Here is a 57671-nt window from a genome sequence, read left to right on the forward strand (position 1 = left end):
TGTACATAAATTAAACACGATGGAATACCAATACCATGACTCATAATAGAAATTCGACGTCCTTTATACTGTCCAGTATAACCTAACATAGAACGAACATTAGTTACTTCTACAACACACTTTAAATAGTTTTTAGCTATATATCTTGCTCTAAAAGGATCTCCGGGCATAAGGACGCAATCAGAAAAATCTCCTTTTTTAGCATTAATATGAACAGTTGTCATAATAATATTCCCCAAATATAAAATAATCAATTATATACTATCTTAAAACATAGATATGCCATAATTCATGCAAGATAAATCAAAATATTTAGCTAAAGTCTGACTAATGTCCGAAAAAGTTTCGCGATATCCAAAATCTGTTGGTTCAAGTAATCTAGAATAAATTAGTATAGGAACATTCTCTCTAGTATGATCCGTTCCTACCCAAGTAGGATCACAACCATGATCAGCTGTAATAATTAATAAATCATCATTTTTAACCAACTTTAGTAACTTAGGTAAATTACTATCAAACCATTCTAAATCTTTAGCATAACCAGAAACATCACGACGATGCCCCCATAAAGAATCAAAATCTACAAAATTTACAAATACAATAGTATTATTTTTAGCAATACTCATTTCCTGTAAAGTAACATTAAATAAATCAACTATACCATTAGCAAATACAGTACGAGATATTCCTTTTCCAGCAAAAATATCGGAAATTTTACCTATAGCAATTACTTCTCCATTTTTTTCATAAATAAGCTTTTCCATAATAGTGACATCATGAGGAACTGTTGAAAAATCTCTACGATTTTTAGTGCGTTTAAATTTAGTATTTTTTTCTCCAACAAATGGCCTTGCAATCACACGTGCAATTTTAATATTTTTCTTGTCAAACAACTCTCTAATATATTCACATAATTTATACAATTTTTTTAAACCAAAAAAATCTTCATGACAAGCTACTTGACAAACTGAATCAACTGAAGTGTATAAAATAGGTTTTTTAGTAAAAACATGTTCTTCTCCAAACTTATCTAATATAGCAGTTCCTGACGAATGACAATTTCCTAAAACTCCAGTTAAATTACACGTTTTAATAATATCTTTAATTAAATAATCAGGAATACTAGAACTCTGAGAACTAAAATAATCCCAATTAAATAAAACTGGAACGCCAGCTATCTCCCAATGACCAGATGTTGTATCTTTACCAGATGAAACTTCACCTGAATATGCATAACTACCTAAAATCATATGTGAATCTTGCACACCAAATAATTTTTTTTTTGAAGATTTTAAAGCAGCTTTTACTAAACCCAATGAAACTAAATTTGGAACATTTAAACATCCTTTTCTATTATAGTTGTTCGCCTTATTAAAAAAACAAGACCGTGCTATATTTCCAAACGTATTAGCTCCATGATCACCAAATCTATGAGAATCTTTAGTTGATCCAATCCCGAAAGAATCTAACACTATTAGAAACACACGTTTCATATCATTCCTCTGATCATAGAAAAAATATTTTAAAAATATAATATACTATTATTACTTAACTAAAAAAATTAAAAAACTTAAATATATACCTCTATATTTATTCTTATAAAAATCTCAATCATGACTATAATTTTTATTTAATAACTAATGTCACATATATCACTAAAAATAATATCAGGATAGCGTGATTGCACTAATTTTAAATTAATCTTACTAGAAGCTAAATACACTAAACGATCACAGATATCTAAGGCTAAATAAAATTTATTTTCTGCTTTAAAACAAGATAATTTTTCTAAAGACTTTGATGAAATCCATCTAACTAAAAAAATCTGAACACTATAAATTATAACACAAATATTATATTCAACTCTTAATCTTTCAACAACAATATCAAATTGTAATTTTCCAATTGCTCCTAAAATGAAATCATTATTTTCTAATAATTTAAATACTTGAATAGTTCCTTCTTCTGACAATTGTAACAATCCCTTTAATAATTTTTTTTTATGTAGTGAATTTTTTAAAGAAATACGTCTAAATAATTCAGGTGAAAAATTTGATATGTTATCATAAAATTTTAATACTTCTCCTTCTGTAAATGTATCTCCAATTTTTATATTTTTGTGACTATGAAAACCGATTATATCTCCTGGATATGCTTCATCTAAGATAAAACGATCACCAGCTATAAAAGAAAAAACATCTGATATTAAAATATATTTTTTAATTCTAACATGATACAACTTCATATTTTTTTTATATTGTCCTGAAACTATTCTTAAAAAAGCTATCCTATCACGATGTTTTAAATCCATATTAGCTTGTATTTTAAATATAAAACCTGAAAAATTTTTTTCATTTGAATGTACATATCGGATATTACTTTTTTTACAAGTAGGAGAAGGAGCCCAATTTAATATACCTTTTAATAAAAAATCAATTCCAAAATTTTTCAATGCACTACCAAAATACACAGGCACAAGATCACTTTTTAAAAATAACGATACATTGAAACACACATAAACTGAATTAATTAATTCTAAATCTTCACGTAATTCTCGTACTATATCTAATCCTAAAATATTATTTAATAACACAGAACTATTAATATTTTTCATTTTTAACGAATGACAATCTAAACCGTACATGCTTAAAAAATTCTTATTTAAACAAAAAAATACAGTATCAGTATAAATATGATATATACCCTTAAATGAAGTACCACAACCTATTGGCCAAACTATCGGTGTACATTTTACTTTTAATTCAAACTCTAATTGATCCAATAATTCTATTGGATTACGAGAATTTCTATCTAATTTATTAATAAATATTAATATAGGGATACTACGCATTCTAGAAATACGAATCAATTTTCTAGTTTGTTCTTCAATACCTTTAGAAGCATCAATTACAATTACACAAAAATCCACTGCAGTCAAAACACGATACGTATCTTCTGAAAAATCTTTATGTCCAGGTGTATCTAACAAATTTATTAAATACTTACCATACTCAATTTGAATAATCGATGTAGTAATAGAAATCCCTCTTTTTTTTTCAATTTTCATCCAATCAGATTTTGCATATTTACCCGATCCTCTAGATTTTATCGTTCCAGGTACACGAATTATTTTTCCATTTAATAAAAAATTTTCTGTTAAAGTTGTTTTTCCAGCATCTGGATGAGAAATAATTGCAAAAGTACGTCTCTTTTTGAATCTATAAGAATCAATTTTGACTGTCATATATAATTAACATTTCCAAACTATTTATAAATTTTACTAATTATCACAAGTTTTATTAACAATTAATATATATTTATTTAAAAAAATAAAATTTTCATGTTTTTATTTTTATTAAAATTATCCAAATAGAACAAATTCCTCTAAAAGAATATTTTTCAATAAAAAATTCAAAAAATAACCACTGATATCTATTAGCTGATTTTTTGTTTATAAATTAAAATATATTTACACATTTCTACTGCATTCTTATAAATTAATTCAATAAAAAAATATTAATATATAAATAGTAAAATACCATATAACAAAAAATTTAATTAAAATTTTAAATTGACATAAAATATTACTAATTTCTATATCGCACAAAAAGATACTCTATATCAAAAATTTACAACTAAAATATTATAAAAAATATGCTAAGAGATATAAATAAAAAAAATATATAATAACTTAAAATTATTATTTATTAATAATAAGAATGATTTCCATAATTGTGTTGTGTAACATCATATACTCCATTAATTTCTGAAAAAAAAGACTTTATTTGACTCTCTATTCCATCTTTTAAAGTCCTACCAATCATAGAACAACCATTACATCCTCCTGAAAACTTCAAAGACACATAACCAGATTTTGTAATATTAACTAATTCAACATATCCACCATGAACAGACAATTGAGGATTAATTTTAGAATCCAAAAAATATTTCACTTTATCTAATAATTCATTATCATCTATAAATACACACTTATTTGCAAAAGGTGCAACTAATGTTAAACAAGAATTTTGATCTTCTATTCGTATATCAATTTTAGAGTTTGTTAAATACGATATATGTGATTTATATATATATATATAAAAACCATTCATTTTAAATGGAATATCAAATTCAGTAATTTCATCTTTATAACAATAAGAAACCCCGCATTTTGCAATAGGTGTACCAGGATGTTTAACATATACTCTAATATTTGTACCTAATTTCTGTTTTTTTAATAAATTTAAAAAATGATTTTGTGCATCTTTAGATACTATTATCATATTAATTCTCTAATGTTTAAAATACTATTTGTATATTTTAAAAACTTGTAATGTACAATATTCATTACTATAATAATTAAAAAACTAAATAAAAACTATAAATTAAATTCAATGAAAAAATTAAATTTAACATCTTCTAAACTTAATAAAGTAAATTTAATACTCATTCATGGTTGGGGATTTAATTCAAAAATATGGAATACACTAATAGAATCCAAATTATTAAACATGCATTTTAAAATATATACAATAGACTTACCAGGATTTGGAAATAATTCCCAAATATTACCAATGACATTAAATCATATAGCAAAACTATTTTTGCCACATATACCTAAAAAATCTATATTATTAGGATGGTCTATGGGAGGATTAGTTACTAATACAATAGGATTAAATTTTCCAAAAAAAATTATAGGAATAATTAACATATCCTCATCTCCATGTTTTATAAAAAGAAAAAATTGGCCAGGAATAACAAAAGAATCTTTTTTTTATTTTTATAACCAATTTAAAAAAGATTTTAAAAATACCATTTACAACTTTCTCTTATTAAACGCAAAAAACGTAAACAACATAAAAATTAAGAGTATAAAAAAAAATATTTTAAGAAAACCAATACCAACTATAACTGCACTGAAAAAAAATTTAAAAATAATAATTTCATCCGATCTTAGATTTAAAATAAAACGTTTAAACATCCCCATGCTAAGAATATATGGAAATTTAGATAAATTAGTACCAAAAGAAATTTGTAGTATCTTAGATAAAATGTGGCCAAACACCCAATCTATAATAATAAACAATTCTGCACATATTCCATTTATTTCTCATCTACAAGAATTTCTTACTATTATAATTAATTTTAAAAAATACTTAAATAGCAAAAAAATGCTCTAATTTTAAATTTTATATATCAAATTCATGATTTTAATTAAAAATTTTTTAAAAAGGAATATCTTCATCATCAAAATCTAAACCATCTTTTTTAGTTTTATTTATATTAAATGACTTTTTTTGTTGTGTATTTATCTTATTATCTAACGGATCATTATGAAATTTTTTAAAACTATCAGAAGTAGTAATTGTATTTGAATTCTTACTTCCTAAGATTTGCATAGTTCCACCTATACCTACTACTATTTCTGTAGTATAACGATCAAATCCATTTTGATCTTTCCACTTTCTAGTTTGTAAAGATCCTTCAACATAAACTTGAGAACCTTTTTTTAAATATTCTCCTGCAATTTCAGCTAATTTATTAAAAAAAACAATACGGTGCCATTCTATTTTTTCTTTTTTTTCTCCATTATTCTTATCTTTCCAAGTTTCAGAAGTAGCTAACGTAATATTAGTAACAGCAATTCCATTTGGCATATATCTAACTTCTGGATCTTGTCCTATATATCCTACTAAAATAACTTTATTAACACCCCTACTAGACATATATATTTCCTTAAAATAAAATTAATGAAATAATAAACAATTCAAAACGAATTATTTTTACATTTTTTTAATAACTAAAATTAACTTTAAATACACTACCGTTCGAAACAATAAATTTTCTCAAAATATATCCATTTCACAAAGAAAATAAACTAAAATTAATACTACAAATAAAAAAATCTTATCTTTAATAAATATATTTTTATACTAATTTACCTTAATTAAAACTTTTATAACAAAAATCTTTAAAAAATATGATGCGTAAATATTTAATAACTAATAATACATTTTGTTATCATGACATCATACAGTAAAATGCATTATTCAAATACATATATTTATCTAAATCTTTTACAAACAACAATAAAAATAAAATTACACCTAAAATTTTTTATATAGTGTTTGTGTACTATTAAATAATAAATTTTTTATTTTAAAAACATAATACTATACTATTAAAAACATATTTTTATAAATACATATAATAAAATTTTATAATAAACAATCAAAAAAATTTTTTAATAAAAAATATATACGTAAAACTCAAAATTAAATTTAAAAATATAATTCCTCAATAAACCTCTCAAGTAAAATTACATTTATAATAAAATTACACTTAATAATAAAAAATCAACTACATAATAAATTCAATATAATAATATCTACTATAAAAAAACTATAAATAAATATTAACCAACACAAAAATCTTATAATGTACTAACTATTAAAAATGTTTTATTAAAACTTAATCATCATTTACAAATAAAATAATAATACTATATCAAAATATAAATTGAACTTATAATACCTCGATACATAAAATTTTTGATACTATTATACTAAAACTATCTGTTTAAAACTGCAAAAATATTCACAATATTGAATTATATATCTCATAATATAAATACTCAAAATTCAAAATATTAATATTATCAATATTTATATTTAAAAAAAATTCAACTCATGAATAAAGTAGCTATCTAAAAAATAACATACTTAATATATTCATTCAAAACGTTTAAATACACTATCACATATAATAAAATTTCGGTATTAAATTAAAATGTCAGAAAAAAAATTATTACATAATCACATTAACAAATTGATTAAGCTTCCAAAATCTCTAGAAGCAGAACAATCAATACTTGGAGGATTAATGTTAGATAACACAAAATTAGATAACATATCTGAAAAAATTTCCGAAGAATATTTTTTTAATACATCACATCAAATAATTTTTAAAGAAATGAAAAACCTTTCTAATCAAGGATATCCTATTGATCTCATTACATTATCTGAATCTCTAGAACAAAAAAAAGAGCTTGAAAAAGTAGGAGGATTTGCTTATTTAGCAGAATTATCAAAAGAAGTTCCTAGTACTTTAAACATCACAACTTATGCAGAAATAATAAAAGAACGTTTTATTATAAGAAAAATAATTAACGCTGCTAATAAAATTATTCAAGCTAGTTATTATCCTAACGGAAAAACTAGTCAAGAACTCTTAAACTTGGCTGAATCAAAAATATTCAATATTTCAGCAAAACAATTAAAACAAGATCTAGGACCAAAAAATATTGAAGAACTATTAGATATTACTCTGACTAAAATTGAAAAATTATTCCATGAACCACATAAAGAAATTACAGGAATAAATACAGGATATCAAGATTTAAACAAAAAAACATCAGGTTTACAACCATCTGATTTAATCATAATTGCCGCAAGACCATCCATGGGAAAAACAACTTTTGCCATGAATATTTGCGAAAATATCGCCATGACATATAAAAAACCTGTTTTAATTTTTAGTTTAGAAATGTCTGGAGAACAAATAATAATGAGAATGCTATCATCATTATCGAGAGTAAATCAAAAAAAAATTAAAACAGGTCAGTTAAATGATGAAGATTGGTCAAGAATTTCTAGTACAATTAATATTTTATTAAAAAAGAAAAATATATACATAGATGATTCTTCAACCTTAACAGTAACTGAAGTAAGATCACGCTCACGTAGAATATATCGAGAAAATAATGGATTGAGTTTAATTATGATTGATTACTTACAACTCATAAAAATACCATCATTAATAGGAAATAGAACATTAGAAATAGCAGAAATTTCTAGAATGCTAAAAGCACTAGCAAAAGAATTAAAAATACCAATTATTGCATTATCACAATTAAATAGATCATTAGAACAAAGAGGAGACAAAAGACCTATAAATTCAGATCTGCGTGAATCTGGCTCTTTAGAACAAGATGCTGACTTAATTTTATTTATATATAGAGACGAACTTTATCACGAAAATACAGATTTAAAAGGAATTGCTGAAATAATAATAGGAAAACAAAGAAATGGGCCAATAGGAACTATAAAACTAACATTTAATGGACAATGGTCAAGATTTGATAACTATGCTGAATCAAAATATTTTAAAGAATAAATTTTATAATAATGTGTATATTATTTTTCTATTAACATTGAAAATACTTATATATCAAAACTAACGTATATAATCTATATAAAACATAATTTTTATAAAAAAGTAAAATTTCAAATAAAAAAAACACGTTTAATTTTCAAAACTGTTCCCTGTAAATCCAGTTGACAAAAAAATATATGTAATTAAAATTAATCATAAATACCAATAAACTGAACCAATCATATATACTTTTTCAACTAAAATTAAATATGAATTCATAATTCGTAAAATATGATAACTAATAATAAAATTTTAAATAAGTCATTTATGATAAAATTTATTATCATAAACACCTACATCTAAATTCTTTACAATTTAAATAAACATATGAAAATAAACCTAGGTATTATCATGGATCCAATTAGTTCTATAAATACTAAAAAAGATTCCAGTTTCTCCATGTTATTAGAAGCACAAAATAGAAATTATAAAATTTATTATATGGAACTACAAGATTTATATCTAGATAATGATCAACCTTATTCCAAAACAAAATTATTAAAACTAAAAAAAAATGAAAAAAAATGGTTTGAACTAAAAAATACAAAAGATATTTTATTATCAGACTTACATGTTATTTTAATGAGAAAAGATCCCCCTATAAACAGAGAATACATATACTGCACATATATTCTAGAAAAAGCTGAAAAACATGGATGTTATATTATTAATCAACCGAGTAGTCTTAGAAATTTTAACGAAAAATTATTCACACTTTTATTTCCAAAATATATTCCACATACTCTAATGACTAGTAATTCCATGAAAATATATAATTTTATAAAAACACATAAAGATATTATATTAAAACCATTACATGGAATGGGGGGAATGTCTATTTTTAGAATCAAAAATAACGATCCAAATACTACAGTCATAATTGAAACACTAACTAAAAACAACACTAAATTTTGTATAGCACAAACCTATATTTCCGATATTGAAAAAGGAGATAAAAGAATATTAATCATTAATGGGAAACCCTTTCCATGGTGTTTAGCAAGAATACCTAAAAAATTCGAAAATAGAGGAAATTTATCAGCAGGAGGTTACGGTAAAGTACAAAAATTATCCACACACGATTGGAAAATAGCACTATCTATTGCACCTATTTTAAAAGAAAATAGAATATTTTTTTCAGGAATTGATATCATAGGTGATAAACTAACAGAAATTAATATTACCAGCCCTACTTGTATACAAGAAATAGAATCTTTTACTAAAATATCTATTTGTAAAATATTTTTCGATAATCTAGAAAATAAATTAAACAAAACCTCATAAAAGTATATAAAATAGAATTATTAATATAAAAAAAACACATATAATTACTTAAATAATAAAACTACAATTAAAATTTGTATTAGAACTTATAAATAAAGGCGTTAATAATGAAAATTAATTTTCAAAATCATTTTTTAATCGCTATGCCTGGATTAAAACATCCACTTTTCAAACATTCTGTAATTTATATGTTTAAACATGATAATCGTGGAGCTATGGGTATAATAATTAACAAAAAAATTGAAAATTTAACCATAAAAAAAGTTTTATATCAATTAAAAATTAATATTCACACATCTTCTAAAATATCTCAAAAACATAACTATCCTGTAATTATAGGAGGCCCTGTATTAGAAGATAGAGGATTTATCTTACATACATCTTTTAAAAAAAAATTTACTTCTAGCACTACTATATCTCAAGACATAAGTATCACTACTTCAAGAGATGTTTTAGAACATATAGCTAATTTAAATGTTCCACAAAAAATATTACTAGCATTAGGATATTGTTTATGGCACAAAAATCAATTAGAATATGAAATCGCTAACAACATATGGTTAACTACACCTGCTGATATAAAAATAATATTTGAAACACCATTTTCTGAAAGATGGATTCGATCCGCAAAAAATATAGGAATTAATATGTCACAATTAACATCTGAAATAGGACATGCATAAAAAAAACTATATGATTATAATAGCTTTTGATTTCGGAACTAAAAATATCGGTGTTGCTGTTGGACAAACATATACTAATACCGCACATTCTCTCCCTTCAATAAAAACTAAAAATAATCAAGAACAATTTAAAAAAATATTCAATGAATGGCAACCAAACATTGTTGTGGTAGGAAATCCACTTAATATAAATGGAACAAAACAAACAATCACTAAAAAATCAGAAATGTTCTCACAAACATTAAAAAAAATATTTAATATTCCAGTTTTATTACATGACGAAAGATTGAGCACTGTAGAAGCAAAAAGTATATTATTTGAAAAATATGGATATAAGTCTCTAACCAAAAACAGAGTAGATTCTATGGCGGCAGTAATAATATTAGAAAGTTGGTTGTCATATTCTCATGATAAAGTTTTATCTTAATTTGTCTACAAATAATACTTTAGAAAACTCTATAAAATATATGAATATAAAAATTTCATGAATTTTATATTCATATAATAATAACCTAAATTATAACATCTTAATATTAAATATTAATATTTAAAATTTATTTTATAAACGTCAATAAAAATTTATTCACATAAAAAGAATTATTTATATAATTTTATTAAAGTATTTATATACCAAAATATCATATTAGTATAAAAATTACAAACTTGAATCTAAATATTAATACTCATAAATAACAAAATTCTAAAATATTAATTCTTTTTAACTTTATGTAAAAAAATCAATTTTTCTAATTCATAATCACATACATTTCCTTTTTTATCTGCTATTCTTAAAAAATCCAAATATAAAGTGTCTATATTATAATCACTATCCTCATAACCCATAATTTTTATATGATGCCTTAAAGCTGCACGACCAGATCTAGAGGTCAAATTTAATGGTAACGATTTTAAACCGATAGTTTCTGGTTTTATAATTTCATAGTTTTCTCTATTTTTTAGCACTCCATCTTGATGAATACCTGATGAATGTAAAAAAGCATTGCTACCCACTATTGCTTTATTCGCAGGAATAGGTATATTACAAATAGAACTTATTAACTTACTAGTACTATAAATTCTATTATATTTTATATTTGTATGAAAATTTAAAATACTTTTTCTAACTTTAATAGCCATTAATATTTCTTCTAATGCAGCATTACCCGCTCGTTCTCCTATTCCAATAATTGTACCTTCAATTTGTCTTGCACCTGATTGAATAGCAGAAATAGAATTAGCTACCGCCATACCTAAATCATTATGACAATGAACAGATATTATTGCTTGATCAATATTAGGAATTTTATGAAAAAGAGTAGTGATTATATTACTAAATTCACTTGGAATAGTATAACCAACTGTATCAGGAATATTAACAGTCTTTACTCCCATTTTTATAACTAATTCTACAACACGACACAAATTATCTATAGAAGTTCTTCCAGCGTCTTCACAAGAAAATTCAATATCATCAGTATATTTTTGAGCTCTTTTTACAGCAAACGTAATCATCTCTATAATTTGATCAAAAGTTTTTCTTAATTTTGATTTTATGTGTAAAGAAGATGTACCTAAAAATATATGAATTCTAAAAAATTTTGCCGGTTTCATAGCTCTAGCAGCCACATCTATATCGTTAGCCATACATCTAGCTAAACTACAAATTTTAGAATCTTTAATTTCAGACGAAATTACTTGAACCGACTTAAAATCTCCAGGAGAAGAAATTGGAAATCCCGCTTCAATCACGTCTACACCTAATTTTTCTAACGCATAAGAAATTTTTAACTTTTCTTTAACACTTAAACTAGCTCTAAGAGATTGCTCACCATCTCTTAATGTTGTATCGAAAATTATTAATTTTTGAGTCATTTAATTTTCCATAAAATATATTTTATAATAAAATATACCTGTTTTTTTACTAAATATTTTAAATAACCTTTTTTTTAAAAAATCATTTTAAAATTAAACACTAAAAATTATATATATTTGTATTATAAAATTTTTTAGGCATTCATACCTTCATAACTTAAAATACTACAACTTAATAACAACAAAAAAAATTTTCATGTAAAATAATAAATAATATAGAATTTTATCTTTTATAAAATAAAATCTTTCAATTAATTACAAACATAAATCTAAATATCATTTAACATAATATTTAAAAAAAATCAAAAATTCTAAAATATTTAAAAAAAATACTAATAAAGATTTCATAAACACTAATTTTTATAAATTATTTTAAAAAATTAGGAATATTATTTTCGTAACTAGATATTTTAGAACAATATTGTAAAGTTAAATCTATATCATCTAATCCATTCATTAAACAATATTTACAAAAATTATCAATAATAAAATCATATTTTTCGTTATTTATTAATATTTTACTATTTATTAAATCAACATACATTATAATTCCAACGTTTTTATAAATTATTTCAAACAAAATATTTATCTTATCTTTAGATAAAGAAATAGGTAATAATCCATTTTTTAAACTATTATTATAAAATATATCAGAAAAACTAATAGCAATAACTACCTTAAAACCATAATCAACTAATGACCATACTGCGTGCTCTCTTGAAGATCCACATCCAAAATTTTCACGAGACAATAAAATTGTTCCATCTTTATAAATATTACTATTTAAAATAAATTTTTTATTTAGAATAGTGCTCTTATCATCAATATATCTCCAATCATTAAATAAATACTTACCAAACCCATTTTTAGTAATTTTTTTTAAAAATTGTTTAGGAATAATTACATCTGTATCAACATTAGATTTATCTAAAGGAACTACAATACCAGAATGATTTACAAATTTTGACATCAATTTTATTACCTCTATACACTAATTTCAAACTTATAAATTTCTAATATCAACAAAACGACCAAACAATGCAGCTGCAGCAGCCATAACAGGACTCACTAAATGCGTTCTACCGCCTTTTCCTTGACGTCCCTCAAAATTTCTATTACTCGTAGAAGCACAACGCTCTTTATATTTTAAACGATCATTATTCATAGCTAAACACATGGAACATCCAGAATAACGCCATTCAAATCCAGATTCTTTAAAAATTCTATCTAATCCTTCATTCTCAGCTTGCAATCTAACTAATTCAGATCCAGGCACTACAATAGCATGTACTGAACTACATATTTTTTTATTTTTAATTATCTTCGCTGCTTCTCGCAAATCTTCTATTCTAGAATTAGTACACGAACCAATAAAAACTTTCTGTATAAACACATCAGTCAAATACATTCCAGATTTTAAATCCATATATATTAATGCATTTTTAGCAGAATTTTTTTCTATAGGATCAGAATAAGATTCTAATTCAGGAATAGGTTCATCAATAGAAACCACTTGACTAGGATTTGTTCCCCAAGTTATTTGAGGTGATAAAGATGATACATCTATATTGAATTCTTTATCAAATATTACACCTGGATCAGACTTTAATTTTTTCCAATAATTTATAGATAAACTCCAATTTGTTCCTCGAGGAGAATACCTTCTATTTTTTAAATAAGAAAAAGTTATTTCATCTGGAGCAATAATTCCAGATTTAGCTCCCATCTCAATAGACATATTACATAATGTCATCCTACTCTCCATACTTAATTGAGAAATAACATTACCAGAAAATTCTATAATATACCCAGAACCACCAGAAACACCTAATTTTTTTATTATAAATAATGCTATATCTTTCGCTGTAATTTGATTACGCAAAATACCACTCACTATTATACGCATATTTTTTAAACAACTTTGTTTCAACGTCTGTGTTGCTAAAACGTGTTCCACCTCTGAAGTTCCAATTCCAAATGCTAATGCTCCAAAAGCACCATGAGTTGAAGTGTGTGAATCACCACATACAATAGTCATACCCGGTAAAGTAAGACCTAATTCAGGCCCGATAACATGTACAATACCTTGATTAGGATTACTTAAATCAAATAATTTAATATTTGATTTCTTACAATTTTTTATTAACTCTTTCATTTGTAATTCAGCTAAAAATCCTGAACCATGAATATTTCTATCAACAGTTGAAACATTATGATCCATTGTTGCAAAAGTTTTTTCAGGTCTTCGAACTTTTCTGTTTTTTGAAAACAAAGAAGAAAATGCTTGTGGAGACGTAACTTCATGTATTAAATGTAAATCAATATATATTATTGGCAATTGACTATCATCTTTATACACAATATGAGAATCATATAATTTTTGATATAATGTTTTTTTCATTTTTATATATTCTATCTACTAATATTTCAGAAATAATATCACCCATTTTACTGGTACTAACAAACTCATTTGTTTCCGAAATATCTCGAGTACGATAACCTAAATTTAATGCTTCTGTTACAGATAAATCAATTAAATCAGCTACATAATCCAATTTAAAACTATATCGCATCATCATAGAAATTGAAAGAATTTGTGCTATAGGATTAGCAATATTTTTGTCTTGAATATCTGGTGCTGATCCTCCAGCTGGTTCATACAAACCAAAATTACTACTATTTAAACTAGCAGATGGTAACAACCCTATAGATCCAGTAACTGCAGCACATTCATCAGATAATATATCACCAAATAAATTAGAACATAATAATACATCAAATTGACTAGGATCTTTTATAATTTGCATAGCAGCATTATCAATATATAAATGTGATAAAACTACTTTAGGATACTCTTTAGATACCTTGCTAACAGTTTTTCTCCAAAGTGTAGAACTTTCTAAAACATTCGATTTATCAATAGAAGTAACATGAAATCTACGCTTCAAAGCTAAAGAAAAAGCTATATGTGCTATTTTTTTTATTTCAACTTCAGAATACATTTCAGTATCAAAAGCAAATTTATTACCTTGTCTGTCACTGCATGTATCAGAATAACCAAAATATATACCTCCAATTAATTCACGAACACATAAAATGTCACATCCTTTACTAATAATACTACTCCTTAAAGGAGATAATTGTTCTAATCCAAAATATACTTTTGCTAATCTTAAATTAGCAAATAAATTAAAATATTTCCTTAAAGGTAATAAAGCTGATCTTTCTGGTTGCAAATGAGATGGTAAATTCATCCATTTAGGACCTCCTACAGCTCCAAAAAGAATAGCATTAGAAGCTCTACAACCATTTAATGTGGCTTTAGGTAACGCAATACCCTGTTTATCTATTGCAACCCCTCCAATATCAAATTCTTTAGTTTCAATATCTAATGACAATTTAGACTTCAATATTCTTAAAATCTTATATCCTTCTCTTATAATCTCTGGCCCAATTCCATCTCCAGGTAAAATTGCTATTTTGTACTTTTGTTTCATAAATAATTACTTACATTAATAAAAAAATTAATAAAATATATATAATATAGATAATTTTTTGTAATTAAAATTAACACTAATAACAAAAACCTAGATTAAATTATTAAAACTACTAATTAATTAGACAAAATATACATTTAAAATCAAATATTACTGTACCGTACTGAAAAATTTAATTATAGAAAAATATTTTAATCTATATAGCAATCACTAACTATATTAAATTTTTATATCAAACAAATAACATTAATATAAATTATTTTATGTAAAGATTAAATTACTTTTTAAAAATTGATATTTTAAATCACTCATATTATATATATAATATTAATATTAATACACATTAATTGTTACTCATAAAAGTTTAAAAAAAATAAACTATTTTTCTGCAAAATATTCTTTTTATATATAAAAACAATCTTTTTATAAAAATATGTAAAAATACAAAAAATTTTATATAAATCAATTATTAACTAAAAACATTCAAATTTAAATTCAAAATTAATATGAAATTTTTATCACCATAAAAATAAAATTTTAATAATAAAAATTAAAAAAAATCATTTAATAAATTATTTTACCTATAACACATAAAATATTTAACCAATAATAGCATGACATAACTAAAAAAAAATATGAAACAATAAATTCAAATAATATATGAAAAAAATTATTCTATACGATAGAACTATATCACCAATTAGTCTGTATATCGATATTCCATGGTATATAAAAAAATATAAATTTACTAATATAGACTTATCCAAATATAACAATAAACACGAAAAAAAATATATTCATCACCTGTTAGAAGATCTCAAACAAGAAACAATAATCATTCCAAATAGAAAAATTAACACTATTTTCATTGGAGGAGAAATACCTAATATACTTAATCACAATTCAATAAAATACTTGTTAAAACATATAAAAAAAATTACATCTGTTTCTAAAAATACAGAAATAACTATAGAATGCAATATTGATAAATTAAATATAAAAAAAATGTTAAATTATAAAAAATCCGGAATAAATAGATTTTCTATAAAAATAAATACATTTAATAATAAACACTTACGTTTATTAGATAAATCATACACTTCTAAAAAAATTTTAAACACTATTAATCAAACCAATATAAAAAAATTAAAAAATGTAAATCTAGATATCACATATGGATTTCCTAAACAAACATTAAAAGAAGCGTTATTAGACTTAAAAATGGCAATTTTTTTAAAACCAACACATATCTCTTGGAGTGAGTTTTCCACTGAACCACAAACCAAGTTATATCAAAACCCACCTAAATTACCCAATGAAAATATAATATACAAAATATTTAAAAAAGGAAATTCTATGCTGAAAAAATCAGGATATCAAAGATATGCAATATCATCATATTCGAAAATAAATTATAAATGTAAACATAATATAAATTATTGGAAATTTGGAGACTATATAGGAATAGGTTGTAATGCCCATGGAAAAGTCACACATAACAACGGAAACAAAATAATTAGGACTATTAAACAAAAAAACTTCAAAATTTTTACAAAAGGTAATTATATTTATAAAAAAAAATTGTATCTAAAAAAGAACTTCCACTAGAATTTTTTATAAATAATACTCAATTATATTATCCTATAAGAAAAATAAATTTTAAAAAATTCACTAATTTATCTGAAAAATACATACAATATGAAATTAAACAAGCAAAATCTAAAAATTACTTAATAGAAACAAAAAATTTTTGGATAATAACAAAAAAAGGCCATAATTTTTTAGATTCACTATTAGAAATATTTATAAAATAAATACTTTATAATTATTTAAAACATTTTAGATGAAATAAAATTTTTATAAATGTTTGCTAAAAATTTTGTAAATTTAAAAATATTTTTTAACATTCTGATCTAAATTTTAAATCAAAAATTTTATTTCCTAAAATAATTCCTCTATTTTCAAATCTAGTGATAATACGAGAATTAGGTCTAACAATAAAATCACCTGTTTTAGATAAATTAATGTATTCCGTAAAATTTTTTATTTCATTCAAAATACTTTTAGCATAATCTTGAACATCTGTAACTATATGAAGACATCCTTGAAATATCAATTTCTTTAATACTATTTTTAATAATTTATTTTGAACTATTCTTCTTTTATGATGACGTTTTTTTGGCCAAGGATCAGGAAAAAAACACTGAACTTCAAATAAACTATTATTTGGAATCATAAATAACATCACATCCATTGCATTATAAAAAATAATTCTTATATTTTTTAAATTGTATTTTTCTATATTTCGTAAACATGATATAATACCATGAATATATAATTCAATTCCTATAAAATTAATACAGGGATTTTTTAAAGCCATATCAATCAAAGAATCACCCGAACCAAAACCAATTTCTAATATTAATGGATTTGAATTTTTAAAAATAGAATAAAAATCCAAATATGAATAATTAAAGTTTATTCCGTATTTAGGAAAAACCGAGTCCAAAAAATCAGATTGATTTTGTGTTAATCTTTTTCTACTTCTAGATACATAACTTCTAACTGAATGTATAATCATATTATATTTAGATATAATTATAAACTATTGAAAAAATTCTTTATAATATAAATCTATTACCAATATATTTTAAAATTTTCTAATTTTTAGAATTAAATACTATATCATAAAATTATACTAAAATTTAAAAAAACATTATGACGTCATTAAAATTTTTTCAAAAAATTTTAAATTGGTTTCATTTTCATGGCAGAAAAAATTTACCATGGCAAATAAAAAAAAATCCATATAAAGTATGGATTTCAGAAATTATGTTACAACAAACACAAGTAAATACTGTGATTCCATATTATAAAAACTTTATAAAATTATTACCAAATACCAAAATTTTATCAGAAACTTCTCTAGATACCATCCTAAATATTTGGAGTGGATTAGGATATTATGCAAGAGCTAAAAATATTTATAAAACATCAAAAATTCTTAAAGAAAAATTTTGTAACAAACTCCCCAATAACTTTAATGATATTATAAAACTTCCTGGCATTGGAAAATCAACAGCAGGAGCAATCCTATCGTTTGGATTTAATTTATACTCTTGTATATTAGATGGAAATATAAAAAGAGTTTTAATTCGATACTATGGTATAAATATAAACGACAAAAAATTAGAAAAGTTATTATGGAAAAAAATACAATCTCTAACTCCCATACACAACACAGCTAAATTTAATCAAGCATGTATGGATGTAGGATCTCTTATCTGTAAAAAATCCAACCCTAAATGCAATATCTGCCCATTATATAACACATGTGAATCTTTTAAAAATAAACAATTACTAACTATTTATCATAAAAAAAAAATTATCTCTATAACAACAAAAAAGACTTGGTTTTTAATAGTACAATACCACACACGTATTTTTTTAGAAAAACAAAATGATTCTAAAATATGGAAAAATCTATTTTGTTTTCCTAAATTTTCATGCCAAAATAAAGTTTCTCTATGGATAAAAAAACACGATATTAAAATAAATCAAACACTCGCACTAAAAAATTTTCAACATGCATTATCAAATCTGAAATTATATATTATTCCTATATGGATAAAAATCAATCATCATTCAATCATCTCAAAAAATAATAAACTGTGGTATGATCTCGAAAAACCACAAAATATTGGATTACCAAAACCTATCATAAAAATACTTAATAAAATATACCTATAATTTAAAATAAAATAAGAAACTTTTGATAACTATATGAAAAAAAAAATTTTTTGTTCGTATTTTCAAAAATACAAAACAAAATTAGAATTTCCACCTTATCCTGGAAAATTAGGAAAAAAAATTTACCATGAAATTTCTAAAAAAGCATGGGAAAAATGGATATTACAACAAACAATTATCATTAACGAAAAAAAATTAAATATGCTTAATATAAATGATCGACAAATACTAGAAACATATATGAAAAATTTTTTATTTAAAACAAAATAAAAATGTTATTTAACATTTTTATATAACACATTTCTTAGAAACACATAAATTTAAATGCAAAATACACTATTATATAAATTCAATGACATGTTTAAAAAAAATATTCATTTAAAACACAAAACACAAAAGAAAAGCTATATCGTTATATTTGATTCAGGATTTGGAGGATTGTCTATCTATAAAACTATAAAAAAAAAATATCCATATATCAATTATATTTACATTTTCGATAACAAAAATTTTCCATATGGCGAAAAACAAGATCAGTTTATTCTTGCACAAATTCTAAAAATAATCACAGCTATTAAAAAAAAAATTAAAATAAAAATGGTAATACTAGCATGCAATACAGTCACAATAACTAGTTTAATTACTCTAAAAAACTACTTTAGATTCCCAATCATTGGAATAAGTCCAGATTTCATAAAAGCTATAAATACTACTAAAAATAAAGTTATTGGATTATTAGGCACAAAGATAACTATTAATCACTACCATGTTAAATATTTTATAAAACTACTTTCTCCTAAATATACAATAAAACCATTTTACAATAATAAATTAGTAAAAATTGCAGAAAATAAACTAATTACAAAATCTCTCTCTATAAAAAAACTTAAAACAATTCTTCAACCATTACTACTTCTACCAAATATACCTGATACTATAATATTAGGATGTACGCACTTTTCTTTTCTAAAAAAAGAAATAAAAAAAATATTTTTTAATAAAATTAATATAATTGATTCTAATATATCTATTCCAAAACATATTTCAAAAACATTAATGAATAATTCTAATAATTTTTATAATCGTAACATAGCTATGTTTTCGCAACAAATAATAAATTCTCATACTATTCTAACACTATTAAAAAAGTATGATTTTAAAAAATTTCAAAAATTAATTTTATAAAAATTTTTGAATAATTTAAAAATACAAGATTTTATATTAAATAAAACTATAAATTAATTATTTAAATACGCTATTCAAAAATTTTTTATTAATATCTTTAACATATTTCAGCAAATATTTAAGTAAATTTACGTTATAAGAATTATTTTTATACTTTTCTAATAAATCTAAAATTAAATTTATATAACATTTAATTTTAGCACTATTCATTATTTCTAAATAATGACGAATCCAATTTTTTTTTTCAGAGTAAGACAATAAATACGGATAATTTCTTGCTAAACAAAATTTAAATAATTCATCAATCCTACTATCATATCTACGACAATTTAAATTCTGTTGAGTAGGAAAATTTACATGAATTCTCTTGATTAATTCATTATCAAAGTTGCTAAAAAAAGAACTATATATTTTTGAATCTATATGTTTATTAACAGATTTATTTATAAAAACTTTTGCACTTAAAAATTTCTTTAATACATGTTTAATGAAAATATTTTTATTCAATAAATACAAATTACTATAACATAAATTACAATTTATATTTAAACGTATTCTATCTATTGTTCGAAGAACATTCATAGGAACCAATATAGGACAACGATTAATATATATAAATCTAACACCAATAGAAAAAAGTGTTCTATAATCACAATTTAATAATAAATTTTTTTTAAAAAACATTAATAGATTTTTAATATCTTGCAACAAATCTATACTAACTAATATATTGGAATTTAAAGGATGTAAAAAAATAGGAACTATACAACTAACATAATTTCTATTCATTCCAAAAAACCTAGAAATATATATTATAGGTTTAAATTTTTTAAAATTAATTAAAGTTAACAATGAATGTTTAGTTCTATATTTAAAAAAAAAATCAAATAACATTGACTTTTTATTCTTTAATAATTTTGCTATTTGAAAAGTTGCATATACATCACTAGATGCATCATGATTTTTATTATGAATAATATTATTAGAAAAAGATATATCAGATAATTTTAAACTTAATACATTATTTTTATTAATAGGCCAATTAATTCCTTCAGGCCGTAATACATAACATGCACGCAATAAATCTAAAATATCCCATCTAGAATTACCATTTTTCCAACTCCATTCATAAGAATTTAAAAAATTTCGATAAAAAATATTTCTAGTAAATTCATCATCAAAATAAATATTATTATATCCAATAATACAGGTATTTTTTTTTATAAATTCTCTATAAATTTTTCTTGCAAACTCAAATTCATTTAATCCATATAATTTAGTGTACTGAGGAGAGATTCCAGTAACTAAAATAGATTCAGGGTCTGGTAAATAATCAAAAGGAATGGAACAAAAAAAACTCTTAATAGAATCAATAATATTAAAATTTTTATCAACTCTAAGATATGAAAATTGAGAAGGTTTATCTAATGCAGGATTTTTTCCAAATGTTTCGTAATCATAAAATAAAAAAGTTAATGAAAATTCTTTTTTAATCTTCATGTTATAACACTTTTAAAATAAAATAAATATAAATTATAAACTTTTTTATTGTACAAAAATTTTTTAAATTTATCACTCCCCTGACTGGATTCGAACCAGTGACATACGGATTAACAGTCCGCCGTTCTACCAACTGAACTACAGAGGAATATCTTAACTATATCAAATAAAATTTTATATGTCAAATTTCATAAAATTATTTAATTATTCATCTATATTAAAAATATATAACATAAAATATTAAAAAAAAATAAAACTTATGTAGATTACATTATAAATTTGATTTATACTACTAACCTAAATAAAAAATTTTGGCCCCTTAGCTCAGTGGTAAGAGCAAGCGACTCATAATCGCTTGGTCGCTGGTTCAAATCCAGCAGGGGCCAAAAAATTGTTATGTTTAATAAAAATTTATTTTTATTAATTAACGGATAATATATAATTAATATTATTAAAAAATATTTATACTATATATAAATATTTATTGAAAATGCAATAAAAAATTAATATCCATAAATATGGAATTAAATTTACACATATTGTATTATTAAAATAATAACTTAATATTTATAAAATAAATTTATAAATATTTAAAATTATAAAAATTAGATTTATAGATTATAAAAAAATAATTAGAAACAAAATAAGATTCACAATCTTAAATTAAAATAATTGTATAAATGACATATATTAAAAGTGCTAATCAAAAATATAATAAACAGTTTTAAAATTTTTAATATACAAACTCTGTATTGATATAAATATAACTAAAAAAACTTATAAAAATATTATTTATTGACTTAATTCAATTTAACACCAAAATTAATCACTCTTTAATGTTTTATTCAATACCAGAATGACCAAAACCTTTATCCGATCTTTCACTTTTTATCATAAACTGACTTACTACTGTAAACTTAGGACGAAAAACAGGAATAAAAACCATCTGTGCAATTCTCATACCCATGTTAATATAAAAAATATTATTACTCCTATTCCATAAAGATACCATAATTTCTCCTTGATAATCAGAATCGATCAAACCTACTAAATTACCTAAAATTATACCTTTTTTATGCCCTAATCCAGATCTAGGTAAAATTACTGCAGCAATAGAAGGATTATTAATATGAATAGCTATTCCAGTAGATATTAATACAGTTTTATTCGGAGATAAACCTATAATACTATTCGTACATGCACGCAAATCTAAACCAGCAGATTCAGTAGTAGCATAATTCGGAAAAGAATATTTAGAACCTATACGATTATCTAAAATCTTTATTTTTATATTTTTCATTTTTTATTGAGTTAACTATTAACAAATTTTAAAACACTTATAACACTCATAAACTATATTAATATTAAAAAAAATCTTTATTTTTTATAATTTAATAAAAATTAACAAACCAAAAACTTTAACATTTTTACTTTATTTTTGAGGTAATATATCCACTTCTACATCTACAAAAACATCACTATGCGGTTTAAACAAAATTATATGTCGTCCAATATTTCTTAATACACCATTTTTAAAATAAATATCTCTCTTATTAATATCCATGTTACTAAGTTCAGACAATTTTTTTGAAATATCTAAAGCACTAACAGAACCAAATAATTTTCCTTCCAAACTAGATTTAGCAAAAATAGTTATCAATTTAATTTCTTTAATCTTTTTACATAAAAATTTAGCTTCAATAATTTTATTCAATAAGTCTTGTTTTAATTCTTTTTTCTTCTCTTCTGCTAATTTAATATTATCTTTTGTTGCAAGTATTGCTTTACCATAAGGTATTAAAAAATTTCTAGCATATCCAGGTTTAACATAAATAATATCACCTATTTTACCTAAATTTTCTAATTTTTTTAGCAGGATTATTTGCATAAACTAAATATCTCTATATTTGTTTAAATATATCACTTATGATGATCAGTATACGGTAATAAAGAAAGATAACGAGCACATTTAATAGCACGAGCTAACTGACGTTGATATCTTGCACTTGTTCCAGTGATTCTACTAGGAACAATTTTACCACTTTCTGTAATATAATTCTTTAACATAAATATATCCTTATAATCTATTTCTTTTACCTTATCCACAGTAAATCTACAAAACTTACGACGTCTAAAATAACGCACCATAAATTTAAATCCTATTTAAAAATACTATTTTAATACTAATATATAAAAAATTATAAAAAATGATTAAAAAATCTACCTAATATAATTCGTTTTATAAATACATTTACATTTAACTATCTTTTTTCTAGTTTATCTTCTTTAGCTTTAATTATAGGAGACGGTTCTTTTACTAAAGATTTTACATTAATAATAATATTCCTAATAATAAAATCACTATATCTAAAAGTTCTAGATAACTCTTGAATACATACTGTAGTAACCTCTACATTCATCAAAAAATAATGAGCTTTATTTAATTTCTTTATAGAATATGATAATTGACGCCTTCCCCAATCCTCTAATCTATGTACCTTTCCTTTATAATCTAAAACTAACTTTTTAAACTTATCAATAAAACTAGGAAGTTTTTCACTATAATCTGGATTTATAAGAAGTACTATTTCATAATGACGCACTAAATTTTATTCCTTATCAATAAAAATTAAAAAAATATAATAATAAAAATAAAAAAATCTCACAATTCTAATATACATTAATAAAAACTTAAATTCAAGATAAGATTATATTCTAAAAATACATCTAACTTCTATAAAAATATCTCTTATATAATAAAAATTAAGAATATTTTTTTATTTTTATACACTTATAAAAAATTAATATTATATTTCTCATAACAATTCAAAAAATAACCACTATTATATGCAATAAACACATAAACAAATAAATATACTATAATTTTATAATCATTAGTAATTTAAAATTAAACAAAACACGTTTTTTATGTACAAAAAATGTATTTTAAAACGACTAAAATTTTTATTAAAATAAAATATAAATTTTATTTCATACATATATTAAATATATATACAATATATAAATTTAACATTTATTTTATAAATTAAAACCAAATTTATACAATCATTATAAATATTTCTTATAATTTAAATTTAAAATTAATTTTATTTAAAGAAAAATTATTTATTAAATTTTAAAATTTACCTGTATATCTCAATTAAAACAATTTTTTAAAATATAGCTTGTCAAATCATTATATCATTTCTCTCTAATAATAGTATGTTTACGATCAGGACCAGTAGAAATAATATAAATTGGAACTGAAAGAAGTTCTTCTAATCTCAAAATATATTTCTTTGCAAATATAGGTAAATCATTAAATTGTGTTATTCCTACTGTACTTACATTCCATCCCCTAAAACTCTCATATTTCGGTTGAATAGCATTCCAATCATTTTGACAAAATGGAATATTATCTGTTTTAGTATTTATATTTCTTAAAAGAACATAATTTGTACAAATCAATATTTCATCCAAATTATCTAAAACATCCAATTTAGTTAAACATATTTTAGAAATTGAATTTATAAAAATAGCTCTACGTAATAATACAATATCTAACCATCCAGTTCTGCGCTTACGACCTGTAGTAGAACCAAATTCACAACCAAATTTACAAAAATAAGAATCTAATTTTCCAAATACTTCAGTAGGAAAAGGACCATTACCAACTCTAGTAGAGTATGCTTTAACTACTCCATATACATCATCAAACTCTTTAAATCCAATACCAGAACTACTACATGCACTACTAGAAATACTACTAGAAGAAGTAACATAAGGATACATTCCATGATCAATATCTAATAATGTTCCTTGAGCTCCTTCAAAAACTACTGATTTACCTTCATCTCGAGCTGTTTTCAAAACATTAGAAATATCATTCATCATTTTTAAAATAAAATCTGAATTTTCTAAAACATCATCTAGAATTTTTGTAAAATCTACTCCCTTAACATGATAAAAATTAATTAATTGATAATTATAATATTCAATATTTTCTTTTAATTTATTAAAAAAAAATGATTGGTCCAATAAATCTCCTAAACATATTCCTCTTCTAGCAATTTTATCTTCGTACGCTGGACCGATACCACATCTAGTTGTTCCTATAGAAGAATCATACCCTCTCTTATTTTCTCTAGCAATATCCATTTTAACATGATATGGAAATATTAAATTGCATGATTCAGATATTAAAATACGATCACGTACAAACCAACCTTTATCTTCTAATAGTTTTATCTCACGAAAAAATAAATTAGGTTCTAAAACAACACCTTGAGATATTATTGAAATCACATTATCATGATATATACCAGACGGTATTACATGTAAAATAATTTTTTCATTATTAACAATTATAGTATGCCCTGCATTATGACCTCCCTGATAACGAACAACATAATCTGCATTTAAAGTTAAAAAATCAACTATTTTACCTTTTCCTTCATCGCCCCATTGAGCACCTACAACAACAATATTTTTTTTCATTATTAAATAAAATTACCCAAATAATTATTGATTTTAACTTAATGTATTTTACATTCTAATTTTATTATACCTATTTCATATAACGAAAAAATTTATTATTATTCACATCTATGAACATAAAACTATTATGTTTAAAAATTTTTTCATATGCATTCAGACTAAAAATAAAATTATAAAATTCAGGATCTACATTAAAAATATTTAAAAATAATTTAACTACCGTAGCTTCTCCTTCACCTTTAATAATAGATGCTGCACGAATTGCTTCTGAAATTTGTTTAGAAACTAAAAAATCTGATTCTAACTTAAGCTGATCAGCTCTATTTTGCCCCTGTAATCTATACATTTTTGCCTGTGTTTCTTGTTCTATCTTCATTTTATTATATATAGTATTAAACATCTCGTTAGAAAATTTAATCTTTACAATATTAAAATCAACGATTTTAATACCACATTCAGAAATCCTATTTAGCTGTAAGAATTTACTCTCTTTTATTTTATTAAAATCTATATGCATTAATGAATCTATAATAGTATTATTACATACAGATAAATTTCCATGGTTATTACTATAAAAACAATTAAATGTTTGCTTCGAATTACCAGACAAAATATTATTAGAATTTAAAAAAGTATCATTTAAATTTAACTGTTTAATCCTAATACTTAAATAATCATTAAATATTTCTTGTAAAATATTTTTAACACAAAACAAATTATTTTTAGACTTAGTTAAATAAAAACGACTAAAATCATTAATCTTCCATTTTATAAAAAAATCCACCATTACACACTGATTATTTTTCGTAAAAAAACTATTTTCAGTATCTTCTATAGTTTGAATCTTTGAACTAAACATCTCTATTTTTTCAAAAAATGGAATCTTAAAATGCAATCCAGGTTTATATACTAATAAATCATTGTGGTTAGTAACATTAGCACGAACTGCTTGACCTAATCTTAATAAAATACCTCGTTGTCCTTCATAAATAATATAAAAACACGAATAGAAAAAAAATATTAATATAATTAAAATTATTGATACAGTTTTATTCATTTTCTATTTTGTCCTATTCTCAAATCATTTTTTCTAATAGAATTCAATTCACGCTGATTAATAATATTATCTAATATACGGGCAGAAAATTTAGAATCTTTTATGCGATTTTTAATTTTTATATCATGCAACAAAACCTTATCTGTTTTAGCATTATAATTTTTATTAACTCTAGAAGGTATTGATATTAAATTATTTTTTTTAATAAATAAATCGTTTAATGAAAAAGATAAAATTTTATTATTATTACTATCTATAAATAATTTATTAATACGACTTAATATTTTTTCTATATAATTAATATATAAATATCTCACAGTAATTTCTTTAGATTGTTTATACAATGGTAAAATTTTAGAAAATCTAATAATCTCACCTTGAGCTTCTAATATTATACGTAATTTATATTCCTGAGCTTTTGCTAAAATTTTTTGAATTTTTCTATGAGTGTTAAATTGCACATTGTTGACATATGTTTTTGCATTTTTTATACAATTATCTCTATCCTTTTGTGAACGTATAACATCTTCAAAAGATGATTGAATTTCTTCAGGAAGATCACATTTTAGAAAATCAACAGATAAAATAACTATTCCCATATCATATCTCATAATTTCTTTTTTAATTTTATTCTGAACAAAATGACAAAGTAAAGAATCTTTTTCTTTTAAAATATCTTCTATACTAAAATTACTTATTACAGTATTTAAAACACTTAAGGCTATTGAGGATACATTGCTATCAGGATTATCTACTGAAAATAAATATTTTCTAGGATCAGAAATACGATATTTAATATTTACTTTTGAATGAATAATATTATTATCGGAAGTAAAAAAATTATCAGAAATAACTAATTCTTTAATTGTTTCTGTATCAACAGGAATTACACGATAACCTAAAATAGGTTTCCAATTTAATCCAGGGCTAGCTAAATAACTAAATTTTCCAAAACAAGTCACTACTCCACATTCTGATTCTTTAATCATATAGAAACCACTACTAAATAAAAAAATCATAGTAGAAACTATAATAATTGTTATAGGATTATTAGCATACTTGAATGATTTAAAACTACTAAAAAATATTTTTTTTTTATTTTTTAAAAAATTTAAAAATTTTATTATTTCTAAAAAAGAACGTGTCCTCTCTCCATGTTTTTTACTATTATTCTTAACTTTTTTATCATCTTCATCCCAAGGATCTTTCTCATTTTTATCATCAGATGGCTTATTCCAGGCCATATTTTACTCCATTCTATATTTTATTTTAAATTTATATAATAAAACAATATACTTAATTAAAAAAAATCATATTTAATCATATCATATATCAATCATATTAAAACAACTTAAAATATTTTTAAAAACAAAAACAATACAAATTAAAAAATATACATTAAATAATTTTATATAAATTTAAAAATATATGCTAAAAACTTAAAAAATAATTATCTATCTATTAATATTACATTTATTTCTAAAAATACTCATATTTACGACATCAACTACTTTAGAAATTAAAACTGGTAACTCTTCATTACTGTATAAAATATTCAAATCACTCCAACTTTTTAACCAAGTCAATTGAGATTTAGCTAATCTTTTTGTAGCTCTTATAACTTCACATATCATTTCATCATAACTTAAAATATTATCAAAATAGTCCCACATTTGACGATAACCAATACACCTTATAGAAGGTAAATTTTTATTTAAATTTCTTCGATCAAACAAATTCTTTACTTCATCTTCAAAACCAAAAGATAACATTTTTCTAAATCGAACTTGAATATTATTAAATAAAACAACCTTGTTTTCTGGTATTAGTGCAAATTTAATAATATTATATGGAAAAAATTTTTTTTTAAATTTAGTTAACTGAGTTAAAGTTTTTCCTGAAATAAAAAATACTTCTAATGCTCGTAATATTCTTTGAATATCATTAGGATGAATTCTTTTTGAAGAAATAGGATCAATAAATTTTAATTTATTAAATAAAAAACTACTAGACTTTTTTTTTAATAACATTAATAAATAAGTCCTAATCTTATTATTCGAAGATGGTAAAATAGACAAACCATTCACTAAAACTTTAAAATAAAACATTGTTCCTCCAACTAACAAAGGAATTCTATTTATTGAATGAATATACTTAATTATTTTAATAACATCACTATAAAATTCACCAACTGAATAAAATTCAGATGGATCTTTAATATTTACCAAAAAATGAGTGTATTTTAATAATTCAAAATCAGAAGGTTTTGCTGTTCCAATATTCATGTCACGATAAATTAATGCTGAATCTACACTTATTAATTCTACTGGTAAAATTTCTTTCAAACGCATAGACAACAAACTTTTACCACAACATGTAGGACCCATAAGAAATATAACTAACTTATCTTTCAATTCATGTCCATTCATTAAAATCATCTTTAAAAAAATTTAGTACCGGATTAATATCAATAGGTTTCAATACCTTGGATACTAAATTAAACTCCAAAATTTTATTAATATGTCTTTTAAAATTCAACAAAACAGATAAAATTTGTAAATGATCCCATTTTTTTACCGAAATATCAATATGACTAATAACACTAGAAATTAATTCTAATAACGTTATTTCATTTTTTTTAACAAAAATAAACAAAATATTTTCGAAAATACAACTTAAATCTTGATTTAAAATCATATAAGGTATAGAATAAAATTCTATATATTCTAATTTTATACAAAAATCAAAACCAATATGAAATAATATTTTTTGAATACCAGAAAAAAATTTATATCCCATATTATTTTTAAAAAATATTATATATACTCTTTCTAATTTTTTTATTTTTAACCCATGATGCTTTCCCAATCTTAATTCAATAAAATAAATAGACAATTTTGCTCTTTGTAAAGAAAACAAAAACAATTTGTCATTATTCTTTTTAATTAATAAATAAGATTTATTTATTAATGCTAATATATTACCAAATTCAGCACTAAAAATAGAATTGTATTCACATTTATAAAAATTTAATTCTAAATTGTCCTTTAATAAATTCGATTTACTATCCTTGATAGTATCAATAAAATCATATTGAGATTTATTTAAACCACTGTTTTTATCAAATAAACGATTTAAAGAATTAAAAATAGAAAAACTATCTTTTTTATTCTTAAAAAAATCCACAGAAGATTTAATAATAGAATTAGATACAATTTTTGTTTTTAAATATTTTTTAATTGCACGATAAATAAAAGAATGTACCAAACGAGAATTAGATAATTTTATAATTTTTTTTTCTGGATGTACATTAACATCTACTTCATAAAATTTTAATTCTAAATAAAAAATATAAGATATGTTATATTTATTTTTACCAATTTCATAAACTGCTTGATATACTGCATGATGAAATAACTTATTAAATACAATTCTCTTATTAACATAAAAAAATTGAAACTTTCTAGCTAAAGAACTATTATATCTTAACAAGTATAACCAACCAACTAATTTCATGTGGTTAAAAAAATGTTCTATATATATTATTTCATTTATGCCAGGTATATTATAAATCGAATTAACAACATTTTTGTCATAAAGATTTTTACTAAAAGTATTATAATGACGAATTAATTTTCCATTATGAGTGAGAGATATATCTAAATTAGTTTTTGATAAAGATAAACAACGTACAATATCATCAATTTTTAAAAATTCTGAATACGTTGATATTATAGATTTTCTTCGAACAGGTCTATTAAAAAATAAATCTAATACTATTATAGTTGTACCTTTAGTTTGTGGAACTATACACGGAATAGAAATAGTCCCGTATCCATCTGAATATATTTTCCATCCAGTTGTACTTAAACAATTATCACAAGAAGATAATACCATATGAGATACCGCGCTAATACTAGCTAAAGCTTCACCACGAAAACCACAAGTAGTAACATTTTTTAAATCATGCATAGAATAAATTTTACTAGTAGAATGACGCATTAATGACATTTTTAAATCAACTGCATTCATACCACAACCATTATCCTGAACCAAAATAGATTGCATTCCACCTTTTTGAATCTTAATATTAATACGAGTTGCACACGAGTCTATGCTATTTTCTACTAATTCTTTAACCACTGATGCTGGATTATATATTATTTCACCAGCAGAAATATAACTAGATACTGATAATGGTAAAACTCTAATTAACATACTACATTACTCAAAATTAAATTTAATAAAAATTTAAAAAACATCTCAAAAATTAAAAGTTTTTATAAAATAATTTAAAAACCTATAATTTTATATTTATAATATATAAAACTCGATAAAAATTATCTATTATTTAAATTTTTAAAAATATTAAAATAAATGTTAATTTCAGAAACTACCCAAGATGACATATCTAATTCACTAATATGCTTTAAAACGTATTCCGGTCCATAATTAAAAATCATCTTTTGTAATCTTATAGATTCATTATCATTATCATCAAAAAAACATAAAGATGCAGCAATCCCTTTAAGTAAATTTGCATTAGAAATATTATATTTTAATGTACCTAAAAGAGGAGAAATTAATCTATCATTTTTTGCTAATTTTTTTAAAGGATTTCGACCAACTCTATTTAAACTATCAGTTAAAAAAATGTTTTGAAATCTCAATAATACTCTTTCAATATATTTGTTATGCTCTAACAAAGAAAAAAGTTTATATTTTTTAACTAAAACTAACCCGGATTCTTTCATAGCTCCTAAAACAATATTATATATACTTGAATCTGAAATTGATTGATAAATATTATTATATTTTTTTAAAAAACCTAAATATGCAATAATAGAATGCCCAGTATTTATAGTAAATAATTTTCTTTCAAAAAAAGCATCTAAGTTATCACTGCATATTAAATCAATAATACTATTATGTATACTAGATCTAAACTGAGTCAAATCAACTATCCATTCATTAAATTCTTCTACTTTTACTAACAAAGCATTATTTTCATAATTATTATGAATATTCGAAAATACAATTCTATCTACTACTGAATCAATAAAATCAACGTTTTGTTCTAAATACTTATGATATTTGTTCGATAAACATTTTTTAATTTCATGTTTAAGTCGAGATGTACAACGAAAAATGTTTTCACATGCAATAATAGTTAATAAAGTAAAATTTTTTGTATCTATTTTATATTTTATTCCTTTTGCTAATAAATTTGCTAACGAATAAATAAAATTAATACCTACAGAAATAGTAATTAAATTAACTTGAGATATTCTTAATAAAATATCTTTATCATGTATATGAATAGCATTCACATTTGTTACTTTGTCTATATAATTTAAACTATTTTCTACTACTTCAATATCATACGAATGAAATTTATTTATTAAATCTATAACTTTCATATTAATATCAACAAAAGTTAAATTAAATCCAGAATCTAATAAACGTTTTCCAATAAAACCACGTCCAATATTACCTGCCCCAAAATGTAAAGCATACATAAATTTTTCCAAATATATATTTATTTCAATGTACTACATTAAAAAACAAATATTTTAATAAAAAAAATTAAAAAACTAAAAAACAATAGATTTTAATTAACTATCTCTAGAAAATAGAGATAATATATCATTAATACTTTTTGTAGTAGATATATTTTTAATAATATCTTTATTATCTAATATATTAGTAATTTTACTTACAACTGAAATATGTTCATTATTTCTTGCAGCAATTCCAATAACTAAATACGCAATATCTTCCGGTTCATCACCGAATAATACGCCAGTAGGAAATTGACAAAATATTATACCTGTATTTAAAATTGAATCTTTTCCCTTAATAGTTCCATGAGGTAAAGCTATAGATTCTCCTAACCAAGTAGACATCATCTTTTCTCTTTCTAACATAGACTCAATATATTCTTCTTTAACATATCCTTGCATAACTAATTGTTCACCAATAAATTTAATTACTTCCTCTTTATTACTAGCTCTTTGATTCAAAAAAATATTTTTTTTAGTAACATCAAAAATTTTCTTCTTATTATCTATACTATTTAAATCACACACTTTATTTATAATAGAATCATCATCTTTTTTATGATTATTTTTAGATAAATACTCAGACAATTCATTATAAAATCCATCATCTAAAAAATTATTCAAAGACAAATGTTGAGCTTGAAAATTCTTATTACGCGCTCTTTCTGAAAGACTACAATGAGTAATTATTAAATCAACACCATAATTAGGAATACTATCAATAGAAGTATTCACTACTTTTATTTTTTTTGAAAGACTAAATGAATCTAATTTTTTTCTCAAAATTCCTGCCGAAATAGCACTAGAACCCATACCAGCATCACAAGCAACTACAATATTATATATGCTTTTTTTAGAATCTAAAACACTTGTTATATACGTATTCTTCTTATTAGACAAAGAATCTATTAAAAATATATCTTTGTTAGATATGTTGAAATCATCATTGATATAGCTATTTTTATTATTAATTTTTAATAAAATACAAGATATTATAAAAGACACCAAGCAAGAAACAACTATAGCTAAAAAATTCACAAAATACAAATTTTTTGGCGTCATAGTTAATATAGAAATTATAGATCCAGGTGACACTGCAGAAATTAAACCACCATGTAATATTATTAATATAAAAATACCTGTCATACTCCCAAAAATTAACCCAAAAATTAATCTTGGATATTTTAAAACATAAGGAAAATATACCTCATGAACACCACCAAAAAATTGAATTATTATCGCTTCGCGAGAAGATTTTTTAACATTATCTTTACCTAAAAAAAACCAAGCTAATAAAACACCTAAACCAGGTCCAGGATTAGACTCAATTAAAAATAAAATAGACTTATTAAACTTAACAACTTCTTGTATTCCTAATGGAAATAATACACCATGATTAATAATGTTATTCAAAAATAAAATCTTTGCTGGTTCAATAAGTATAGCAACAAAAGGCAACAAATGATTACTAATCATTGAATTAATAATATACCCTAAAAAATAAGATAAACTCTCTATCATTGGCCCAATCAAAAAAAAAGAAATTAATAAAAGAAAAATACCTAAAATACTAATAGAAAAATTATTTATTAACATCTCAAAACCACTTTTAATTCTATATTTACTAATTTTATCAAAATAATAAGTAATCCAACCTCCTAATGGACCGATAATCATAGCTCCTAATAACATAGGCATAGTAGTACTTGCAATAGCACCTATTATTGCTATACTTCCTACAATCGCTCCCTTTCTACCATTAATTAAGTAACCTCCTGTATTTGCAATTAAAATAGGAAAAAGATACATACTTATAGGCAACAAAATTTTTTCTAAATTCTTATTAGGAAACCATCCATAAGACATAAATAGTCCACTAACAATTCCCCAAGCAATAAATATACTGATATTAGGCATGATCATAGTACTTAAAAATCGACCAACATTCTGAATTTTTACTGTAATAGGTACAGACATACTATCTTTCCTTCTTTTACATGTGATCTACTTAAAGATTTTCATTCATATTTCAAAAAATAAACATAAAAAATTATCATTATAAATTAATTCAACAACAACAATTTCTAAAAACAAAAAATATTAAAAAACTAACATACATGATATATGTCATAAATAATCACTACACCTAAACATCATCTAAAAAACTATTTATAAAAAAATCATAAAAAATAATTATCGTAAATATAAAATATGCTGTTTTAAAAAAAAATATCAAAAAATCATTAAAAAATATTAAATTATTACCATAAATTAAATAATTATAAATGTAAGTAATTCAAAATAATTTATCATGCTAAATATATAATTTAAAATAAAATACTAAAATATTTAATTCTAAAATCATGTACTTATCTAAAAATATCATCATCTAAATATTTAATTTGTCAAAATACTTATAAAAATTGATTAATCCACATGTAGAAGAATCATATTTGTTGATTTCATCAAAATCTTTCATACTAATAAAAATATCTTTAGCTAAAGATTTTCCTAATTCTACACCCCATTGATCAAAAGAAAAAATATTAAATATAACACCTTGTGTAAAAACTTTATGTTCATATAAAGCAATTAACACACCTAAATTATAAGGATCTAATTTATGTAACAAAATTGAATTACTCGGTTGATTACCTCTACATATTTTATAAGGTTCTACTGATAATACTTTTTGATTACATACATCAAAATCTTTTAAACTAATACTAAAATCATCATGAGATTTTCCAAAAGCTAATGCTCTTGTTTGTGAAAAAAAATGAGACAATAAATGTTCATGATGATTTTTTAAAACATGTTGAGGAGTAATAGCAGCAATAAAATCACAAGGTATTAATTTAGTACCTTGATGCAATAATTGATAAAAAGCATGCTGTCCATTAGTACCCGGTTCCCCCCAAATAATTGGACTAGTTTGCCAATTTATAAATTTTAGATCCCTACTAACACTTTTTCCATTTGATTCCATAGTCATTTGTTGCAAAAAAGGAGACAAATACTTCATATTATAATCATAGGCTAATACTGCTTCAGTTTCTGATTGAAAAAAATTGTTATACCAAATACTAATTAATGCCAACAATACCGGTATATTCTTATTAAATTCAGTAGATAAATAATGCTTATCCATACAATAAGCACCTTCTAATAAATTTTTAAAATTATCAAAACCAATTGAAAGTGCAATAGATAATCCTACAGAAGACCACAAAGAAAAACGACCACCAACCCAATCCCAAAATAAAAAAACATTTTTAATGTTAATACCAAATTTTGTCGCTTCATTAGAGTCAGTAGTTACTGCAATAAAATGTTGATCTAAAAATTTACTATTATTAAACATACTAAACATCCATTTTTTAGCTGTATTAGCATTAATTAATGTTTCTTGTGTAGTAAACGTTTTAGAAACAACCAAAAATAAAGTAGATTCTGGATTAATTTTTTCCAATACTCTCAAAATATTCGATCCATCTACATTAGATACAAAATGAATTTTTAAATGATTCCTATATGAATGTAATGCATTTATAACCATTTTAGGCCCTAAATCTGATCCTCCGATACCAATATTAACTATATCTGTAATATATTTTCCAGTATATCCTGTCCACTTTTTATTAATTACTAAACTAGAAAAATGCTTAATTTTATCTAAAACACTGAGTACATCTAACATAATATTTTTACTATTACAAAAAATAGGAGTATTGCTAAAATTTCTTAATGCTGTATGTAACACAAACCTATTTTCTGTTTTATTCATTAAAGAACCAAAAAACATAGATTCAATTGAATTTTTTAAATTCATTTCATCAGCTAACATCAATAATGTATTAATTGTAAAATCAGTAATTCTATTCTTAGAATAATCTATTAAAATATTATTATTAAAAATAACTGAAAGTTTTTTAAATCGATTACTATCGTTACAAAACAATTCCTTTATATGGATATTTTTTATTTCACTAAAATGATTTTTTAATACTTTCCAAGACTTTGTATCATTAGGATTTATATTTTTCATAAAATAATTATCTTCATGTTTATACTATTATTTATAATTTTTATACTTCTACGTAAAAATATCTACAAATATAAAAAAAAATGAATAAATAAGACTTTAAATTTTTATAAGAGTAAATTATATTTAAAACTTTATCGAATAAATTTACTAAAATAAAATTTATACTAAAATAAAACTACCATTGAAACTATATTTTAAAATATTAATGATGTTCTTATAACTTTCTTAAAATTTATACAACAGAAAATTTCTACATAAAAAATTTAATATTTATATTTTTTTTTATACACTAATATATAAATACTTGTATTCTACCATCAATAACAAAAAAAATTCTTAATAAAAAATTACTTATTAACAAATAATAATCGTGATGTAAAACAAAAATATGTAAAATTTATAACTATAAATCTAATTTAATTCATACAAAATCTTATTTAGGTAAAACATGAACGATAATTTTAAAAATCTAATATGGATAGATTTAGAAATGACAGGGTTAAATCCAAAAATACATAAAATTATAGAAATTGCAACCCTAGTAACAGACAAAAATTTAAATATTTTAGCTCAAGGTCCAATAATTGTAATTCATCAAAACCAATGTGAATTAAATTTAATGAATCAATGGAATATCACTACTCATACCAAAAATGGATTAATTAATAAAATAAAACACAGTCTATATGACGAACACTTAGCAGAAAAAAAAATAATTACTTTCTTGAAAAAATGGATTCCAAAAAACAAATCTCCCATGTGTGGAAATAGTATAAGTACAGACAGACTATTCTTAAAAGAATACATGCCTACTTTAGAAAAATACTTTCATTATAGACAAATTGACGTTAGTTCTATAAAAGAATTAATTTTACGTTGGAAACCTAAATTATATAAAAAATTTACAAAAAAATATTCACATCAAGCACTATTAGATTTACAAGAATCTATTCAAGAATTGATTTTTTATAAAAAACATTTTTTTCAATTATAAAATTAATTTATACTAAAATATATTTATTCATTTAATACTTGAAAAAAAAAATTTTTTATATATAATTAATTCTAATTTATTGCGGGAATAGCTCAGTAGGTAGAGTACAACCTTGCCAAGGTTGGGGTCACGAGTTCAAATCTCGTTTCCCGCTAAGTACAAAGTATAAAATCATTTAAAAAATTAAAATTCTATTTCTTAAATACACTATATAAAATTTAGAGTTAATTTTATTTATCTATGGATTTAAATCAATGTTGTTAAAAATGTTTTATACAATTATAATATCAATTTTTTTATTTATACCAAAAATCTCCTATACAAAAACAATACTTTCTGATATTCATATTATAAATCACAATAAAAAACAAAAAAAATTATTATACAAAAATACACTCCTAAAAAAATATTCTTTTTTTTTATTATAAATCACTACTAAATTTTTCATCAACATATCAAAATATTCTTATTCAGAATAAATTTTTTGAATTAACAAAAACATTTAAAAAAAACACAAAAAAAAAACACAACAAAATTTTTATTTTTACTTACAACGCACACCCATTATCAAAAAAACAACAAAAAAATAAAATAATTATAGCTATCGATGCAGGGCATGGTGGACAAGATCCAGGTGCTATTAGTAATAATAAAAAAATTCAAGAAAAAAATATCACATTATCTATAGCAAAAAAGTTAACAAAAAAATTAAATACAATTAAAATTTTTAAAGCAATAATGATAAGAAATGGAAATTATTTCATTCCTATTAGAAAAAGAACTCAAACAGCTCAAAAAAAACGTGCTAATTTATTAATTTCAATTCACACAAATTCAACAAATAATAAAAAAATATCAGGAATATCCGTCTGGATATTCTCTAATACAAAAAAACATATCCTTAACAAAAACAAACTAAAAAAATATAACAATATTAATAAAATAAAATACGAACTAGCAAAAACAGTCATAAAAGAGTTGCATAATGTTACAAATCTAAATCAAACACAACCAAAATTTGCCCGATTTGCCATTCTTAACTCTACTTCTTTTCCATCTATACTAATTGAAACAGGTTTTATAAGCAATCCCAAAGAAGCAAAAAATTTAAACAATCAATATTACCAAAATCTTATAGTAAAATACATATTTCTTGCATTACAAAAATATTTTTTAAAATATTAATTTAATAAGTAATAAATTTAAATTTTTTGTTAAACTTTTCTATTCTGCCACCAGTATCAGATAAACGCTGTTGACCTGTATAAAAAGGATGACATTTAAAACATACATCAATATTAATGTCTTTACATAAAGTAGAAAAAATATAAGTGCATTTTCCACAAGAACATGTTACTTTTATTTTAATATAATTAGGATGAATATTTGTTTTCATAAGACCTTTTAATAAAGTATACGTATAATAAAAAATTTTTAAAATAAATATATAAAACATTAAAAAATAAAAAAATATATGTAATTCTCTCTTTTACTAAAATTTTTTATTTAAATGAATACATATTTATTTTAGATTTAATTGATATTATATATATATCAAAAAAAAAATACATATAATTTTCTGAAATTTTTAAAAATCAAATCTCTAAACAAATAAATATAGATCGTTCTAACAAAATATTTATTAATATATAAAAAAATAAATTTATAAATTATGACATAATTTGTATTAAAAATATCACGTATATACATCAAATTTACATCCAAAAATAATATAAATTCCAAAAAATCAAAATTACACTCACAAAAATATAAAAGTTATTTTTTTAATATCCATATTTATATTCACTAAATAACACAAAAAAAAATACTACAATATTTTATACTTAATGTAACCTTAATATATCAAAAATTTATAATTTTAATTTAATAAAAGGAACGATTCAGTGACAACTATTCTTAGCGTAAGACACAAAAAACAAGTAGTAATTGGAGGAGATGGACAAGCAACATTAGGAAATACTATTATGAAAAGTAATGTAAAAAAAGTAAGATACCTTTACAATAATAAAGTTATTGCAGGATTTGCTGGAGGAACAGCTGATGCATTTACTTTATTTGATCTCTTTGAAAAAAAGTTATTAATGTATCAAGGAAAACTAAAACGTTCTGCGATTGAATTAGCAAAAGATTGGAGGACTGATAAAATCTTAAGAAAACTCGAAGCATTACTAGCAGTAGCCGATAAAGAAATATCATTAATTATTACCGGAAATGGAGATGTAATACAACCAGAAAATGATCTTATGGCCATTGGATCCGGAGGATCATATGCACAAGCAGCCGCAATAGCAATGTTAGAAAATACTTCTCTGACTGCAAAAAAAATTGTAGAAAAAGCGCTAAAGATCACATCTGGAATATGTATATACACTAATAATATTTTTACTATAAAAGAATTAACATCAATACAATAAGGGTTTCTTTATGTCAGAAATGACTCCTCGAGAAATAGTAAAAGAACTTGACCGATTTATTATTGGTCAAGAAAAAGCAAAACGCGCTGTAGCTATTGCATTACGAAATAGATGGCGTCGAATGAAACTTAATAAAGAACTAAGATACGAGATAACACCAAAAAATATTCTTATGATTGGTCCTACAGGAGTAGGTAAAACTGAAATAGCTAGACGATTAGCTAAATTAGCTAATGCTCCCTTTATAAAAGTCGAAGCTACAAAATTTACCGAAATAGGATATGTTGGTAAAGAAGTAGATTCAATTATTAGAGAATTAACTGATTCTGCAATTAAAATGATTAAAAGTTCAGCAATAAAAAAAAATAAAAAAAGAGCAAAAGAACTAGCTGAAGAAAAAATATTAGATGTATTAGTACCAACAATTAAAAAAAAGTGGAAAGAAACAACAGAAAAAGATGATAATCAACCTAATGCAGCAATACAATCTTTTCGAAAAAAATTAAGAGAAGGTAAACTAAATGATAAAGAAATTGAAATAAATATTTCCGTAACACCTATGGGTATCGAAATTATGGCACCACCAGGAATGGAAGAATTAACTAATCAACTACAATCATTATTCCAAAATTTAAGTGGACATAAAAAAAACATTAAAAAATTAAAAATAAAAGATGCAATGAAATTACTAATAGAAGAAGAAGCATCTAAATTAATCAATCTAGAAGAATTAAAAAAAGAAGCTATTTATGCCGTTGAACAAAATGGAATTGTTTTTATTGATGAAATTGATAAAATATGTAGAAACCACGGTGCATCTGGACCTGATGTATCTCGAGAAGGTGTACAAAGAGATTTACTACCTTTAATAGAAGGTTGTACAGTCTCTACAAAACATGGTATGGTTAAAACAGATCACATTTTATTTATTGCCTCTGGTGCTTTTCAAATTTCAACACCTTCAGATCTTATTCCAGAACTACAAGGAAGGCTTCCTATAAGAGTAGAGTTACAGGCATTAACTATCAATGACTTTGAATTAATTTTAACAGAACCAAAAGCTTCAATTACAGTACAATATCAAGCTTTATTAGAAACAGAAAAGGTTTACATTAACTTTACTAAAGAAGGTATAAGAAATATTGCCGAAGCAGCATGGAAAGTTAATGAATCTATGGAAAATATTGGTGCTAGAAGATTACATACTGTATTAGAAAAATTAATGGAAGACATATCATTTCATGCTAGTGATCAAAAAAATAAAACAACTATTATTATTGACGAAAAATACGTTAAAAAACATCTAGACAAATTAATATCTAACGAAGATCTTAGTCGTTTTATTTTGTGAACTTATTTATTATAAAAATAAATACTTTCCTATCTTTACTATAGATAGGAAAGATTAAAAAAATTACTTGATAATTAAAAAAAAATATATTTTTAAAAACTATATTAATTAATCAAATAAATAAATTAAAAAATTTTTAATATTAAATCTACTCAATCAACTGTATAATTTTTTTAAAATATTTTTTAATTTATTTTATAAAACTTATTAAATTACCATATTAAATTTAAAATTAGTCAAAAATAATCAAGTAGTAATATATTTTTTATTAATCTTCTCTAACTAACAATATTAAAAAATTTTTAATAACTACACATATAACACTTCTAAAAAATATATTTATAAATTTAATTATATAAAATTAAAATGCTCATTTTAAAAAATAGTATACAATAAAAAATTTTTTTAAAAAATATTTTAAAATTTAAAACTGAGTCCATTGTATAGTTTTTTGTAAAAATTTAGCGCCTAAAACAGTCAAAATAGATTCTGGATGAAATTGAAAACCACAAATTTTGTCATAATTGTTTCTCACAGCCATAACCATATCATTAAAATATGCATTAACTACTAAATTTTTTGGAATTACACTACATACTAAAGAATGATACCTTGCCACAGAAAATGGATTAGGCATATTCTTAAACATTGCTTTATTATCATGAGATACTAAAGATGTTTTTCCATGCAACACCTCTCCAGAATAATCCACTTCTCCGCCATACATCTTTACTATAGCTTGATGTCCTAAACAAATACCTATAATGGGAATTTTTCCTCTTAATTTAACTAATAATGTAGGCATGCAACCTGCACAATCTGGAGTTCCTGGACCAGGAGATAATATTAGCACAGGATTACTTAATTGAGATAATCTATTTAAAATCACATTTATTTGAATTGTATTACGATACACTACAACATTATGACCATTAATACGCAATTGATCTACTAAATTATAAGTAAAAGAATCAAAATTATCTAATAACAATATATCATTCATCATATTATACAACTCTATATAGCACAATGAGTATGAGAATCAAATATAGCCTGAAAAACTGCCTGAGCTTTATATTTACATTCATCAGATTCTAATTGAGGTATAGAATCTAATACTATCCCAGCTCCAGATTGAATAACTGCTATATTATTTTCCACATAAGCAGAACGAATTATAATGCAAGTATCTAAAGTTCCTAAACCAGTAAAATATCCTATAGCTCCTCCATAACTACCTCTTTTTTTTCTTTCAACAGACGCAATTAATTCCATAGCTCGAATCTTTGGTGCTCCAGTTAAAGTACCCATATTCATGCATGATTGATATGCATGCAGAAAATCTAAATCCTCACGCAATAATCCAACTACTCGAGAAACTAAATGCATAACATGTGAATAACGATCTACTTTTATTAAATCAGCTATATAACGAGTTCCTGGTTTACAAATTTTAGCTAAATCATTACGAGCTAAATCCACCAACATTAAATGTTCAGATAACTCTTTATGATTAGTTCTCATTTCCAGTTCTATCCTACTATCTAAATCTAAATCCAATAATCCATCTGAATCTCTTCCTCGAGGTCTTGTTCCTGCAATAGGATATATTTCTACTTTCTTAGAAAACGAATCATATTTTAATGCACTTTCAGGTGAAGCACCAAATAAAGTAAAATCTCGATCCTGCATAAAAAACATATATGGACTAGGATTGTTCTTTTTTAAAAAATCATATGATAATAAAGGATTAACACAAGGAAGATAAAATCGTCTTGAAGGAACAACTTGAAAAACTTCACCATTCAAAATAGATTTTTTCATATTTACTACGATATCATTATATTCCTTATCCGATATATCATACTTTAAAATCATATTTTGTAATTTACAAAATTGTATTGATGATAGTTTTTTGTTTAATTTATTCTTTAATTCTATAGACCTATTTTTTAATCTAGTTCTTTCAAAACTATCATCAGTAAACAAACTAACTTGAAGCACAGATGTTCTACGTTTATGATCTAATACCAATAATACCTCAGAAATATAAAAACATAAATCTGGACAATTTTGATCAGACTTTAATATCGGTAAATTTTCAAAATTCGTAATTAAATCATATGAAAAAAAACCTCCAAAAAACATAGATTTTAATTCATTATTACTTATATTTTTAACACTTTTAATTAATAATCTAATTGCATCAAAGATAGATAATGACTTCAATCTTTGATCTTCATCTAAATTTGAAGAAAAAAAAGGAAATTTTATTTTTAAAGGATTTTTATCTGATAAAATCATTACACATTTAGGCAACAAAGATTTAAATACAGACAACAAACTTATACCATTTTTTGTAAATGCTTGTAAAGTAACTATATTATATAATATTGAAATTCTTAATGCAGTATCTATAATCATCATACTTTCAACATTACATTTTTTATCAACTTCTGCAGATTCTAATAATAAAGTTTCAGACTTATGTTTACATAACTGATTAAAAATAACAGTAGGATTAGGTTGATAACAAGTATTAACCTTAAACGTATTAAGTTCTATTAATTTTTTTTTCATTTTATTTTCCATAAATATTATAGGTTTTAATTTGATATTACAGCTATAACTACAATATATGGAACTCAATAAAATATTATATTGTTAACAAATATATCATATTCTATGATAACAAAATCAAAAAATTACTTAAATACTCTAATCATAATTAAAAAAATAAATCGTAATATAACAAATACATATATTATATCTTCTATAAAAACTTTAACTCTTTTTAATATATATAAAATTATATAAAAACATATTATTAAAAAATTAATAAATGTTAATTATAAATTTAAAAAATTCACTAATTTTAAAACAAATAACATCTTTTAAATAATTATTAAATCTATCATTAAAAAATATTAAAACATATGATATTATTACTCAAACATACTTAAAACAAATACAAATAAAAATTAAGTTTTTAATAAAATATTAATTAAAAAAATATGAATACTTGGATAGTAGCTAAAATAATAAAAATAAAAAAATGGGAAAATAATTTATTTAGTTTAATCTTACAAGCAAACATTGATCCTTTCATTGCTGGTCAATTTACTAAATTAGGATATCCACTAAAAAATGGAAAAATAATACAAAGAGCATATTCTTTTGTGAATACTCCAAATGAAAAATTTTTAGAATTTTATATGATTTTAATAAAGAATGGACAATTCACTTCTCAAATATATAATCTAAAAAAGTTAGATGAATTAAAAATTAAAAAACAATCATCAGGATTTTTTACGCTAGATCACATTCATCCCTGTGAGAAACTATGGATGCTATCTACCGGTACAGGTATTGGCCCATATTTATCAATATTAAAAAATAAAAAAAATACTGAAAAATTTAATAAAATTATCTTAATCCATGCTGTTCGTTACAAAAAAGATCTCTCATATTTAAACGATATTTATACTTTAAAAAAAAACTATAATGGAAAATTAAAAATTAAATTTATAATAAGCCGAGAAAAAACTAATTTTTCACTTATAGGAAGAATCCCTCAACTATTAGAAACACAAGAACTAGAAAAAAATATTAATCTATACATTGAAAAAAATAATTCTCATGTCATGTTATGCGGAAATCCAAATATGATACAAGAAACAAAAAATATACTGATTAAAAAAAGAAATCTTACTAAAAATCTGAAACGAAAACCGGGTAATATTACTAGCGAACACTATTGGTAAAAGTAAACATCTACTTAATTTAAAATATTATATATACATCTTTATTAAATTATAATAAAAATAATTAATTTGTTTTAAATAATTTTCATAAACAAAATTAAATTCAAAAAAAATTAACGAATATTTTGAATAAAAAAATTAAATATCACTTAAAACTTATTTAAAAACTAATCAATACAACTCTATAAATATTTTTTATTATTGTTTTAAAAAAAATATACCTAATTCTATTAATCTATTACAAATAAAAAAAATATTGTCATTACTCAATTAAATAAAATTAAAGAATAACATTTAATAATTTTAATTTCATTCATTTAAAATTTTTTAATAAAAAAATTTTTTAATAAAGTATTTTATTTGTAAAAATTTTATAATTTACATATTCATATTAATAAACAAATATTAATAATATCGTTTACTTCATATAAAAAAGTGAAATATATTTTCTTAAAATATAATTTAATTTTAACACAAAAACTTTGATATCTTTAATATTCATTATATAAAAATAAAATAAATGCTAAAAATGTACTGAATCTATTTAAAAAAAGTTATACCCAAAATATAAATATACTTAAAGAAATTACAAATTCCTAAAATACTTCTTTAAAATAAAAAAATTTAAAAAAATGGAGTATATAAAATATAATTATTTATATACTCCAAAAAAGTAAAAATATAAAACAAAAAATTCTAATAACAATTCTTATATTATATTTTTACAAAAAATACAATGAAACTTTAATATCATATTTATGAAATGAACTTTTATCTTAAATAATAAGAATATTCTATATCATTAGGAAGCTTATCTTTTGATAAAGTCATAGATGCTTGAACTCCAAAACAATGATATTTATTATGATCCGATGTTTCATAAGTTTTTTCTAAATCTGCCTGACTTGTTGCAGTAAACTGAAAAACACCTTTATCGATTTCATTAGCTACATAAAAAAATTGAGAATTCTTCGGTTGAAATGAAACTAAATCTGGATGTTCAGCAAATAATTCTACATAACCAGGAGAAAGAATTCCTTGGTGTGAATAAGAAGAAATTAACTGCCTTGTTTCTAAATCAGGAACAAACTCTTTAAAGTCATCTAACGTTACTTGTGGAGAAGATTTAGAAAGTTGTTTTCCATCTATTTGTAAAATTGAATTTTTACTTTCATTTAAAAATTTATCATTTAATCCAGAAGTTTTACGTAAAGTATCAAAACTAGTAAAGAAACTTTTTCCAATATTTTTAGAATTTTCTGGCCCACTAATTGAATCTAAACCTTTCCAAAAAGGTCTAGAAATCTTATGATGCGTAGCAAGAAAATTTTTTATTTTATCAGAAACTATTGCTTTTTTATACACAGCATCTCTTCTAAATCTAGTTTGAGTTTTTTTTTTACTATCATGTAATACGACAACATGAGAAGAATCATCTTTCTTAAAAAAATGAACAACTGAAGAAAATATTCCCTGACCTAAATTAGAAATTCCAGAAACAGCATTTTTCCCAAAATCAACAACACCATTTACCGCTTTTTTCCCTAAATTAACTGTGTAATTTACAGAATTTTTACCAAAATCAATAACATTTTTTACAGCGCTTGAAGTAGTATTAATAACGCTATTTATAACATTTTTTCCAAAATTATACATACTATGAAAAATATTACTTCCAAAATCAATAACACGTTGTACAGAATTTTTTACAACGCTAACAATATTATTTACAACATTCTTTCCTATTTTTAAAATATAATTAAAAGAATTTGAAACAAAATCACATAATTTATTAAAAGAACAAACCACAAAATTTACAAATTTACGAGAAGCTTTAATAACAGGATCTAAATTAAATATCTTAGATAAATGAAAATTAGAAAAAAGCCGACTAAAAAAAGAACTAGCTATATTATACAATGAAGTAAAAGCTAATTTAAAATTATTCATTGGTTCATGATGTTTTAAATCAGGCTTATAAATCGAAGTATGAATATTAGAAGTATTTTCTAAATGAATAAGCGGATTAGGAGAAATATTTGAATGTACTGAATTATTATTCTTATGCTCTGAATTATTTACTAAACTTAATACATCATCATGTTTAATGTTATCAACAGCTAATGATGAATTCAAATTGCTTTTATTATTAATATGAATATTGTTATTAGATATAACATGAGGTTGTGTTTTTTTGTTTACATCTATACGTTGTAAATTATTTACAACTGACATGGATGACATAATATTACATCCTCTTTTATTTAAAAAATTTCAATTTTTATGTTAAACTAAATATTATACAAATACACACATAAAAATAACTAATAACTTAATATCACAAATATAATTTAAAAATAAACTCTAATATTTTATTCGTTATTTAATTAAATTTATGTTTTCAACAAAAATAAATATTTTAAACAATATAAGTTATATACAACTATTTATTTTGTCTATATTAATTTTATATAACATGATAATATTAACATATCTTAGTATTATAAATATTTTTACTATTCACTTTAAAATATTTACTAAAATATTTTATTTAATAAAAATATTTTTAAATTTATCAAATTCATATAAAATGATCTTAGTCTTTAATTAATTTTTTAAAACTTTTAAATAAAAACATTTAACATTAATCAACTTAATAAATTTAAAAACTTTATAAATACAAAAATATATTAAAAAACAAAACTAAAAATAAAAATCTTCATCAAACTACTTAAAAATTTTTTATAAAAATTAATTATATGGACGAAAAGGTACAACTAACATATCTATATGCAAAGAATTAATTATTTGACGTACTGAAGACAACATTTTACTCCAAAAATCCTGATAATGTCCAAAGATAACCAAGTCTATATTATACTTTTTAATCACATTTAACAAGCATGATACCAAATCTCCATTCCCAAGAAAAGTCTTATAAATAGGACAAAAAATATAATCTTTAAAACTTTTTAATATATTACTAATTTGTTTCATACCACAATATACATGCAAATGTCTACTGTCTACATCAATCAATCCTGGATACATATTAGAGTAATTAACATTTATATAAATTATAGATATCTTAGTATCACAAAAACTAGAAATTAAACTTGCTTTTTTCATTAAAAAATAACTTTCTGAAGATAAATCTATCATTACTAAAATATGTTTATAATTCATACTTATATTTTCCTTAATATCAAATTTATCAGATAACATTATAAACATAAAACTATAAAATAAATGCATTCTATATAATAATTAAAAATAATTAATACTAATCCAATATAATATACTTGATAAAAATATAGAAATAGGAATTGTTAATAACCAAGTAATAATAATTTTCTTAATTGTTTTAATTTGAACACCACTTTTATTTACTAACATTGTACCTACTAACGAAGAAAACATAATGTGTGTCGTTGAAACAGGCATACCTGAATAACTGGCTAAACTTACAGAAGCTGCTGTAGTTAATTGAGTAGATATAGCTTGAACGTATGTTATCTCTTTTCGTCCCAATTTATTTTGAAAAGTATTCGTAATACGACGCCATCCTATTACTGTTCCAACTGAAAGAGATAATGCAACAAAAATAATAACCCAATTAGGTGCATATTCAATAGTTTTTAATAAATTTTTTTTCAAATCACACAAAAAATATTTATCTTTTGCTTTAATTATTAATATATGATTTAAAACATCTATAAAATTTCCTAAACATAATAAAGATTTACGTAACTGATCACACTGAATAACATTTAATTCTTTATAGCTTGAGACTTTATACAACAAATTTTTTACAAAATCAATAATATTTAATATACCACTATTTTTTTTACAATCAATCTTTTTTACAAATAATAATGGTTCAATAATTTCTTTTGAAATAACACCACTTAAATTCTTATCTATTAAATACCTATTACTTAAATAGTATTTTTCTAAATTATCAACAGATAATTTAATTTTTACTAATCCATACGTAGACATATTCAAATTTATTAAATATTGAGATGGGAAAATACAAATTAAAACTAACATTACTAAACCAATTCCCTTTTGGCCATCATTAGATCCATGAAAATAACTTATTCCTAAAGAAGACAAAATTAATGTTAATTTTATCCAAAATAATGATTTTTTATCATCTTGATTTATATCACTTGCAGGAGACATATTAATACAAGATTTTAATTTCATAAAACAATAAAAAGTTTTTAATAAAAATACACAACTTCCAGCTATCACCAACCCAAATATCGGAGATAAAATTAAAGATAAAAAAACATATATTATTTTTTTTAAGCTAATCAAACTAAAAATAGAAAAATGACTGATAAACACATTAACAACATTAATTCCAATAATAGCTCCAATTAATGTGTGCGAACTAGAGGTAGGTAAACTCATGAACCACGTAAAACAATTCCATAGAATTACAGATAATAATATAGAAAAAATTGCTTTTAAACCAGATAAAGTATTAATATTTAATAATAAATTATTAGGTAACAAATAAATTATAGCATAAGCAACACTTAAACCACCAAAAAAGACACCAAAAAAATTAAACATCCCTGACATTAATATAGCTGTTTTTTCATTAGTGGAACGAGTATAAGTAACTAAAGCTATTGAATTTGCTGCATCATGAAAACCATTAACCGCTTCATAAATAAATATGCACAACAAACAAATACATAAAATCAACACATGATTAAAATATACAGTAGAAAAATAATGAAGCATAATCTTTAAACCATTTTTTAAAGATATAGATATAATACATTATTTAAAATAAAATACAAAATATAAAATGTACTATAATAATATTATTTTTAAGGAATATTTTATATCATATAATTCACATAAACAATAGTTCTATATCATTATATAAATTTATATGAAAATATCATCCATATACAATTAATAAAAATTCATTATATAGAATATTTTAATACTAATTCTATATTATAGTTTTTTGATATTTTAGCAATTTCATTGCAAAAAATATTCCAATAAGTAAAAAACTAATCACAAAAATTGAAATTCCTAACCATTCCCCTACAGACCAAAATATTCCACTAACAGTTCCAAAAACACTTGATCCTAAATAGTAAGAAAACAAATAAATCGAAGAAGTTGATCCCTTACTTTCTTTTGATTGTTGACTAATCCAAGTACTAGTAACAGAATGAGCTGCATAAAAACCAGCCGAAAATAATATCAAACCTAAAATAACTAAAAACATTGTATTCCACTGCGTAACTAAAATACCAAAAATCATCATCATTAATGCCGTTATTAATATAATACTTTTTTTGTATTTTCTAATAAGAATACCCGCTTGAGGAGAACTATATACACCTATTAAATAAATTACTGATAACAAACCTATAGAAGTTTGATTAAAATAAAAAGGCTTTAATATTAATCTATATCCAATATAACTAAAAATCGTTATAAAACTCCCCATTAATAAACACCCCATACAAAACAACTTAGATGTAACTGGATGTTTCCATTGTCTTAAAAAATTTGAAACAATATGACGAAAATTTAAATTTACAGAAGAAAAATTTTTTGATGTAGGTAATAAAAATACAAACAAAATAGAAAATGCAAACGCCAAAAAACTTATAAATTCTAAAGCAACATTCCATGAAAAATATTCACATAACAAACTACTCAAAAACCTTCCTGCAAAACCACCAATAGTATTTCCACTAATATACAATCCTATAGAAAAAGACAAAATCCCAGGATGCATTTCCTCACTTAAATATGTCATAGCTACTGATGCTACTCCACTCAATGCTAATCCTGTTAAAGCTCTCATTAAAACAATATTTTCCCAAGTACTCATACCTGAACAAAAAAAAGTCAAAAAAGAAGCTAAAAATAAAGAAGTAGACATAACTACCTTTCTACCTATTGAATCTGATAACGGACCTGCAAATAACATCCCAATAGACATCATTGCTGTAGGTGCTGATAAAAACAAACTACTTTGTACAGGACTCAAAGAAAATTCTTTAGAAAATAAAAAAAGAATAGGTTGTACACAATATAATAGAGAAAAAGTTGAAAAACCAGCTAAAAAAAGAGCTATGGTAACTTCTGTAAAAGCTTGACTACCACGTTGTATATAATTTTTATGACATGAAAAAATTTTAAGTTTCATAATGAAAAATCTTACACAAAGTAATACATTTGTAATTTTTATATATATTATTTTAATAACAGTATCAAAACTATTATTTAACTTACAAATTAAAAATAATTATTTTTAATAAAAAATAACTAATTTATATATTAAAATATTATAAACAATAAATACAACTTAAAATATATAAATTTTATAACTATTATTCTATTTATAAAAAATTACATAAATTAACATATCCATCATAAACATGAGTAGCTGAACCTATCATATATAATCCATTTTTACCACCTTTCCACATAATATCTAAACATCCTTTTAAAAATCTAACTTTAACTTTATCACGTAATAATCCTTTATTAATTCCTATAGCTACAGCAGCACATGCTGCACTTCCACATGATAAAGTTTCTCCAACACCCCGTTCATAAACTCTTATAGAAATGTTATTTAAAGACAATATTTCTACAAAACTTACATTGATTTCTTTAGGAAATGATTTATGAATAGATAACATAGAACCTATCTTTTGAACTGGATATGCATCCAAATTATTCACATAAATAATACAATGAGGATTTCCTATCGATACCACATCAAAATTTAATACATAATCAAAAATTTTTATCGTATATGGTTTAGGAGTATACTGAATTAAATAAGGAATATCATTCGGTTCAAAAGAAGGAATTCCCATATTCACGCAAACATTTTTATTATCTAATATTTTTAAAATTAATATTGAATTAATATTAGTATGTACAGAAAATACAGTTTTCTTTGAAAGATTATTTAATAATATAAACAAAGCTAAACATCTAGCTCCATTGCCACACTGAGTCACTTCTATACCATTTGAATTGAAAATCCTATAATGAAAATCTGCATTTGCATTTTTAGAATAATCAACTAATAACAGTTGATCAAAACCTATTCCAGTATATCTATTAGATAAATTTTTAACTATAGTTTGTGTAATAGATACATTTTGCCTAATCATGTCTATCACTATAAAATCATTACCTAAACCGTGCATCTTAGAAAATTTTAATTTGGAATTTTCATTAATCATATATATATTTTATTAAATAAATTTTTAAATTAAAATATTACTATTATTTGGTATTTATGATAAAATTATAAATTAAATTTGAATTCTATCTAAATTAATTCAATTTAAAAATTTATCTGAATACTAAAAAACATAATATAATTTTAAATTGTACAAGGAATTTAAAATGAAAAAAAAAAACTATATTATTACAAAATAATTACAATAAATTAGTTGAACAACTATTTCTAAATATTGAAAATAAAATCGATAAATATCAAGAAAAAAATGATATTGATTATGACATACATCAAAATATTATAACTATCACATTAAGCAACAATAATAAAATTATTATTAACAAACAAGAATCATTATACCAAATTTGGTTAGCAACAAATAAAAATGGATACCATTTCCAATACATCAATAACCAATGGATATGCATTCGAACTAAAAAAAACTTTTGGGAAATACTTAAAAAATCTTGTAAAATTCAATAAAAATAAACTTATTAAATTTTAATATAAAACAAATAAAACAATTATAAAAATAAATTATACGGTAATAAAAAATATAATTTAATTTTATAAAAAATTTAAATTTAAAATTTATATAACAAAATATTGCAAAATATTTTAAATCAATGAAAAATCAGTTATCTAAAAAATTGTTGTAAATTAATATTATCTAACACAATTTTTTAATTTCAATCACAATCAATCAAAACACTACATCTCTAGAAAAATATAAATAAAAAAATTATCATTATTGAAATTTAACATACTATTATACAAATAACACGATAAAATATTAAATATATACTACTTCTCTAACAATAAAATATTTATCTAAATTACAACTCTAAAAAAATTTAAAATATATACTCGGTGAGAAAGGATTTGAACCTTCGACCCACTGGTCCCAAACCAGTTGCGCTACCAAGCTGCGCTACTCACCGAAAAAAAAATATTATTTTAAACTAAAAATAGATATTAATATAAAAATTTTGGGTGGCTAATGGGGCTCGAACCCATGACAACTGGAATCACAATCCAGGACTCTACCAACTGAGCTATAGCCACCAATTTATATAAATAACAATAAAAACTTCAAAAAAAAATAAATAAAAAATTGTACATAAATGTTCTCTGCGTCTGACAGGATTTGAACCTGTCACACCTACCTTCGGAGGGTAGTGCTCTATCCAAATGAGCTACAGACGCAAAATATATTTTATATAATATATTATATAAAATATATTTAATATTAAATTTATTTTGATAAAATGTCTAGTAATTTTTATTTTTATAATTATTTTATTTTTAATAAATTTTTATTTGAAAAAATATATTAATTTAACAAAAATCAAATTAATATCATTTGATAAATATTTAAAATTTATTAAAACTAAAATATTTAAACAAACACACTAAGAACGCTTCATCATATCAAAAAATTCATTATTTGTTTTTGTCATCGATAACTTATTAATTAAAAATTCCATTGCATCTATTTCTCCCATAGGATGAATAATCTTACGTAAAATCCACATTTTTTGCAATTCATCAGGTGTAGTTAACAATTCTTCTTTTCTAGTTCCAGATCTATTATAATCAATAGCAGGAAAAACTCTTTTTTCTGCTATTTTTCGAGATAAGGGTAATTCCATATTTCCAGTTCCCTTAAACTCTTCATATATCACTTCGTCCATCTTAGATCCAGTATCAATTAATGCAGTAGCAATAATAGTCAAACTACCCCCTTCTTCTACATTTCGTGCAGCTCCAAAAAAACGCTTAGGTCTATGTAAAGCATTAGCATCAACACCTCCTGTTAATACTTTTCCTGATGCTGGAACAACAATATTATATGCCCTTGCCAATCTAGTAATAGAGTCTAATAGTACAATAACATCTTTTTTATGTTCGACTAATCGCTTAGCTTTTTCAATAACCATTTCCGATACTTGAACATGTCTAGATGCAGGTTCATCAAATGTAGATGCTATGACTTCTCCCTTGACTAATCTACGCATTTCAGTGACTTCTTCTGGTCTTTCATCAATTAATAATACAATTAATACACAATCAAAATGATTATAAGCTATACTCTGTGCTATATTTTGTAACAACATAGTTTTACCTGCTTTAGGAGGAGCGACAATTAAACCACGTTGTCCCAATCCAATAGGAGATGCTAAATCTAATACACGAGCCGTTAGATCTTCTGTTGATCCATTTCCTCTTTCCATTCTCAATCGAGAATTTGCATGTAAAGGTGTTAAATTTTCAAATAGAATTTTACTTCTAGCATTTTCAGGTTTATCATAATTAACTTTATTGACTTTTAGTAAAGCAAAATATCTTTCTCCTTCTTTAGGAGGGCGTATTTTTCCAGAAATAGTATCTCCTGTACGTAAATTAAATCTCCTAATTTGACTTGGAGATACATATATATCATCAGGTCCAGCCAAATAAGAACTATCAGAAGAACGAAGAAAACCAAATCCATCTTGAAGTATCTCTAAAACTCCATCTCCGAAAATATCTTCTCCACTCTTAGCATGTTGTTTTAGTATAGAAAAAATAATATCTTGTTTTCTCATTCGAGCTAAATTTTCTAATCCTGCATTATCTCCAAGAAAAATTAGTTCAGATATAGGTATATTTTTTAATGCCGTAAGATTCATAATAATGCTTTTCTTAATAAATTTAAAATAATTTTTAAAATAATTTGTACAAAAATAAAAAATATAATCATTTAATAATTTTTACTTATACGATATTGTTTTAAAAAAAATTTTAAAAATAACTAACCTTGATTCAAATTTTAAAAAATTTCAAAGCATTTAATACTACCATAACGGTAGTATTAAATCTAGAATTTAAATCATATTTTAAAATTAAATTGATTTTAAAAAATAATAATTTATTCTAAATTAGTTTTTAAAAAATCATTGAGTTGATGTTTAGAAATAGAACCTATTTTTGTATCCATTAACTTACTATTTTTAAATAATAATAATGCCGGAATACCTCTAATAGCATATTTAAGTACAATTTTAGGATTTAAGTCAACGTTAATTTTAGCTATAATTAATTTATCTTTATATTCTCGGGCAACCTCTTCCAATATAGGTGCTAAAATTTTACATGGAGTACACCAATCTGCCCAAAAATCTAACAATATCATTTTTTTAGATTCTAATATATATTGTTTAAAAGTACTATCACTTAACTCTATAATATAATTATCCATTATTTCCTCTAAAAACAAATAATTATTTTTTAAAAAATATTAAATATAAAATATCATGACTTAATAAATTAAGACAATAACTTCTATAATAGATATATATAAAACACATCTCAATAATAAAAAATATGAATTATTAATTCTACGAATTAAAGCAAATCTGATTAAAATTACTATACATGGCTATTCTATTTAACTGAAAATTTTATTGTATCCCCAAGATAAATCATCATTCGGTAACTCTAATAAAAATCTACTAGGTTTAGTATCTATTAAAACACCATATTGAAAACGCTGTATAGAATAACTAAAAAACAACTCTTTTTTTGCTCTAGTAATTCCAACATACATTAATCTTCGTTCTTCATCTACATGTTTTTTAATAATGCTACGATAATGAGGTAAAATTCCTTCTTCTACTCCTACAATAAAAACATATAAAAACTCTAATCCTTTTGATGCATGTAAAGTCATTAATTGAAGACAATTAGAATTATGTTTTTCATCATTATTTAATGAAATTTGTACAACAAAGTCTGAAATTATTTCAAATAAAATATTTATAATAGATTTATCTAAAACAATTTTTTTTTGTACTTCACAAATAATCCAATTTAAAAAAATTAAAACATTGTTAATACTTTGATTGCGTAAATTTAAATTATCATATCTTTTAGTTAACCATTCCAAATATCGTGTTTTAACTAAAAATTCCTGTAATGTCCTAAAAGGATCTGATTGAAGTTGTAATGAAATATTTTTTATTAAAAAAACAAATTCCTGCAATCTCTTAAAAATACGTTTCGACACAATAGATTCTAAATCTATACTAGAACTAACAATAAATAAACTTTTTTGTTTAAATTTAGCAAATTTTTTTAATTTATTTACAGTAATTAATCCAATTCCTCTTAATGGTTTATTAATTATTCTTAAAAATGCAATATCATCATTTGGATTAATAATCAAACGTAAATATGACACTAAATCTTTAATTTCAGATAAAGAAAAAAACGATTTATTCTCTAAAATCTGATATGGAATTTTAAACTGAATTAAAAATTTCTCAAAAATTTTAACTTGATAATTACTTCTATATAAAATAGCGTAATCTTTATATTGAGTGTTATTAGTTAATTTATGTAACATTATTCTTGCTAATACTTTTTTAGCTTCATCACTCTCATTCTTAGCTGATATTATTTCTATAACTGGTCCATAATTAAAATTTGAAAACAACTCTTTTTCAAAAAAAATTAAATTATTTTGTATTAGTTTATTCGCTATTTTTAAAATTCTTCCAGAAGAACGATAATTACGTTTCATGGTTATAATTCTTAAACAATCATAATCTTTTTTTAATAATAAAAAATTATTAATGTTAGCACCTCTCCAAGAATAAATAGCTTGATTATCATCACCTACAAAAGTAAAATTAGATTTTTTATTACTCAATAATTTTATTAATTCATACTGAATGAAATTAGTA

Annotated in this window: 48 protein-coding genes, 6 tRNA genes and 1 pseudogene (2 of these 55 running past the window's edge); 17 read left to right on the forward strand and 38 right to left on the reverse strand. The window is 22.7% G+C overall.

What is annotated here, in order from left to right; all coding sequences use genetic code 11:
- The 4 genes from deoD to UAR70_02400 form a co-directional block, all read right to left on the reverse strand.
- Nucleotides 1-224: the start of a purine-nucleoside phosphorylase gene (gene deoD / locus UAR70_02385; protein ID XBC39697.1), read on the reverse strand. 496 nt of this gene lie to the left of the window's left edge; only the first 224 of its 720 coding nucleotides appear in the window; it begins with the start codon at nucleotides 222-224; its stop codon lies beyond the left edge, outside the window.
- Nucleotides 225-266: 42 nt separating this feature from the next.
- Entirely contained in the window at nucleotides 267-1493 is a 1227-nt protein-coding gene (locus UAR70_02390) for a phosphopentomutase (GenBank protein XBC39698.1), read from the reverse strand.
- A 137-nt stretch (nucleotides 1494-1630) separates the two neighbouring features.
- A complete protein-coding gene (locus UAR70_02395; protein XBC39699.1) occupies nucleotides 1631-3244 on the reverse strand; it encodes a peptide chain release factor 3 in 1614 nt (537 codons plus the stop codon).
- Nucleotides 3245-3707: 463 nt separating this feature from the next.
- Nucleotides 3708-4283, reverse strand: a complete 576-nt coding sequence (locus UAR70_02400; protein XBC39700.1) for an NfuA family Fe-S biogenesis protein — start codon at nucleotides 4281-4283, stop codon at nucleotides 3708-3710.
- A gap of 111 nt (nucleotides 4284-4394) precedes the next feature.
- Between UAR70_02400 and bioH the strand changes: the two genes are divergently transcribed.
- The gene (gene bioH / locus UAR70_02405) at nucleotides 4395-5183 is read left to right on the forward strand and encodes a pimeloyl-ACP methyl ester esterase BioH (protein ID XBC39701.1); all 789 of its coding nucleotides are present in this window, start codon (nucleotides 4395-4397) and stop codon (nucleotides 5181-5183) included.
- A gap of 45 nt (nucleotides 5184-5228) precedes the next feature.
- Here bioH and ssb read toward each other — a convergent pair whose 3' ends face one another.
- Nucleotides 5229-5729 carry a single-stranded DNA-binding protein gene (ssb, locus tag UAR70_02410; GenBank protein ID XBC39702.1) on the reverse strand — a complete coding sequence of 167 codons (501 nt, stop codon included), beginning with the start codon at nucleotides 5727-5729 and terminating at the stop codon, nucleotides 5229-5231.
- 1063 nt (nucleotides 5730-6792) lie between these two features.
- Between ssb and dnaB the strand changes: the two genes are divergently transcribed.
- The 4 genes from dnaB (at nucleotide 6793) to ruvX (ending at nucleotide 10611) form a co-directional block, all read left to right on the forward strand.
- A complete protein-coding gene (gene dnaB / locus UAR70_02415; GenBank protein XBC39703.1) occupies nucleotides 6793-8178 on the forward strand; it encodes a replicative DNA helicase in 1386 nt (461 codons plus the stop codon).
- Nucleotides 8179-8544: 366 nt separating this feature from the next.
- Nucleotides 8545-9501 carry a glutathione synthase gene (gene gshB / locus UAR70_02420; protein XBC39704.1) on the forward strand — a complete coding sequence of 319 codons (957 nt, stop codon included), beginning with the start codon at nucleotides 8545-8547 and terminating at the stop codon, nucleotides 9499-9501.
- Between the two features lie 113 nt (nucleotides 9502-9614).
- Nucleotides 9615-10184, forward strand: coding sequence for a YqgE/AlgH family protein (locus tag UAR70_02425; protein ID XBC40000.1), 570 nt, complete (start codon nucleotides 9615-9617; stop codon nucleotides 10182-10184).
- Nucleotides 10185-10194: 10 nt separating this feature from the next.
- The gene (gene ruvX / locus UAR70_02430) at nucleotides 10195-10611 is read left to right on the forward strand and encodes a Holliday junction resolvase RuvX (protein ID XBC40001.1); all 417 of its coding nucleotides are present in this window, start codon (nucleotides 10195-10197) and stop codon (nucleotides 10609-10611) included.
- A 287-nt stretch (nucleotides 10612-10898) separates the two neighbouring features.
- Here ruvX and leuA read toward each other — a convergent pair.
- From leuA to leuB, 4 genes and pseudogenes are all read right to left on the reverse strand, one after another.
- Nucleotides 10899-12056, reverse strand: a pseudogene (leuA, locus tag UAR70_02435) (2-isopropylmalate synthase).
- A 367-nt stretch (nucleotides 12057-12423) separates the two neighbouring features.
- Nucleotides 12424-13026, reverse strand: a complete 603-nt coding sequence (leuD, locus tag UAR70_02440; protein XBC39705.1) for a 3-isopropylmalate dehydratase small subunit — start codon at nucleotides 13024-13026, stop codon at nucleotides 12424-12426.
- A 33-nt stretch (nucleotides 13027-13059) separates the two neighbouring features.
- Nucleotides 13060-14457 carry a 3-isopropylmalate dehydratase large subunit gene (gene leuC, locus UAR70_02445; GenBank protein XBC39706.1) on the reverse strand — a complete coding sequence of 466 codons (1398 nt, stop codon included), beginning with the start codon at nucleotides 14455-14457 and terminating at the stop codon, nucleotides 13060-13062.
- Entirely contained in the window at nucleotides 14426-15553 is a 1128-nt protein-coding gene (gene leuB, locus UAR70_02450; GenBank protein XBC39707.1) for a 3-isopropylmalate dehydrogenase, read from the reverse strand. The genes leuC and leuB overlap by 32 nt, the downstream gene beginning before the upstream one ends.
- 660 nt (nucleotides 15554-16213) lie before the next feature.
- Here leuB and hemW point away from each other — a divergent pair.
- Complete coding sequence (hemW, locus tag UAR70_02455) at nucleotides 16214-17161, forward strand: radical SAM family heme chaperone HemW (protein ID XBC39708.1); 948 nt, start codon at nucleotides 16214-16216, stop codon at nucleotides 17159-17161.
- A 292-nt stretch (nucleotides 17162-17453) separates the two neighbouring features.
- Here hemW and trmB read toward each other — a convergent pair whose 3' ends face one another.
- Nucleotides 17454-18134: a tRNA (guanosine(46)-N7)-methyltransferase TrmB gene (gene trmB, locus UAR70_02460; protein ID XBC39709.1), complete on the reverse strand. Its 681-nt coding sequence runs from the start codon at nucleotides 18132-18134 to the stop codon at nucleotides 17454-17456.
- 137 nt (nucleotides 18135-18271) lie between these two features.
- Between trmB and mutY the strand changes: the two genes are divergently transcribed.
- The 3 genes from mutY to murI all read left to right on the forward strand — a co-directional run bounded on the left by mutY (nucleotide 18272) and on the right by murI (nucleotide 20488).
- Entirely contained in the window at nucleotides 18272-19303 is a 1032-nt protein-coding gene (gene mutY / locus UAR70_02465; GenBank protein XBC39710.1) for an A/G-specific adenine glycosylase, read from the forward strand.
- Nucleotides 19304-19336: 33 nt separating this feature from the next.
- On the forward strand, nucleotides 19337-19573 hold the full coding sequence (locus UAR70_02470; protein ID XBC39711.1) for an oxidative damage protection protein: 237 nt from the start codon (nucleotides 19337-19339) through the stop codon (nucleotides 19571-19573).
- Nucleotides 19574-19660: 87 nt separating this feature from the next.
- Nucleotides 19661-20488: a glutamate racemase gene (gene murI, locus UAR70_02475; GenBank protein ID XBC39712.1), complete on the forward strand. Its 828-nt coding sequence runs from the start codon at nucleotides 19661-19663 to the stop codon at nucleotides 20486-20488.
- A gap of 57 nt (nucleotides 20489-20545) precedes the next feature.
- On the opposite strand, the gene sbcB is transcribed toward murI, so the two are convergent.
- Both sbcB and UAR70_02485 read right to left on the reverse strand, forming a co-directional pair.
- Nucleotides 20546-21988, reverse strand: a complete 1443-nt coding sequence (gene sbcB / locus UAR70_02480) for an exodeoxyribonuclease I (protein ID XBC39713.1) — start codon at nucleotides 21986-21988, stop codon at nucleotides 20546-20548.
- 75 nt (nucleotides 21989-22063) lie between these two features.
- Nucleotides 22064-22136, reverse strand: a tRNA-Asn gene (locus UAR70_02485).
- Between the two features lie 165 nt (nucleotides 22137-22301).
- Here UAR70_02485 and UAR70_02490 point away from each other — a divergent pair.
- A tRNA-Ile gene (locus UAR70_02490) sits at nucleotides 22302-22374 on the forward strand.
- A 455-nt stretch (nucleotides 22375-22829) separates the two neighbouring features.
- Here UAR70_02490 and dut read toward each other — a convergent pair.
- The 12 genes from dut to pgi all read right to left on the reverse strand — a co-directional run bounded on the left by dut (nucleotide 22830) and on the right by pgi (nucleotide 37151).
- Nucleotides 22830-23288 carry a dUTP diphosphatase gene (gene dut / locus UAR70_02495; GenBank protein ID XBC39714.1) on the reverse strand — a complete coding sequence of 153 codons (459 nt, stop codon included), beginning with the start codon at nucleotides 23286-23288 and terminating at the stop codon, nucleotides 22830-22832.
- 132 nt (nucleotides 23289-23420) lie between these two features.
- Nucleotides 23421-23876 carry a 50S ribosomal protein L9 gene (rplI, locus tag UAR70_02500; protein ID XBC39715.1) on the reverse strand — a complete coding sequence of 152 codons (456 nt, stop codon included), beginning with the start codon at nucleotides 23874-23876 and terminating at the stop codon, nucleotides 23421-23423.
- 32 nt (nucleotides 23877-23908) lie between these two features.
- On the reverse strand, nucleotides 23909-24136 hold the full coding sequence (rpsR, locus tag UAR70_02505) for a 30S ribosomal protein S18 (GenBank protein ID XBC39716.1): 228 nt from the start codon (nucleotides 24134-24136) through the stop codon (nucleotides 23909-23911).
- Between the two features lie 113 nt (nucleotides 24137-24249).
- Nucleotides 24250-24591, reverse strand: a complete 342-nt coding sequence (rpsF, locus tag UAR70_02510) for a 30S ribosomal protein S6 (GenBank protein ID XBC39717.1) — start codon at nucleotides 24589-24591, stop codon at nucleotides 24250-24252.
- 598 nt (nucleotides 24592-25189) lie between these two features.
- The gene (locus UAR70_02515; protein ID XBC39718.1) at nucleotides 25190-26485 is read right to left on the reverse strand and encodes an adenylosuccinate synthase; all 1296 of its coding nucleotides are present in this window, start codon (nucleotides 26483-26485) and stop codon (nucleotides 25190-25192) included.
- A gap of 70 nt (nucleotides 26486-26555) precedes the next feature.
- Nucleotides 26556-27542 (reverse strand): protease modulator HflC, encoded by a 987-nt coding sequence (gene hflC, locus UAR70_02520; protein ID XBC39719.1) that lies wholly within the window; start codon nucleotides 27540-27542, stop codon nucleotides 26556-26558.
- The gene (gene hflK, locus UAR70_02525) at nucleotides 27539-28786 is read right to left on the reverse strand and encodes an FtsH protease activity modulator HflK (GenBank protein XBC39720.1); all 1248 of its coding nucleotides are present in this window, start codon (nucleotides 28784-28786) and stop codon (nucleotides 27539-27541) included. The genes hflC and hflK overlap by 4 nt, the downstream gene beginning before the upstream one ends.
- A gap of 210 nt (nucleotides 28787-28996) precedes the next feature.
- Nucleotides 28997-29929: a tRNA (adenosine(37)-N6)-dimethylallyltransferase MiaA gene (gene miaA, locus UAR70_02530; protein XBC40002.1), complete on the reverse strand. Its 933-nt coding sequence runs from the start codon at nucleotides 29927-29929 to the stop codon at nucleotides 28997-28999.
- A 28-nt stretch (nucleotides 29930-29957) separates the two neighbouring features.
- Nucleotides 29958-31760, reverse strand: coding sequence for a DNA mismatch repair endonuclease MutL (gene mutL, locus UAR70_02535; protein XBC39721.1), 1803 nt, complete (start codon nucleotides 31758-31760; stop codon nucleotides 29958-29960).
- A 122-nt stretch (nucleotides 31761-31882) separates the two neighbouring features.
- Nucleotides 31883-33061 (reverse strand): mannitol-1-phosphate 5-dehydrogenase, encoded by a 1179-nt coding sequence (locus UAR70_02540; protein XBC39722.1) that lies wholly within the window; start codon nucleotides 33059-33061, stop codon nucleotides 31883-31885.
- Between the two features lie 96 nt (nucleotides 33062-33157).
- Nucleotides 33158-35080, reverse strand: coding sequence for a PTS mannitol transporter subunit IICBA (locus tag UAR70_02545; GenBank protein XBC39723.1), 1923 nt, complete (start codon nucleotides 35078-35080; stop codon nucleotides 33158-33160).
- Nucleotides 35081-35492: 412 nt separating this feature from the next.
- Nucleotides 35493-37151 carry a glucose-6-phosphate isomerase gene (pgi, locus tag UAR70_02550; protein XBC39724.1) on the reverse strand — a complete coding sequence of 553 codons (1659 nt, stop codon included), beginning with the start codon at nucleotides 37149-37151 and terminating at the stop codon, nucleotides 35493-35495.
- Nucleotides 37152-37599: 448 nt separating this feature from the next.
- Here pgi and orn point away from each other — a divergent pair, with 448 nt between their 5' ends.
- From orn to UAR70_02565, 3 genes are all read left to right on the forward strand, one after another.
- A complete protein-coding gene (orn, locus tag UAR70_02555) occupies nucleotides 37600-38145 on the forward strand; it encodes an oligoribonuclease (GenBank protein ID XBC39725.1) in 546 nt (181 codons plus the stop codon).
- 81 nt (nucleotides 38146-38226) lie between these two features.
- Nucleotides 38227-38299 (forward strand) — tRNA-Gly (locus UAR70_02560).
- A 449-nt stretch (nucleotides 38300-38748) separates the two neighbouring features.
- Entirely contained in the window at nucleotides 38749-39330 is a 582-nt protein-coding gene (locus tag UAR70_02565) for an N-acetylmuramoyl-L-alanine amidase (GenBank protein ID XBC40003.1), read from the forward strand.
- Between the two features lies 1 nt (nucleotide 39331).
- Here the strand turns inward: UAR70_02565 and rpmE are convergent, their stop codons facing one another.
- Entirely contained in the window at nucleotides 39332-39541 is a 210-nt protein-coding gene (rpmE, locus tag UAR70_02570; protein ID XBC39726.1) for a 50S ribosomal protein L31, read from the reverse strand.
- A 508-nt stretch (nucleotides 39542-40049) separates the two neighbouring features.
- Between rpmE and hslV the strand changes: the two genes are divergently transcribed.
- Together hslV and hslU are read left to right on the forward strand one after the other, a co-directional pair.
- Nucleotides 40050-40580 (forward strand): ATP-dependent protease subunit HslV, encoded by a 531-nt coding sequence (gene hslV / locus UAR70_02575; GenBank protein XBC39727.1) that lies wholly within the window; start codon nucleotides 40050-40052, stop codon nucleotides 40578-40580.
- A gap of 10 nt (nucleotides 40581-40590) precedes the next feature.
- Nucleotides 40591-41931, forward strand: coding sequence for an ATP-dependent protease ATPase subunit HslU (hslU, locus tag UAR70_02580; protein ID XBC39728.1), 1341 nt, complete (start codon nucleotides 40591-40593; stop codon nucleotides 41929-41931).
- A 424-nt stretch (nucleotides 41932-42355) separates the two neighbouring features.
- Here hslU and UAR70_02585 read toward each other — a convergent pair whose 3' ends face one another.
- Together UAR70_02585 and UAR70_02590 are read right to left on the reverse strand one after the other, a co-directional pair.
- Nucleotides 42356-42934 (reverse strand): gamma-glutamyl-gamma-aminobutyrate hydrolase family protein, encoded by a 579-nt coding sequence (locus UAR70_02585; protein XBC40004.1) that lies wholly within the window; start codon nucleotides 42932-42934, stop codon nucleotides 42356-42358.
- A gap of 14 nt (nucleotides 42935-42948) precedes the next feature.
- Entirely contained in the window at nucleotides 42949-44511 is a 1563-nt protein-coding gene (locus tag UAR70_02590; protein XBC39729.1) for an anthranilate synthase component 1, read from the reverse strand.
- Between the two features lie 434 nt (nucleotides 44512-44945).
- Here UAR70_02590 and UAR70_02595 point away from each other — a divergent pair, with 434 nt between their 5' ends.
- Nucleotides 44946-45695, forward strand: coding sequence for a ferredoxin--NADP reductase (locus UAR70_02595; protein XBC39730.1), 750 nt, complete (start codon nucleotides 44946-44948; stop codon nucleotides 45693-45695).
- A gap of 771 nt (nucleotides 45696-46466) precedes the next feature.
- On the opposite strand, the gene UAR70_02600 is transcribed toward UAR70_02595, so the two are convergent.
- From UAR70_02600 to dapF, 5 genes are all read right to left on the reverse strand, one after another.
- Nucleotides 46467-47939 carry a hypothetical protein gene (locus tag UAR70_02600; GenBank protein XBC39731.1) on the reverse strand — a complete coding sequence of 491 codons (1473 nt, stop codon included), beginning with the start codon at nucleotides 47937-47939 and terminating at the stop codon, nucleotides 46467-46469.
- Nucleotides 47940-48446: 507 nt separating this feature from the next.
- The gene (locus UAR70_02605; protein ID XBC39732.1) at nucleotides 48447-48881 is read right to left on the reverse strand and encodes a universal stress protein; all 435 of its coding nucleotides are present in this window, start codon (nucleotides 48879-48881) and stop codon (nucleotides 48447-48449) included.
- Nucleotides 48882-48962: 81 nt separating this feature from the next.
- On the reverse strand, nucleotides 48963-50456 hold the full coding sequence (locus UAR70_02610) for an inorganic phosphate transporter (GenBank protein XBC39733.1): 1494 nt from the start codon (nucleotides 50454-50456) through the stop codon (nucleotides 48963-48965).
- A 217-nt stretch (nucleotides 50457-50673) separates the two neighbouring features.
- On the reverse strand, nucleotides 50674-51891 hold the full coding sequence (locus tag UAR70_02615) for an MFS transporter (protein ID XBC39734.1): 1218 nt from the start codon (nucleotides 51889-51891) through the stop codon (nucleotides 50674-50676).
- A gap of 193 nt (nucleotides 51892-52084) precedes the next feature.
- Nucleotides 52085-52945 (reverse strand): diaminopimelate epimerase, encoded by an 861-nt coding sequence (dapF, locus tag UAR70_02620; GenBank protein XBC39735.1) that lies wholly within the window; start codon nucleotides 52943-52945, stop codon nucleotides 52085-52087.
- 182 nt (nucleotides 52946-53127) lie between these two features.
- Here dapF and cyaY point away from each other — a divergent pair, with 182 nt between their 5' ends.
- A complete protein-coding gene (gene cyaY, locus UAR70_02625; GenBank protein XBC40005.1) occupies nucleotides 53128-53427 on the forward strand; it encodes an iron donor protein CyaY in 300 nt (99 codons plus the stop codon).
- Nucleotides 53428-53811: 384 nt separating this feature from the next.
- Here cyaY and UAR70_02630 read toward each other — a convergent pair.
- From UAR70_02630 to UAR70_02655, 6 genes are all read right to left on the reverse strand, one after another.
- Nucleotides 53812-53885 (reverse strand) — tRNA-Pro (locus UAR70_02630).
- Between the two features lie 51 nt (nucleotides 53886-53936).
- Nucleotides 53937-54009 (reverse strand) — tRNA-His (locus UAR70_02635).
- A 67-nt stretch (nucleotides 54010-54076) separates the two neighbouring features.
- Nucleotides 54077-54150 (reverse strand) — tRNA-Arg (locus UAR70_02640).
- A gap of 206 nt (nucleotides 54151-54356) precedes the next feature.
- Nucleotides 54357-55616: a transcription termination factor Rho gene (gene rho, locus UAR70_02645; protein XBC39736.1), complete on the reverse strand. Its 1260-nt coding sequence runs from the start codon at nucleotides 55614-55616 to the stop codon at nucleotides 54357-54359.
- Nucleotides 55617-55855: 239 nt separating this feature from the next.
- A complete protein-coding gene (trxA, locus tag UAR70_02650; protein XBC39737.1) occupies nucleotides 55856-56185 on the reverse strand; it encodes a thioredoxin in 330 nt (109 codons plus the stop codon).
- 189 nt (nucleotides 56186-56374) lie between these two features.
- A protein-coding gene (locus UAR70_02655; GenBank protein ID XBC39738.1) for a UvrD-helicase domain-containing protein crosses the window boundary here: on the reverse strand, nucleotides 56375-57671 show its 3' portion. Its footprint extends 650 nt past the window's final position; the window shows 1297 of its 1947 coding nt (coding positions 651-1947); its start codon lies beyond the right edge, outside the window; its stop codon occupies nucleotides 56375-56377.

This window comes from Buchnera aphidicola (Chaetogeoica yunlongensis) (assembly GCA_039829965.1).
Classification (GTDB): domain Bacteria; phylum Pseudomonadota; class Gammaproteobacteria; order Enterobacterales; family Enterobacteriaceae; genus Buchnera_B; species Buchnera_B aphidicola_BA.

What these genes read in the sequence shown, in the direction of transcription:
- ssb (XBC39702.1), bottom strand. Translation starts at nt 5,729, where the DNA reads ATGTCTAGTAGGGGTGTTAATAAAGTTATTTTAGTAGGATATATAGGA.
- UAR70_02540 (XBC39722.1), bottom strand. Translation starts at nt 33,061, where the DNA reads ATGTATGCTTTACATTTTGGGGCAGGTAATATTGGACGTGGTTTTATT.
- mutL (XBC39721.1), bottom strand. Translation starts at nt 31,760, where the DNA reads ATGTTAATTAGAGTTTTACCATTATCAGTATCTAGTTATATTTCTGCT.
- murI (XBC39712.1), top strand. Translation starts at nt 19,661, where the DNA reads ATGTTTAAAAAAAATATTCATTTAAAACACAAAACACAAAAGAAAAGC.
- trxA (XBC39737.1), bottom strand. Translation starts at nt 56,185, where the DNA reads ATGGATAATTATATTATAGAGTTAAGTGATAGTACTTTTAAACAATAT.
- UAR70_02395 (XBC39699.1), bottom strand. Translation starts at nt 3,244, where the DNA reads ATGACAGTCAAAATTGATTCTTATAGATTCAAAAAGAGACGTACTTTT.
- dut (XBC39714.1), bottom strand. Translation starts at nt 23,288, where the DNA reads ATGAAAAATATAAAAATAAAGATTTTAGATAATCGTATAGGTTCTAAA.
- mutY (XBC39710.1), top strand. Translation starts at nt 18,272, where the DNA reads ATGACGTCATTAAAATTTTTTCAAAAAATTTTAAATTGGTTTCATTTT.
- UAR70_02600 (XBC39731.1), bottom strand. Translation starts at nt 47,939, where the DNA reads ATGTCATCCATGTCAGTTGTAAATAATTTACAACGTATAGATGTAAAC.
- rplI (XBC39715.1), bottom strand. Translation starts at nt 23,876, where the DNA reads ATGCAAATAATCCTGCTAAAAAAATTAGAAAATTTAGGTAAAATAGGT.
- UAR70_02610 (XBC39733.1), bottom strand. Translation starts at nt 50,456, where the DNA reads ATGCTTCATTATTTTTCTACTGTATATTTTAATCATGTGTTGATTTTA.
- hflK (XBC39720.1), bottom strand. Translation starts at nt 28,786, where the DNA reads ATGGCCTGGAATAAGCCATCTGATGATAAAAATGAGAAAGATCCTTGG.
- orn (XBC39725.1), top strand. Translation starts at nt 37,600, where the DNA reads ATGAACGATAATTTTAAAAATCTAATATGGATAGATTTAGAAATGACA.
- leuC (XBC39706.1), bottom strand. Translation starts at nt 14,457, where the DNA reads ATGAAAAAAACATTATATCAAAAATTATATGATTCTCATATTGTGTAT.
- UAR70_02605 (XBC39732.1), bottom strand. Translation starts at nt 48,881, where the DNA reads ATGAATTATAAACATATTTTAGTAATGATAGATTTATCTTCAGAAAGT.
- dapF (XBC39735.1), bottom strand. Translation starts at nt 52,945, where the DNA reads ATGATTAATGAAAATTCCAAATTAAAATTTTCTAAGATGCACGGTTTA.
- hslU (XBC39728.1), top strand. Translation starts at nt 40,591, where the DNA reads ATGTCAGAAATGACTCCTCGAGAAATAGTAAAAGAACTTGACCGATTT.
- UAR70_02615 (XBC39734.1), bottom strand. Translation starts at nt 51,891, where the DNA reads ATGAAACTTAAAATTTTTTCATGTCATAAAAATTATATACAACGTGGT.
- gshB (XBC39704.1), top strand. Translation starts at nt 8,545, where the DNA reads ATGAAAATAAACCTAGGTATTATCATGGATCCAATTAGTTCTATAAAT.
- ruvX (XBC40001.1), top strand. Translation starts at nt 10,195, where the DNA reads ATGATTATAATAGCTTTTGATTTCGGAACTAAAAATATCGGTGTTGCT.
- UAR70_02470 (XBC39711.1), top strand. Translation starts at nt 19,337, where the DNA reads ATGAAAAAAAAAATTTTTTGTTCGTATTTTCAAAAATACAAAACAAAA.
- UAR70_02585 (XBC40004.1), bottom strand. Translation starts at nt 42,934, where the DNA reads ATGAATGATATATTGTTATTAGATAATTTTGATTCTTTTACTTATAAT.
- rho (XBC39736.1), bottom strand. Translation starts at nt 55,616, where the DNA reads ATGAATCTTACGGCATTAAAAAATATACCTATATCTGAACTAATTTTT.
- miaA (XBC40002.1), bottom strand. Translation starts at nt 29,929, where the DNA reads ATGGGTCCTACATGTTGTGGTAAAAGTTTGTTGTCTATGCGTTTGAAA.
- UAR70_02390 (XBC39698.1), bottom strand. Translation starts at nt 1,493, where the DNA reads ATGAAACGTGTGTTTCTAATAGTGTTAGATTCTTTCGGGATTGGATCA.
- rpmE (XBC39726.1), bottom strand. Translation starts at nt 39,541, where the DNA reads ATGAAAACAAATATTCATCCTAATTATATTAAAATAAAAGTAACATGT.
- hemW (XBC39708.1), top strand. Translation starts at nt 16,214, where the DNA reads ATGAAAAAAATTATTCTATACGATAGAACTATATCACCAATTAGTCTG.
- hflC (XBC39719.1), bottom strand. Translation starts at nt 27,542, where the DNA reads ATGAATAAAACTGTATCAATAATTTTAATTATATTAATATTTTTTTTC.
- UAR70_02595 (XBC39730.1), top strand. Translation starts at nt 44,946, where the DNA reads ATGAATACTTGGATAGTAGCTAAAATAATAAAAATAAAAAAATGGGAA.
- UAR70_02590 (XBC39729.1), bottom strand. Translation starts at nt 44,511, where the DNA reads ATGAAAAAAAAATTAATAGAACTTAATACGTTTAAGGTTAATACTTGT.
- UAR70_02400 (XBC39700.1), bottom strand. Translation starts at nt 4,283, where the DNA reads ATGATAATAGTATCTAAAGATGCACAAAATCATTTTTTAAATTTATTA.
- UAR70_02545 (XBC39723.1), bottom strand. Translation starts at nt 35,080, where the DNA reads ATGTCTGTACCTATTACAGTAAAAATTCAGAATGTTGGTCGATTTTTA.
- leuB (XBC39707.1), bottom strand. Translation starts at nt 15,553, where the DNA reads ATGAAACAAAAGTACAAAATAGCAATTTTACCTGGAGATGGAATTGGG.
- UAR70_02515 (XBC39718.1), bottom strand. Translation starts at nt 26,485, where the DNA reads ATGAAAAAAAATATTGTTGTTGTAGGTGCTCAATGGGGCGATGAAGGA.
- leuD (XBC39705.1), bottom strand. Translation starts at nt 13,026, where the DNA reads ATGTCAAAATTTGTAAATCATTCTGGTATTGTAGTTCCTTTAGATAAA.
- dnaB (XBC39703.1), top strand. Translation starts at nt 6,793, where the DNA reads ATGTCAGAAAAAAAATTATTACATAATCACATTAACAAATTGATTAAG.
- pgi (XBC39724.1), bottom strand. Translation starts at nt 37,151, where the DNA reads ATGAAAAATATAAATCCTAATGATACAAAGTCTTGGAAAGTATTAAAA.
- rpsR (XBC39716.1), bottom strand. Translation starts at nt 24,136, where the DNA reads ATGGTGCGTTATTTTAGACGTCGTAAGTTTTGTAGATTTACTGTGGAT.
- bioH (XBC39701.1), top strand. Translation starts at nt 4,395, where the DNA reads ATGAAAAAATTAAATTTAACATCTTCTAAACTTAATAAAGTAAATTTA.
- sbcB (XBC39713.1), bottom strand. Translation starts at nt 21,988, where the DNA reads ATGAAGATTAAAAAAGAATTTTCATTAACTTTTTTATTTTATGATTAC.
- trmB (XBC39709.1), bottom strand. Translation starts at nt 18,134, where the DNA reads ATGATTATACATTCAGTTAGAAGTTATGTATCTAGAAGTAGAAAAAGA.